This is a genomic window from Endozoicomonas sp. ISHI1 (assembly GCF_024606225.1).
Taxonomy (GTDB): Bacteria; Pseudomonadota; Gammaproteobacteria; order Pseudomonadales; family Endozoicomonadaceae; genus Endozoicomonas_A.
In genome coordinates, this window is sequence record NZ_JAGRPU010000039.1 from 1 (window position 1) to 52,247 (window position 52,247).

Annotated in this window: 24 protein-coding genes; 17 read left to right on the forward strand and 7 right to left on the reverse strand. The window is 48.4% G+C overall.

The annotated features are described in order from the left end of the window. The 14 genes from KBW69_RS19250 to rep all read left to right on the forward strand — a co-directional run. Positions 1-1,216 (forward strand): C2H2-type zinc finger protein (locus tag KBW69_RS19250; protein WP_257281915.1); only part of this gene is annotated, 1,216 nt, incomplete at its 5' end. Positions 1,217-1,556: 340 nt separating this feature from the next. After that, positions 1,557-3,425 carry an F-box/WD40 repeat-containing protein gene (locus tag KBW69_RS19255; protein WP_257274570.1) on the forward strand — a complete coding sequence of 623 codons (1,869 nt, stop codon included), beginning with the start codon at positions 1,557-1,559 and terminating at the stop codon, positions 3,423-3,425. A 481-nt stretch (positions 3,426-3,906) separates the two neighbouring features. Next, the gene (locus KBW69_RS19260) at positions 3,907-5,580 is read left to right on the forward strand and encodes a WD40 repeat domain-containing protein (RefSeq protein ID WP_257281916.1); all 1,674 of its coding nucleotides are present in this window, start codon (positions 3,907-3,909) and stop codon (positions 5,578-5,580) included. A 181-nt stretch (positions 5,581-5,761) separates the two neighbouring features. Next, a complete protein-coding gene (locus KBW69_RS19265) occupies positions 5,762-7,606 on the forward strand; it encodes an F-box/WD40 repeat-containing protein (RefSeq protein WP_257281917.1) in 1,845 nt (614 codons plus the stop codon). Between the two features lie 194 nt (positions 7,607-7,800). Next, on the forward strand, positions 7,801-9,540 hold the full coding sequence (locus KBW69_RS19270) for an F-box/WD repeat-containing protein (protein WP_257281918.1): 1,740 nt from the start codon (positions 7,801-7,803) through the stop codon (positions 9,538-9,540). A 285-nt stretch (positions 9,541-9,825) separates the two neighbouring features. Next, positions 9,826-11,664: an F-box/WD40 repeat-containing protein gene (locus tag KBW69_RS19275; protein ID WP_257281919.1), complete on the forward strand. Its 1,839-nt coding sequence runs from the start codon at positions 9,826-9,828 to the stop codon at positions 11,662-11,664. A gap of 108 nt (positions 11,665-11,772) precedes the next feature. After that, positions 11,773-13,512: an F-box/WD40 repeat-containing protein gene (locus KBW69_RS19280; protein WP_257281920.1), complete on the forward strand. Its 1,740-nt coding sequence runs from the start codon at positions 11,773-11,775 to the stop codon at positions 13,510-13,512. A 189-nt stretch (positions 13,513-13,701) separates the two neighbouring features. Next, the gene (locus KBW69_RS19285; protein ID WP_257281921.1) at positions 13,702-15,504 is read left to right on the forward strand and encodes an F-box protein; all 1,803 of its coding nucleotides are present in this window, start codon (positions 13,702-13,704) and stop codon (positions 15,502-15,504) included. Positions 15,505-15,672: 168 nt separating this feature from the next. Beyond that, the gene (locus KBW69_RS19290; RefSeq protein WP_257275069.1) at positions 15,673-17,337 is read left to right on the forward strand and encodes an F-box/WD repeat-containing protein; all 1,665 of its coding nucleotides are present in this window, start codon (positions 15,673-15,675) and stop codon (positions 17,335-17,337) included. A gap of 226 nt (positions 17,338-17,563) precedes the next feature. Then, on the forward strand, positions 17,564-19,252 hold the full coding sequence (locus KBW69_RS19295; RefSeq protein ID WP_257281922.1) for an F-box-like domain-containing protein: 1,689 nt from the start codon (positions 17,564-17,566) through the stop codon (positions 19,250-19,252). Between the two features lie 41 nt (positions 19,253-19,293). After that, entirely contained in the window at positions 19,294-20,952 is a 1,659-nt protein-coding gene (locus KBW69_RS19300; RefSeq protein ID WP_257281923.1) for an F-box/WD40 repeat-containing protein, read from the forward strand. A gap of 453 nt (positions 20,953-21,405) precedes the next feature. Further along, a complete protein-coding gene (locus KBW69_RS19305; protein WP_257274745.1) occupies positions 21,406-22,275 on the forward strand; it encodes a hypothetical protein in 870 nt (289 codons plus the stop codon). A 326-nt stretch (positions 22,276-22,601) separates the two neighbouring features. Next, complete coding sequence (locus KBW69_RS19310; RefSeq protein WP_257281924.1) at positions 22,602-23,807, forward strand: hypothetical protein; 1,206 nt, start codon at positions 22,602-22,604, stop codon at positions 23,805-23,807. A gap of 140 nt (positions 23,808-23,947) precedes the next feature. Further along, positions 23,948-25,960 (forward strand): DNA helicase Rep, encoded by a 2,013-nt coding sequence (rep, locus tag KBW69_RS19315; RefSeq protein ID WP_257274747.1) that lies wholly within the window; start codon positions 23,948-23,950, stop codon positions 25,958-25,960. A 406-nt stretch (positions 25,961-26,366) separates the two neighbouring features. On the opposite strand, the gene KBW69_RS19320 is transcribed toward rep, so the two are convergent. Both KBW69_RS19320 and KBW69_RS19325 read right to left on the reverse strand, forming a co-directional pair. Further along, complete coding sequence (locus KBW69_RS19320; RefSeq protein ID WP_257274748.1) at positions 26,367-26,606, reverse strand: hypothetical protein; 240 nt, start codon at positions 26,604-26,606, stop codon at positions 26,367-26,369. 102 nt (positions 26,607-26,708) lie between these two features. Then, positions 26,709-27,014, reverse strand: a complete 306-nt coding sequence (locus KBW69_RS19325) for a hypothetical protein (RefSeq protein ID WP_257281925.1) — start codon at positions 27,012-27,014, stop codon at positions 26,709-26,711. 46 nt (positions 27,015-27,060) lie between these two features. Here KBW69_RS19325 and KBW69_RS19330 point away from each other — a divergent pair, with 46 nt between their 5' ends. Further along, complete coding sequence (locus KBW69_RS19330) at positions 27,061-34,482, forward strand: hypothetical protein (protein WP_257281926.1); 7,422 nt, start codon at positions 27,061-27,063, stop codon at positions 34,480-34,482. Between the two features lie 635 nt (positions 34,483-35,117). On the opposite strand, the gene KBW69_RS19335 is transcribed toward KBW69_RS19330, so the two are convergent. From KBW69_RS19335 to KBW69_RS19350, 4 genes are all read right to left on the reverse strand, one after another. Further along, positions 35,118-35,246 carry a hypothetical protein gene (locus tag KBW69_RS19335; protein ID WP_257276343.1) on the reverse strand — a complete coding sequence of 43 codons (129 nt, stop codon included), beginning with the start codon at positions 35,244-35,246 and terminating at the stop codon, positions 35,118-35,120. A gap of 510 nt (positions 35,247-35,756) precedes the next feature. Continuing rightward, positions 35,757-35,960 (reverse strand): hypothetical protein, encoded by a 204-nt coding sequence (locus KBW69_RS19340; protein WP_257281927.1) that lies wholly within the window; start codon positions 35,958-35,960, stop codon positions 35,757-35,759. Further along, the gene (locus KBW69_RS19345; RefSeq protein ID WP_257275691.1) at positions 35,961-36,164 is read right to left on the reverse strand and encodes a hypothetical protein; all 204 of its coding nucleotides are present in this window, start codon (positions 36,162-36,164) and stop codon (positions 35,961-35,963) included. A gap of 204 nt (positions 36,165-36,368) precedes the next feature. Next, the gene (locus tag KBW69_RS19350) at positions 36,369-36,689 is read right to left on the reverse strand and encodes a hypothetical protein (RefSeq protein ID WP_257281928.1); all 321 of its coding nucleotides are present in this window, start codon (positions 36,687-36,689) and stop codon (positions 36,369-36,371) included. On the opposite strand from KBW69_RS19350, the gene KBW69_RS19355 reads away from it, so the two are divergent. Continuing rightward, positions 36,670-39,849 carry a hypothetical protein gene (locus tag KBW69_RS19355; protein ID WP_257281929.1) on the forward strand — a complete coding sequence of 1,060 codons (3,180 nt, stop codon included), beginning with the start codon at positions 36,670-36,672 and terminating at the stop codon, positions 39,847-39,849. The two genes, KBW69_RS19350 and KBW69_RS19355, sit on opposite strands and share 20 nt — an antisense overlap. Here KBW69_RS19355 and KBW69_RS19360 read toward each other — a convergent pair. Next, positions 39,846-40,034, reverse strand: coding sequence for a hypothetical protein (locus KBW69_RS19360; RefSeq protein ID WP_257281930.1), 189 nt, complete (start codon positions 40,032-40,034; stop codon positions 39,846-39,848). The two genes, KBW69_RS19355 and KBW69_RS19360, sit on opposite strands and share 4 nt — an antisense overlap. A gap of 224 nt (positions 40,035-40,258) precedes the next feature. On the opposite strand from KBW69_RS19360, the gene KBW69_RS19365 reads away from it, so the two are divergent. Further along, positions 40,259-52,247, forward strand: an 11,989-nt coding sequence (locus KBW69_RS19365) for a hypothetical protein (protein ID WP_257281931.1), incomplete at its 3' end; no start/stop codon positions are given.

A 52,247-nucleotide genomic window follows, 5' to 3' on the forward strand; every position in this document is an offset into this window, starting at 1 on the left:
CTTGCCAAACGCGAAAGCCCTATCGGATCACAAAAGAAAAGATCACACCCCAGAGCAAGCCTGCCCTGAGTGCCAGAAGACCCTGCCAAACGCTCAAGCCCTGTCGGTTCACAAAAGTGAATATCACGCCCCAGAGCAAACCTGCTCTGAGTGCCAGAAGACCCTGGCTAACGCGAAAGCCCTGTGGGTTCACAAAAATCGATATCACACTCCAGAGCAAACCTGTCCTGAGTGCCAGAAGACCCTGCCCAACGCGAAAGCAATGTCGGATCACAAAAGTCAATATCACACCGGAGGGCAAACCTGCCCAGAGTGCCAGAAGACCCTGCCAAACGCGAGGGCCCTGACGGCTCACAAAAGAAAGGATCACACCCCAGAGCAAACCTGCCCAGAGTGCCAGAAGATCCTGCCAAACGCGAAAGCCCTGACGGATCACAAAAGAAAAGACCACACCTCAGAGCAAACCTGCCCTGTGTGCCAGAAGACGCTGCCAAACGCGAAAGCCCTGACGGATCACAAAAGTCTATATCACACCCGAGAGCGAACCTGCCCCGAGTGCCAGAAGACCCTGCCAAACACGAAAGCCCTGTGGGATCACAAAAGAAAAGACCACACCTCAGAGCAAGCCTGCCCAGAGTGCCAGAAGACCTTGTCAAACGCGAAAGCCCTGTCGATTCACAAAAGTGAATATCACACCGGAGAGCGAACCTGCCCAGAGTGCCAGAAGACCCTGCCAAATGCGAAAGCCCTGTCGGATCACAAAAGAAAAGACCACACCCCAGAGCAAACCTGCCCAGACTGCCAGAAGACCCTGCCAAACGCTCAAGCCCTGTCGGCTCACAAAAGAAAAGATCACACCCCAGAGCAAACCTGCCCAGACTGCCAGAAGACCCTGCCAAACGCGAAAGCCCTGTCGGCTCACAAAAGTCAATACCACACCTCAGAGCAAACCTGCCCTGTGTGCCAGAAGACCCTGCCAAACGCGAGAGCGCTGTCGGCTCACAAAAGTCAATATCACACCGGAGAGCGAACCTGCCCTGAGTGCCGGGTGACCCTGCCGAACGCTACAGCCCTGTGGGCTCACAAAAGAAAAGATCACACCTCAGAGCGAACCTGCCCAGAGTGCCAGAAGACTCAGCCAAACGCGAAAGCCTTTTCGGTTCACAGAAGGCAACACCGAAAACGAAAGCTTGATGATGCAAAGCCAAGAGATTGATTTCTGCTTGTCACAGGCTCAGGAGGGAAAGGCACTGTAAACGTCTGGGCATGATCTGAAGTGCAATGTTCGCGTCCATCTGTCTATCACCTGCCGCGGGTTAACCGATGATAAAAAGACATGGAAGGAAATCTTCTTCAGCAAACAGGTCTTAATGCCCATGTGGCAGTACGAAGTCATCAACCTGCTTCGACTGCGCCATTAAAGACTCGCCCTTGGCAGGCTGTGACCCCAAATTTGTGAACTTTCATTCCCAAACCGGTTCTAACCTTTCAATCAGTTTTAAATGTCCTTTCTAACTGAGGATCAATAACGACTTTAGAGCATTGAAGGAGCAGGCATGCACTCTACAAGCAGCAATTCCAGCATTGACAGTTTATTCTCGCCAAAACCTGAGCAACCCCGACCGGAGGAAACACCAACAGGTGTTATTGCAGGCAGGGACGTCACTGCATCTTACAAAAATAAATCTTTGTTACTCGATTTGCCCGACTTACCAGAATCTATGATTATTCGCTATTTGGGTTTGCGGGAGATTACCCGATTAGCAAAGGTATGCAAATATCTTCGCGCTCTTGTTGAAAGTAACAGAGCTCTGGAAAGGGCATGGTATCGCCGGTTTCCTGCCCCACACCAATATCAACTGAAAACAATCTTTACGGCAAAAGATGATCAACAACTCAGTGATTGGTTGAGGCCATTTGCGAATACGGGCACTGTCAAGTCACTCGTAAAAAAACGAGATAACGCTTACTTCCCCGCACTGATCCTTTTCACCAAAAATAAACTGATGTCTCAATGTGAAGTATTGAACCTGGAGACAAAAACCGAAATTACCCATCATCACGGTATCCCCATAGCCACTTTAAGCGCCGATAGCCGCCACTTGGTGACCGTCGGTTTGAATAATGCAGTGAAAATCTGTGACCAGGAAACCGATGGAACATGGAAAGTAAAACCCACTATTAACCTGAATGGCCGTGTCTGTTCCGCCAGCTTCAGCTCCGATGGCCATCATTTGTTGATCGCCGGTGGAGATGACATGAACACTGCGAAAATCTATGGTCAGGAGGACGATGGATCATGGGCAGTAAAAGACACCATTACCCATGCTGGATTGGTTAAATCAGCCACCTTCAGCGCTGATGACCGCCATGTGTTGACCGCCAGTGATGATAGGGTGAGAATCTATGGCCAGACAGATGGATCATGGGAAGCAAAATACACTACCAGCCATCTTTCTCCGGTGATATCGGCCAGCTTCAGCGCTGATGGCCGTCGTGTTTTGAGCTTCAATAAAGACAGGACTTTCAGAGTCTGCGTTCAGACTGACGATGGATCATGGGAAGAAAAAACCACCATTAAATATAATCATGATCACTTGGTCAAGTATACCAGTTTAAGCTGCGATGGACGTCATTCGCTGATCTTAAACCTCAATAACTCTGCAAAAATCTATGGTGAGAGGGACGATGGATCATGGGAAGATAAAGCTACCATTACCCATGAGAAGATGATCCTCTCAAGCACCTTCAGCGACAACGGCCGTCACCTGGTAACCACTAGTGGAGATTGCAAGGCGAAAATTCTTAACTTGCAAGACGATGGTTCATGGAAAGAAGTAACCATAATTTCTCATCTTCATTCTATCTACTCAGCCGACTTCAGCCCCGATAGCCGCCATGTGGTGACTGCCAGTTTTGATGGAACAGCAAACATCTCTGGCCAGCAGGACAGTGGATTATGGTTAATAAAAGCCACTATTAAACACAAGGACATGATCACCTCGTTCAACTTCAGCGCCGATAGTCGCCATGTGGTGACTGCCAGTTATGATGGAACGGCAAACATCTATGGCCGGAATGGCGAGGGATCATGGGTAAAAAAAGCCACCATTGCCCACAAAGATTGCGTCCAATCAGCCACCTTCAGTGCCGATGGTTGTCTTGTGGTGACCGCCAGTGAAGACAAAACGGCGAAAATTTATGGTCTGGGAGACGATGGAACATGGGTAGAAAAAGCCACCATTCAACACAATGGTGCAATCACCTCAGCCACCTTCAGCGCCGATAGCCGGTACGTGTTGACCGTTAGTTATAACAAAGCAAGAATTACTGAACTTTGTGGGAAGAATGGAAAGATGGATGGTCGGATGAGCGCAAATCCACTAAAGACTGAGAACCATGAGAAGTACTCTTTACAACAATAATCGCACAAAGCATTTTCCCCGACCAGGGCGCTGTTTTTTCTTTGTTCCAATGACCTCAATGTTTTGAACTTTCATTCTAAAACCGGTTCTAAGCTTTCAATCTATTTTAAATGTCCTTACCCAGAGGATAAAAACTGACTTTGAAGGGACAGCCATGCACCCTTCGGACAACCATTCCAGTAATGACAACAGAGTAGTGGTTTTCTGTACAGGCTGTTTCTAAAACAACCTGCAATTAAGCGTGTTTTTGAAGATAGCCGATTTGAAAACAGGGTTTGTTAAGAACCTGATTAAAACTTTTACAGCGAGCTCTCAATGGAAAAGTTTCTTCCTGTCATTTTCCCGGAGCAAGGCTCTGTTTTTGCTTATTTTTACTGACCTCAATGTTATGAACTTTCGTTCTAAAACCGGTTCTAAACTAACAACCCATTTTAAATCCTCTTTCTAACCGGAGATAAATACTGACTTTGAAGGAACAGATATGCACTTTACGAACAGAAATTTTGACGCTCCACTCCCGCCTGCACCAAAGATACCCAGACTGCTTGAAGCACCAACGGTTGTCAGTCTGGGCAGGGAAGTTAGTGTACAGGAAAAAGTTGAACCTACATTCTTCCATTTAGCCGAAGAGACACATGTCAAAATTATTCGCTATTTGGATTTTCGAAGCATTCACTGTTTAACAAAGGTATGCACATACCTTCGCTATCTTGTTAAAAAGAATAGAGCTCTGGAAAGAGCATGGTATCAGCGGTTTCCTTCACCATCCCGATATCAACTAAAGACCACCATCATGACAAAAGACAATCAACAACTCCGTGGTTGGTTAAAGCCTTTTGCGAATGGGAATACCGTCAAATCACTGGTTTTTCAAGAGAACCGAAAATGTATTTATTTTCCTGCTCCGTTCCTGTTCACCAACAGTAAACTGATGTCTCAATGTAAAAAATTCAACCTGGAGATAACAGCCAAAATCACCCATCTTGACGATGTCAATACAGCCATATTTAGTCCTGATAGCCGCCATTTGGTGACCGCCAGTATGGATAATACGGTAAAAATCTGTCGCCACAGGGCCAACGGATTCTGGATTCCAAGAGCCACCATTTCCCATAACAATTCGGTCAGTTCAGCCACTTTTAGTGCCGATAGCCGTCATATAGTGACTGCCAGTCTCGATTTCACAGCGAAAATCTGCGTTCAGGCTGACGATGGGTCATGGCAAGAAAAAAGCACTATTATCCACGGCAGACATGTCAACTCAGCCACCTTCAGTGATGATGGTAAACATGTGGTGACTGCCAGCGATGATTGCACGGCACAAATTCATGGGCAGGGGGACGGTGGGTCATGGGAAAGAGAGGCCATTATATACCCTGGTGGTCCAGTCAAATCAGCTAGCTTCAGTCCCGATGGCCGTCATGTGGTAATCGTCGGTAAAAATAACATGGTGAGCATCTATAGTCGGGAGGACAATGGGTTATGGAAACAAAAAATCGCCATCACCCATGAGGGTAGGATCACCTCAGCGACCTTCAGCGCCAATGGCCACCATTTGGTCACCACCAGTGAAGATCATACGGCGAAAATCTCTGACCTGCAGAAAGATGGATCATGGCAAGAAATAGCCACGATTTCTCACGAGGGTGCGGTCTACTCAGCTGCCTTCAGCGCCGACGGCCACCATCTGGTCACCACCAGTGAAGATCATACGGCAAAAATCTCTGCCCTGCAGGACGATGGATCATGGAAAGAAATAGCCACGATTTATCACGAGGGTGCGGTCTACTCAGCCAACTTCAGTACCGATGGCCGCCATTTGGTCACCGCCAGCGAAGATGGTACGGCAAAAATCTATGGTCTGGAGGCCCCTGAACGTTGGGTAGAAAAAACCACCATTACCCACAAAGGTTGCGTCCGATCGGCCGTCTTCAGTGCCAATGGTTGCCTTGTGGTGACGAATGCCCTGGGTGACAAAATAGTGAAAATTTATGGTCTTGGAGCCGATGGATCATGGGTAAAAAAAGCGATCATTTCCCACAAGAGGGTGGTCAGATCGGCCACCATCAGCGCCGATGTCCGATATGTGTTGACCATCAGTGATGATAACAAGGTGAGAGTCTTTAAACTAATGGAGGGAAGATTGATGGTCTAATGAACATAAAACCCGATAAAAAATTTCTTTCTATCCTTTTCCCGGATCAGGGTGTTGCTCTTTCCAAGTTTCACTGACCTCAATTTTCTGAACTTTCACTCTCAAACCAGGTCTAAGCGTTTTAATGAATTTTAAATGTCCTTTCTAACCGAGGATCAATACCCACTTTCAAGGAACAGTCATGCACTCTACGGATAAACATTCCAGGATTGACGTTTCACTCCCACCGACACCTAAGCAACCTCGATTGGAGAAAACACCAAAAGGTGTCAGTCTGGGCAGGAACGTTACTCTACAGGACAACATTGAACCTACATTCTTCCATTTGCCCACAGAGATGCATTGCGAAATTATTCGCTATCTGGATTTTCGCGGGGTTACCCGTTTAGCCAGGGTATGCAAATATCTTCACAATCTTGTCAAAGACCATAAAGCTCGGGAAAGAGCATGGTATCGGCGGTTTTCTTCACCCTACCCCTATCAACTAAAGACCATCGTTGCGACAAAAGACAGTCAACAACTCCGTGATTGGTTGAAGCCATTTGCGAATAAGAACGCTGTCAAGTCACTCGTAAAACAACGAAATGATGCTCATTTTCCTGCTCTGCTTCTTTTCAACAACAGTAGACTGATGTCTCAATATAAAAGATTTAACTTAAAGACAAGCGCCGAAATTACCCATCCCGACCATATCTTCAGAGCCACCTTCAGCGCCGATAGCAGTCACGTGGTGACCGCCAGTTGGGATGGTACGGTGAAAATCTGTGGCCAGAAGACCGATAGATCATGGCAAGCAGAAGCTACTATTAACCAAATTGCCGTGATCTGGTCGTTAAGCCTGAGCTCCGATGGCCGTCATCTCCTAATCGCCAGTGGAGATAACAGTAACACTGCCGAAATCCATGGTCAGCAGGACGACGGATCATGGGCAGTAAAAGCCACCATTACCCATGAAAGGCCGATCAGGACAGCCTCCTTCAGTGCAGATGACCGCCGTGTGCTGACTACCAGTTACGGTTACGATGGCACAGTGAAAATCTATGATCAGGAGACTGATGGATCATGGGAAGAAAAAACCACCCTTCCCCATCATACTTGGGTCAAGTCGGCCAATTTCAGTGTTGATGGTCGCCGTGTGGTGGCCGCCAGTTCTGGTCGGACGGTGAAAATCTATAGCCAGAATGATGATGGATCATGGGAATTAGAAGCCACCATTAACCAGGGGGTTTCGGTCAAGTCAGCATATTTCAGTCCCGATGGCCGTCATGTGGTGGGCGTCGGTAACAATGACACTCTGAAAATCGTTAGTCGGGAGGACAATGGCTCATGGGAAGCAAAAACCACCATTACCCATACGCATATTATTAAATCAGCCACCTTCAGCGCTGATAGCCGCCATCTGTGTACCAGCAGTACTGATGGTACGGCGAAAATATGCAGCCTGCAGGACGACGGATCATGGCAAGAAATAGCCATGATTTCTCATGATCATTGGATCTACTCAGCCAATTTCAGCAACGATGGTCGCCATTTGGTGACCGCCAGTGAAGATAAAACGGCAAAAATCTATCACCGGGAGGACGATGGATCATGGGTAAAAAAAGCCACCATTCAACACAATGATGCGGTCATCTCAGCCCACTTCAGCGCCGATGGCCGCCATTTGGTGACCGCCAGTTATGATAAAACATCGAAAATCTATGGTCGTGAGGACGATGGATCATGGCTGGAAAAAGCCACCATCACCCATAAAGATCGCGTCCAATCAACCACCTTCAGTGCCGATGGTTGCCTTGTGTTGACCGCCAGTTACGATAAAACGGCAAAAATTTATGCTCTTGGGGCCAATGGTTCATGGCGCAGAAAAGCCACCATTTCCCACGAGAGTGCATACAGCTCAACCCCCACCTTAAGTACCGATGGCCGACATGTGTTGGCCGTCAGTAGAGATAACAGAGCAACTATCACCGAACTAAAGAGGAAAAGAGGGAAAGATCGACGGTCCGATGAGCGTAAAACCCGCTAACGGCAGGGAACCGTTAAAAGCACTATTTACAACAATAATCGCACAAAGCGTTTTCCCGGATCAGGGCGCTGTTTTTTCTTTGTTCCAATGACCTCAATGTTTTGAACTTTCATTCTAAAACCGGCTCTAAGCTTTCAATCCATTTTAAATTTCCTTTCCAACCGAGGATAAATACTGACTTTGAAGGAACAGTCATGCACTCTACTGATAACCATTCCAGGATTGACTCTTCAGCCCCGCCGACACCTAAGCAACCTCGATTGGAGGAAGCACCAAAGGGTGTCAGTCTGGGCAGGGAGGTTACTGTAAAGGACAAAATTGAAGCAACATTATTCCATTTGCCCGAAGAGATACATGCCAAAATTATTCGCTATTTGGATTTTCGAGGGGTGACAGCTTTAACAAGGGTATGCAAACAGCTTCACAAGCTTGTAAAAAACGATAAGGCTCTGGAAAGAGCATGGTATCGTCGGCTTCCATCACTAAACCAATATCAACTAAAGACCATTGTTACGACAAAAGATGAACAACAACTCCGTGATTGGTTGAAGCCGTTTGCGGATATAGGCACTATCGGGTCACTCATAAAACAACAAAAGAATGTTTATTTTCCTGTTCAGTTAGTTTTCACCAACAGTAAACTGATGTCTCAATGTGAAAAATTCAAGTTGGTGGAAAAAACCGAAATTACCCGTACCCGTCCACGCTCTATCACCACGGCCAGTTTCAGCACTGATGGCCGCCATGTGGTGACTGCCGGCTATGACAAAACAGTGAAAATCACTGGCCAGAAGCCCGATGGATCATGGATAGAAACAGCCACCGTTTCCCACGGTGGTTGGGTCGGATCAGCCACCTTCAGTGTCGATAGCCGTAAGATGGTCACCGGGAGTGACGATCGCACGGCGAAAATCTGTGTTCAGGAGGACGATGGATCATGGGATGTAAAAGCCACTATTCTCCATAATCATGGGGTCACCTCGGCCTCATTCAGTGCCGATAGCTGCCATGTAGTGACCGCCAGTTTGAGTAATGAGGTGAAGATTTACAGCCAGGAGACCGATGGCTCATGGGAAGCAAAATACAGCATTAACCACAATGCTCCGGTCTCGTCGGTTAGCTTTAGCGCCGATGGGCGTCATTTGGTGATCCTGAGTGAAGATAACAATGCAACCCTCTACAGTCAGGATGATGGATCATGGAAAGTCAATGCCACCATTCACCACGATGATATAATCTACTACTACACTTTCAGCACCAATGGCCGCCACCTGGTAACCGCCAGCGCCGATCACAGAGCAATCATCTATGGCCTGCATGACAATGGATCCTGGGAAGAAATGACCACCATTATTCATGATTATTGGGTCAAATCAGCCAACTTCAGCGCCGATGGCCGTTATGTGGTAACTACCAGTGATAGCAAGGCAAAAATCCATGGCCTGCAAACCGCTGAGTGGGTATTAAAAGACACCATTCAACACCAAGAGGTGGTTACCTCCGCCAGCTTCAGCGCCGATAGCCGCCATCTGGTAACGACCAGTGAGGATAACACGGCAAGAATCTATGGCCTGCAGGCCGATGGAACATGGAGCGTAAAAACCACCATTCGTCACGAGAAGCGGGTCGTATTAGCCACCTTCAGTCCCGATGGTTGTCTTGTGGTGACCGCCAGTGCTGACAAAACGGCGAAAATTTATGGTCTGGGAGACGATGGATCATGGCTGGAAAAAGCCACCATTCAACACGATGAAGGAATCAACTCAGCCACCTTCAGCGCCGATGCACGACATGTGTTGACCGTCGGTAGAGATGGCAGGGCGAAAATTACTGAACTGATCAAGAAGATTGATGAACGAATGAGCATAAAACCCACTGACGACCGTCGACCATTAGAAGCGCTTCCTGCAGAAATGACTTTGGAAAACGAGTAGTGGTTTTCTGTACAGGCTGTTTCTGAAACGACCTCCAATTAAGCGTGTTTTTGATGATGACCGATTGAAAAACAGGATTATGTTGAGAACCTGACGACCACTTTTACAGCGGGCTTTTAATAGAACAGTTTCCTTATGTCATTTACCCGGATCAGGGCGCTGTTTTTTCTTTGTTCCAATGACCTCAATGTTTTGAACTTTTATTCTAAAACCGGTTCTAAGCTTTCAATCTATTTTAAATGTCCTTTCCAACCGAGGATAAATACTGACTTTGAAGGAACAGTCATGCACTCTACGGATAAACATTCCAGGATTGACGTTTCACTCCCACCGACACCTAAGCAACCTCGATTGGAGAAAACACCAAAAGGTGTCAGTCTGGGCAGGAACGTTACTCTACAGGACAACATTGAACCTACATTCTTCCATTTGCCCACAGAGATGCATTGCGAAATTATTCGCTATCTGGATTTTCGCGGAGTTAGCCGTTTAGCCAGGGTATGCAAATATCTTCACAATCTTGTCAAAGACCATAAAGCTCGGGAAAGAGCATGGTATCGGCGGTTTTCTTCACCCTACCCCTATCAACTAAAGACCATCATTGCGACAGAAGACAGTCAACAACTCCGTAATTGGTTGAAGCCATTTGCGAATAAGAACACTGTCAAGTCACTCGTAAAACAACAAAACGATGCCCATTTTCCTGCTCTGCTTCTTTTCAGCAACAGTAGACTGATGTCTCAATATGAAAGATTTAACTTAAAGACAAGCGCCGAAATTACGCATCCCGCCCATATCCACAGAGCCAGCTTCAGCGCCGATAGCAGTCACGTGGTGACCGCCAGTTGGGATGATACGGTGAAAATCTGTGGCCAGAAGACCGATGGATCATGGCAAGCAGAAGCCACTATTAACCATACTGCCCAGATCTGGTCGTTAAGCCTCAGCTCCGATGGCCGTCATCTGCTAATCGTCGGAGGAGATAACAGTAACACTGTGAAAATCCATGGTCAGCAGGACGACGGATCATGGGCAGTAAAAGCCACCATTACCCATGAAAGGTCGATCAGGACAGCCGCCTTCATTGCAGATGACCGCCGTGTTTTGACCACCAGTTACGGTGGCACTGTGAAAATCTATGATCAGGAGACCGATGGATCATGGGAAGAAAAAACCACCCTTCCCCATCATACTTGGGTCAAGTTGACCAATTTCAGTGTTGATGGCCGCCATGCGGTGACCGCCAGTTACGTTGAGACGGTAGAAATCTTTAGCCAGAATGATGATGGATCATGGGAATTAGAAGCCACCATTAAACAGGAGAGTTTGATCCAGTCAGCCTGCTTCAGTCCCAATGGCCGTCATGTGGTGATCGTCGGTGGAAACTACATTTTGAAAATCGTTAGTCGGGAGGACAATGGCTCATGGGAAGCAAAGTCCACTATTACCCATAAGCATATTATCAAATCAGCCACCTTCAGCGCTGATAGCCGCCATCTGTTAACCAACAGTATTGATAGTACGGCGAAAATATGCAGCCTGCAGGACGATGGATCATGGCAAGAAATAGCCATGATTTCTCATAATCATTTGATCTACTCAGCCAATTTCAGCAACGATGGTCGCCATTTGTTGACTGCCAGTGAAGATAAAACGGCAAAAATCTATCGCCGGGAGGACGATGGATCATGGGTAAAAAAAGCCACCATTCTACACAATGATGCGGTCATCTCAGCCCGCTTCAGCGACGATGGCCGCCATTTGGTGACCGCCAGTCATGATAAAACAGCGAAAATCTATGGTCGTGAGGACGATGGATCATGGCTGGAAAAAGCCACCATCACCCACAAAGATCGCGTCCGATCAGCCACCTTCAGTGCCGATGGTTGCCTTGTGTTAACCTCCAGTTACGATAAAACGGCAAAAATTTATGGTCTTGGGGCCAATGGTTCATGGCGAGGAAAAGCCACCATTTCCCACGAGAATGCATACAACTCAACCCCCACCTTAAGCACCGATGGCCGACATGTGTTGACCGTCAATGGAGATAACAAGGCAAGAATTACTGAACTTCGGAGTAAGGGGAGGAGAGGGCGGAAGGTTCAGGGCGCTGCTTTTTCTTAGTCCAATGACCTCAATGTTTTGAACTTTCATTCTAAAACCGGTTCTAAGCTTTCAATCCATTTTAAATGCCCTTACCAAGAAGATAAAACTGACTTTGAAGGAACAACCATGGACCCTAAGGACAACCATCCCGGTATTGATGTTTCACTCTCGCCAACAGCACCCAAGCGAGCTCGATTGGAGGAAGCACCAAAGGGTGTCAGTTTGGGCAGGGAGGTTACTGTAAAGGACAAAATTGAAGCAACATTCTTCCATTTGCCCGAAGAGATACATGCCAAAATTATTCGCTATTTGGAATTTCGAGGGGTGACCGCTTTAACAAGGGTATGCAAACAGCTTCACAAGCTTGTAAAAAACGATAAAGCTCTGGAAAGAGCATGGTATCGTCGGCTTCCTTCACCACACCAATATCAACTAAGAACCATTGTTACGACAAAAGATAGTCAACAACTCCGTGACTGGTTGAGGTCGTTTGCGGATATCAGCACTATCGAGTCACTCATAAAACAACAAGGGAATGTTTATTTTCCTGTTCAGTTAGTTTTTACCAACAGCAAACTAATGGCTCAATGTGAAAAATTCAAGCTGGTGGAAAAAACCGGAATTACCCATCTACATAATATCCACACAGCCAGTTTCAGCGCTGATAGTCGCCATGTGGTGACCGCCGGCTATGACAATACAGCGCAAATCACTGGCCAGAAGCCCGATGGATCATGGGCAGGAAAAGCCAACATTTCCCATACTGAGTGGGTCAAATCAGCCACCTTCAGTGCTGATGGTCGTAAAATAGTGACCGGCAGTAAAGATCGCATGGCGAAAATCTGTGTTCAGGAGGACGATGGATCGTGGGAAGTAAAAGCCACCATTCTTCATAATGATTGGGTCTCCTCAGCCACCTTCAGTAGCGATAGCTGCTACGTAGTGACCGCCGGTTGGGATGGCAAGGTGAAAATCTACGGCGAGGGGACCCATGGATCATGGGAAGCAAAATACACCATTGACCACAATGCTATAGTCTCTTCGGCCAGCTTTAGCGCCGACAGGCGTCATTTAGTGATCGTGAGTGAAGATAGAAATGCAACTGTCTACAGTCAGGAGGATGATGGATCATGGAAAGTCAATGCCACCATTTCCCATGACGGGGTAATCCACTCGCACACCCTCAGCACCTGTGGCCGCCGCCTGGTAACCACCAGCGAAGATCACAGAGCAATCATCTATGGCCTGCAGGACAATGGATCATGGGGAGAAATGACCACCATTGTTCATGATGATCAGGTTCACTCAGCCGACTTCAGCGCCGATGGCCGTTATGTGGTGACTATCAGTGATAGCAAAGCAAAAATCCATGGCCTGCAAACCGCTGGGTGGGTAGTGAAAGACATCATTGAACACCAAAAAGAGCTTACCTCCGCCAGCTTCAGCGCCGATAGCCGCCATCTGGTAACGACCAGTGAGGATAACACGGCAAGGATCCATGGCCTGCAGGCCGATGGGTCATGGCGTGTTAAAGCCACCATTCGTCACGAAAAGCGGGTGGGATCAGCCACCTTCAGTCCCGATGGTTGCCTTGTGGTGACCGCCAGTGCTGACAAAACGGCGAAAATTTATGGTCTGGGGAACGATGGATCATGGCTGGAAAAAGCCACCATTCAACACAATGAAGGCATCAACTCAGCCACCTTCAGCGCCGATGCACGACATGTGTTGACCGTCGGTAGAGATGGCAGGGCGAAAATTACTGAACTGATCAAGAAGATTGATGATCGAATGAGCATAAAACCCACTGACGACCGTCGACCATTAGAAGCACTTCCTGCAGAAATGACTTTGGAAAACGAGTAGTGGTTTTCTGTACAGGCTGTTTCTGAAACGACCTCCAATTAAGCGTGTTTTTGTTTAGTTTCACTAACCTCCACGTTATGAACTTTCATTTCTAAAACCGACTCTAAGCTTTCAATCCATTTTAAATGCCCTTTCCGAACGAGGATAAATACTGACTTTGGAACCCGGGATGAATCAGGTACGAACACTATGGACAGCATTTCCGACATTATCGGCTCCTTGCCACCAACTAAACGAACTCGATTGGAAGGGGTGCCAACGGGTTTCAGTCTGGGCAGGGAAGTGACTTTACCGGACAAAATTGAACCCACATTCTTTCACTTACCCATAGAGGTTCATGGCGAAATTATTCGCTATTTGGATTTTCGCGGGGTGACCCGTTTAGCCGGGGTATGCAAATATCTCCACGACCTCGTAAAAAAAGATAAAGCTCAGGAAAGAGCGTGGTATCGCCGGTTTTCTTCACCCTACCCCTATCGACTGAAGACCGTCATTGCGACAAAAGACAGTCAACAACTCGGTGATTGGTTGAGTCCGTTTGCGAATAAGAACACTGTCAATTCAGTCGTAAAGCAACAAAATGGTGCTTATTTTCCTGCTCAGCTTCTTTTCACCAACAGTAAACTGATGGCTCAGTATAAAAGATTTAACTTGAAGACAAGGGCCGAAATTACCCATCGTCGAGGTATCTTCACAGCCACCTTCAGCGCCAATAACAGCCACCTGGTGACCGCCAGTTTTGATAATACGGTAAAAATCTTTGGCCAGAAGACCGATGGCTCATGGAAATCAGAAGCCACTATTAACCACGATGGTCGGATCTGTGCGGTTATCCTCAGCGCCGACAGCCGTCATATGCTGATCGTCGGTAAAGACAGTAGGGCTGCGAAAATCTATGGTCAGCTGGACGATGGTTCATGGGCATTAAAAGCCACCATTACCCATGAGGGCAGGATCGGGTCAGCCACCTTCAGTGCTGATGACCGCTATGTGAACGTCATTTTCAATGGCGCGATGAAAATCTATGGTCAGGAGAACGATGGATCATGGCAGGCAAAATACACTATTAACCATAATGCTACGACCCTGTCGTCCAGCTTCAGCGCCGATGGTCGTCATGCAGTGGTGGCCGGTACGGATAAAACTTTGAAAATCTACGGTCTGATGGACGATGGATCATGGGAGGTAAAAGCCGCCAATACCCTTGAGGTGGCGGCCCCGTTGGCCACAATCAGCCCCAGTGGTCGTCATGTGTTACTCCCCGCTGAAAATGAAACTCTGAAAATCTTTAGCTGGGGGGACAATGGCTCATTGGAAGTAAAAGCCGCCATTAACCTTAGCAATCCGATCGGTTCGCTTATTTCGGCCTGCTTCAGTCCCGACAGCCGTCATATAACGGTCAACGGTGAAAATGACACGCTGAACATCTATAGCCAGAAGGACAATGGGTCATGGGAAGTAAAAACCACCATTACCCATAAGAGTCCTGTCATATCAGTCACCTTCAGCGCCGATAGCCGCCATCTGGTCACCATCAGTTTTGATGATACTGCGAAAATATGTAGCCTTCAGGACGATGAATCATGGCAAGCAATAGCCACGATTTCCCATGATGTTTTCATCAACTCAGCCACATTCAGCACCGATGGCCGCCATTTAGTCACTGCCAGTAAAGATAACACGGCGAAAATTTATGGTCGGGAGGACGATGGATCATGGGTAAAAAAAGTCACCATCGTCCACAAAGGCTGGGTCAATTCAGCCACCTTTAGTGCCGATGGTTGCCTTTTGGTGACGGCCAGTTGCGACAAAACCGCGATAATTTATGCTCTGAGAGCCAATGGTTCATGGCGACGAAAAGCCACCATTTCCCACGAGAGAGCGGTCACCTCAGCCACCTTCAGCACCGATGGCCGAAATGTGTTAACCGTCAGTAGAGATAACAAAGCAAGAATCACTGAACTCAGTAGGAAAGGAAGGAAAGATAGATGATCGGATGAGCGTAAAACTTTCCCGGATCAGGGCGCTGTTATTGCCTGATTCCACTGACCTCAATTTTATGAACTTTCATTCTAAAACCAGTTCTAATCTTTCAATCAATTTTAAATGTCGTCTCTAACCCGGGATAAATAATGACTTTGAGCCCTTCAGAAATAAGGTATGACAACTATGGACAGCATTTCCGGCATTGACGGCTCACTCTCGCCACCACCTAAACGAACTCGATTGGAAGTTCTGCCAACGGGTTTCAGTCTGGGCAGGAAAGTGGCTGTACAGGACAAAATACAACCCACATTTTTCCATTTGCCTGAAGAGATTCAGTCCAAAATTATTCGCTATTTGGATGTTCGAGGGGTTGCCCGTTTAGCAAAGGTATGCAAATACCTTCACACTCTTGTTAAAAAAGAGAGAGCTCAGGAAAGAGCCTGGTATCGTCGGTTTTCTTTATCAAACCAATATCAAATGAAGACCTTCTTTTCGGCAAAAGATGACCAACAACTCCGTGATTGGTTGAGCTCGTTTGCGGATACGGGCACTGTCGAGTCTCTCATAAAACAACGAAAGAATATTCATTTTCCTGCTTTGTTACTTTTCACCAACAGTAAACTGATGTCTCAATGTGAAATATTCAAGCCAGTGACAAAAGCCCAAATTACCCATTCACGCTATATCATCACAGCCAGCTTCAGCGCTGATAGCTGCCATGTGGTGACCGCAAGCTTGGATAAAACAGCAAAAATCGCTAGTCAGAAGACCGATGGATCATGGTCAGAAAAAGCCCCCATTCTCCATACTGACTGGATCATATCAGCGACCTTTAGTAATGATGGCCGTCATGTGGTGACAGCCAGTCACGATGGCGAGGCGAAAATCTGTCGTCTGGAGGATGATGGAGCATGGAAGGTAAAAGCCATCATTTCCCATAAGGATCGAATCCGCTCAGCCACCTTCAGTGCTAATGGCAGCCATGTGGTGACTGCCAGTGAGGATAAGACGGTGAAAATCTATGGCCAGGAGACCGATGGATCATGGGAAGCTGAATACACTATTAACCATAATACTCCGGTCATCTCCGCCAGCTTCAGTGTCGATGGCCGTCATTTGGTGATCGTCAGTGAAGATAAAGCTGCGACAATCTATGGTCAGGAGGACGATGGATCATGGGCAGTCACAACCACCATTTCCCATGAGGATACAGTCTATTCAGCCACCTTCAGCGCCGATGGCGACCATGTGGTGACCGCCAGTGGGGATCACACGGCAAAAATCTATAGCCTGCAGGACGATGGGTCATGGGAAGAAAAAGTCACCATTCAACACAAAGAGGCGGTTAACACAGCCAGCTTCAGCCCCGGTGGCAGTCTTGTGGTGACCACCAGTAGCGATCGCACGGCAAAAATCCATGGCCTGCAGACTGATGGATCATGGGAAGAAAAAGCCAACATTACCCACAAGGATTGGATCAACTCAGCCAGCTTCAGTGTCGATGGCAGCCATCTGGTGACCACCAGTGACGATCACACGGCAAAAATCCATGGCCTGCAGGCCGATGGATCATGGGAAGTAAGAGGCACTATTTACCACAAAGACCTCGTCCGAAGAGCCACCTTCAGTCCCGATGGCTGCCATGTGGTGACCGCCAGTGGCGACAATACGGCGAAAATTTATGGTCAGGCGGGCAATGGATCATGGCTGGAAAAAGCCATCATTTCACACAAGGATAAACTCAGCTCAGCCACCTTCAGCGGCGATAGCCGATATGTGTTGACCGTCAGTTATGATTACACCGCGAGAATCACTGAACTATTTGGCAAAGATGGATAATCGGATGAGCGAAAAACCCGTTAACGGCAGGGGACCATTAGAAGCACTTTTTGCAGAAATGACCATGCAAAGCATTTTCCCGGATCAGGGCGCTGTTCCTGGTTAGTTTCACTGACCTTAGTGTTATGAACTTTCATCCTAAAGCCAGTTCTAACCTTTCAATCATTTTTAAATATCCCTTCAAAACGAGGATAAATACTGACTTTGGAGCTTTGGAGAAACAGACATGCACCTTACGAACAGCAATTCCAGCATTATTGGCGTTTCACTCTCGCTAATACCCGAGCAACCTCGATTGGAGAGAGCGCAAACAGCTGTCAGTCTGGGCAGGGATATTAGGGTACAGGACAACATTGAACCTACATTCTTCCATTTGCCTGAAGAGGTACATGCCAAAATTATTTGCTATTTAGAATTTCGAGACATTACCCGTATAGCAAAGGTATGTGTATACCTTCGCGATCTTGTCAAAAACAATAAAGCTCTGGAAATAGCATGGTTTCGGCGGTTTCCTTCACCACGCCAATATCAACTAAAAACCATCGTTATGACAAAAGACAGTCAACAACTTCGTGATTGGTTGAAGCCGTTTGCGAATAGGGACACTGTCGAGTCACTCATAGAACAACAAAACCGTACTTACTTTCCAGCTCTGCTCCTTTTCACCAACAGTAAGCTGATGTCTCAATGCGAAAAATTCAAGTTAGAGAAAAAAACCAAAAAGTCCGAACATGGATTTGTCAACGGAGCCAAATTCAGCCCCGATAGCCGCTACGCAGTGACCTGTGATTTGGGTGCAAAGGTGAAAATCTATGGCCAGAAGACCGGTGGATCATGGAAGACAAAAGCCACCTTTTCCCATAACGAACCGGTCACATCAGCCACCTTCAGTCCCAATGGCCGTCATATAGTCACTGCCTCTTTTGATGGCGAAGCGAAAATCTGTGATCTGGGGGACGATGGATCATGGGAAGTAAAAACAACCATTACCCATGATGGCCACGTCAAGTCGGTCAAATTTAGCGCTGATGGCGGCCATCTGATGATCGCCAGTTCGTGTGGTGCGGTGAAGATTTATGGCCAGAAGATCGGTGGATCATGGGAAGAAAAAGCCACTATTATCCATAATCATCGGGTCAATTCAGCCAGTTTAAGCTCCGATGGCCGTCAAGTGTTGGTCGTCGATGAAAAGAACAATGCGACCATCTATGTTCAGGAGGACGATGAATCGTGGAAAGTAAAAGGCAACTTTAGTCATCACCATAGTCTTTACTCGGCCAGCTTCAGCACCGATGGACGCCATCTGGCAACCGCCAGTGGTGATCGTACGGCAAAAATCTGTGACCTTCAGAGCAATGGCTCATGGAAACAAATAGTCGAGGTTGTTCATTATGATGAGGTCTATTCAGCCAGGTTCAGCGACAATGGCCGCAATCTGGTGACCGCCGGTAAAGATTGCAGGGCAAAAATCTATGGCCGAAAAGCCTCTGGATTATGGGTAAAAGAAGCCACGATTAAACACAAGGATGCGGTCGGCTTAGCCTATTTTAGTGCCGATGGCCGCCATGTGGTGACCGCCAGCCGGGATAAAACGGCGCAAATCTATGGCCAGGAGACCCCAGGATCATGGGTACATAAAGCCACCATTACTCACAAAGGGCGGCTCCTGTCAGCCACCTTCAGTGCCGATGGTTGCTATGTATTGACGATTGCCGATGACGACAAAAGAGCGAAAATTTATGGTATTAGTGCAGATGGGTCATGGGTAAAAAAAGCCACCATTCGACACAAGCGTCAGATCACTTTTGCCACCCTCAGCGCCGATGGCCGACATGTGTTGAGCGTTGATGAATCTGGCAAGGTGACCATTATGAGCTTAAGCGATGGGTCATCCAGCCTGTCGTCTACGAACTGAACCGGCAGACGGATTTTGATGTTACTTTTGAAGGCAAAGGCATGGACCCTGCAAACAGCAATTTCAGCATTGACGCTTCGCTCTCGTCTACACCCAAGCGCCCCCGATTGGAGGGACCGTCAACAGCTGTCAGTCTGGGCAGGGGCGTTAGGGTACAGGACAACATTGAACCTGCATTCTTCCATTTGCCTGAAGAGATACATGTCAAAATTATTCGCTATTTAGAATTTCGAGACATTACCCGTGTAACAGAGGTATGTACATATCTTCGCGATCTTGTTAAAGACAATAAAGCTCTGGAAAGAGCATGGTTTCGCCGGTTTCCTTCACCATGCCAATATCAACTAAAAACCATCGTTATGACAAAAGACAGGCAACAACTTCGTGATTGGTTGAAGCCGTTTGCGAATAGGGACACTGTCGAGTCACTCATGGAACAACAAAACTGTACTTACTTTCCAGCGCTGCTCCTTTTCACCAACTGTAAGCTGATGTCTCAATGCGAAAGATTCAAGTTAGAGAAAAAAGCCAAAAAGCCCCAACGCAGACTTGTCAACGGAGTCACCTTTAGCACAGATAGCCGCTACGCAGTGACCTGCGATTTGGGTGCAAAGGTGAAAATCTATGGCCAGAAGACCGGTGGATCATGGAAGACAAAAGCCACCTTTTCCCATAACAGTCGGCTCACATCAGCCACCTTCAGTCCCAATGGCCGTCATTTAGTCACTACCTCTTTTGATGGCGAAGCGACAATCTGTGATCTCGGGGACGATGGATCATGGGAAGTAAAAACCACCATTACCCATCGTGGCCAGGTCAAGCCGGTCAATTTTAGCGCTGATGGCGGCCATCTGATGATCGCCAGTTCGTGTGGTGCGGTGAAGATTTATGGCCAAAAGATCGGTGAATCATGGGAAGAAAAAGCCACTATTATCCATAATCATCGGGTCAATTCGGCCAGTTTAAGCTCCGATGGCCGTCAAGTGTTGGTCGTCGATGAAAAGAACAATGCGACCATCTATGTTCAGGAGGACGATGAATCGTGGAAAGTAAAAGGCAACTTTAGTCATCACCATAGTCTTTACTCGGCCAGCTTCAGCACCGATGGACGCCATCTGGCAACCGCCAGTGGTGATCGTACGGCAAAAATCTGTGACCTTCAGAGCAATGGCTCATGGAAAGAAATAGTCGAGGTTGTTCATTATGATGAGGTCTACTCAGCCAGATTCAGCGACAATGGCCGCAATCTGGTGACCGCCGGTAAAGATTGCAGGGCAAAAATCTATGGCCGAAAAGCCTCTGGATTATGGGTAAAAGAAGCCACGATTAAACACAAGGATGCGGTCGGCTTAGCCTATTTTAGTGCCGATGGCCGCCATGTGGTGACCGCCAGCCGGGATAAAACGGCGCAAATCTATGGCCAGGAGACCCCAGGATCATGGGTACATAAAGCCACCATTACTCACAAAGGGCGGCTCCTGTCAGCCACCTTCAGTGCCGATGGTTGCTATGTATTGACGATTGCCGATGACGACAAAAGAGCGAAAATTTATGGTATTAGTGCAGATGGGTCATGGGTAAAAAAAGCCACCATTCGACACAAGCGTCAGATCACTTTAGCCACCCTCAGCGCCGATGGCCGACATGTGTTGAGCGTTGATGAGTCTGACAAGGTGATGATTACTGAACTAGGAGGCTGACCGAGAATAGCGCCCGTAGCGAGGACGGCAGAAAATTGAGGATGAAAATTCGGTTTTGTGAGGAGAATAGCGAGCTATTTGACGAACAAAAGCGGATTTTCAGACCAATTTGCTGTCGCCGCAGTAGGGCAGCTATTCTCGGTCAGGCTCCTAGCAGCCTGTCGGACTTAAGCGTCCGTAGCGAGGATTGCAAGAAATTGAGGATAAAAATTTCTGCTTCTGAGGAGAATAGCGAGCTATTTGACGAAGAAGCAGGAATTTTTAGACCAATTTATTGCAACCGCAGTAGGACAGCCTTAAGTCCGACAGGCTGCTAGGGAGTAAAGATGATGGATCGTATAAGCATAAAACCCGCTAAAACGACCTCTGACAGGCTATTTATATCGGGCGGTTGTCGTTCTTTGTATCCTTGTCTATAACTGTACTTGACCTTCTAACAAGAGTGAATGTCTGATGTTATTCAACTCACTGAAAAAAACAGGGTTAATAGCCCTGTTTTTGGTCTCTGTTTTTTCTCTTCAGACACAGGCTGAGAATGATTTTAAACTCGAATACCGAAGGCCACCCAGCATGCTTCCCGAGGATATCAGCAAGTTGAAGCCAACGGTTTTGTTATGTTTCGTCAGAAATGTTGAAAATGATGACAACGCATCCGACGACCCCGGCAGATCTAAAGAGAGTAAAGAGTATATTGGTCATGTCACTACGATAACATCAGAAAAATCCAGCATACATATCTGCAGATATCATGCAAATGGTTCTGTGCAAGAAGAGTTCACAAACTATGATTGGCTGGACGCAGGTTTCTATGAGATTGATGGTTTCATGCATTTCCATACAACAAAAGTCACTCTCCCGGGTTCAAAAAACTATTATTACGTTATGAGAGCGCCTGAAAATGATTCTAAGGATAACGAACCAATATGTGCATTGGTCGACAAACAAGAAGGTAAAATATCCTTTGGTTATGAGCAAAACGACAGTGGTAATATGATATGTGGAAAGCGGGATCTCGTCAAAGCTGTTTATGATCACACTTACGAAAGAATAAACTGCGCAAAAAGACCATGCGCAAAAGGACCACAAGACCACAGCTCAGCATGTATTAAATCAGGTGGTGCGCCGGCTTCATGTCCTTCCGATGCGGTCACCACCCATTGTCACAATTGTAGTGGCAGTGGCTGTGGCGCCTTCGAATGCTCAGCATTTACACACTGGGATCCATGCCCGGACGACACCTTTTGCGGTTATGAAACGTGCGTAGGTGGACTATGTGACGAAAAACCATGGTGCAGGCCTACAACACTAAATGACGAGCTGTAAATAATCCCTGATTCTGTTAGGGCATGATGACTGCCTGACGTTAATGATTAAAAAGCTTCGGGAAGTCATCATCATTTATCTACAGTCTATTCGGACAAATAGACAAAACGTTGCGGGTGCGTTGTTGTGAGCACAGGTATTTTTTTCTGAGCAGCAGGACGCCTCCTCTAATCCTTTCTACCATGTGTTTTCAGATCGTTAAGGGGAGTCTGAGCTGCACTGATGCGCAGCGCCTGAACATAGATGATGTGCTACCATGAGTTGCCGATTGATAATAATGGATGGGACAGAGTGTTTCTGTCCAGTAGTAAATCAGGTAACAAACCATGCTTTCCTTTCGTCTATTCGCAAGAACTTTTTTTACTCTTGCACTTGCATATACAGTAATGAATGCTAAAGCAGATGATGATCTGGTTGATAGCATCACCGAGTATATCGTTACTATTGATGAACTATACGATGAAATTCTCGTCACACATCGGCAAGGAGATAATTGTCATCTTATTATTTCACATACTCTTGGCCCATCAATTAATCAACAGCCACCACAGCCAAGTGCAGCAATTATCTTCCCTGAAACTTTTTATCGTCAAAACCCACTTTACGATGTTGAACTCTGGCCACCTTCTTTCTCTTTAGCTCCGGATCGTTTGTTCTCTCCTTCTTCAGGTGAAGGGGTCATGACTTATGACTCTCTTCAAATGCTTACACACGAGAATTTAATTCAAATGACAACTGAGTCTGACGAACGACCTGGTTTCGCAATCGCTCTCCCGATAGGGCCTATTGAAATTGAAAGCCAGAATCAGTTATACGTGATTGATCCCATTCTTTATAGTCCAATAGTCACTACTTGCGGAAGCACTGCTTCATCCAGCATTGAAAATGAACCAGCATCCGGAAAACAACCAGCATCCGACAGAAGCACCAACAAGCAAACCTCACGATCAAAACTGAAAAGAAAAGCGCCTCATGCAAACACATTAGCTGAGGCCACCCCACGACCGTCACTTGCAGAAGAAGGGCCCTCCACTGCCGCTGCTTCTGAAAGTACCGCTGCGGGTGAGCAGGATCAGTACCAATTTCATATCACAGGACATATTAATCTGGGCATCGAAGCCCCACGTACACCAAGAGCAAAGAATAACAGGAAGAGAAAAAAAACGGTTACTGTTCCAGTAACAATGCTTGTCAGCACCAACACTGCAGAAGGCACAGTCGAGATAGACTCTCTTTCATCCAGAAACTCAAAATATGCAATTAATATATCTCGCAAACCGTCTCAAGCCAGCTCGTCAGTAGCGGATAAAAGCCTCCAGAAAGTCTGGCAGATAATACAGAGGCGGGCAATTCAAAGGATTCTTGGAGAGGTTGCGGGCCCACAAATTTATTGTGTTAGACAGGTAACAGGAACCCCACCACCTCCAGAGGCCAAAACAATAGAGGTGATTCCAAAAATAAAATTACAGGTAAGCGAGGAAATTGATTCCATCAGCTCTGTAGCTAATATGCACATAGAATCCGACCCCTGACTTCCAGTAGGGCTATATGGTCCGCCCCGTTTTGCAAGAGCCTGTCTCTTCTCATTAGCCTCAATAGCAACCCGTGTTAAGAAGTTGGACACCAATTGGTGATATACTGGCTCTCTTAGCTCCAGACATCAAAGCAAACCGTGCACAGACTCAACGACCGACAGGCCGAAGCCGTAAAGTATATTGATACCCCCTTGCTGGTTCTCGCCGGTGCAGGCAGTGGCAAGACCAGTGTTATCACCACCAAGATTGCTTACCTGATTCAGGAATGTGGTATCAATGCCCGCAATATCATTGCCGTGACCTTCACCAATAAGGCAGCACGGGAAATGAAAGAGCGTGTTGGCAGGCTGGTCAAGGGCAGAACCTCCCACGGTTTGACGGTTTCAACTTTTCACAACCTCGGGCTTAACCTGATCCGCAAGGAGTGCAAGACGTTGGGTTACAAGCCGGGCTTTTCCATTTTTGATGCCCAGGATGCCCATGCCCTGATAGGCGAATTGATGCAGCGGGAAATAGGATCAGACGAAGAGAGTGTTGATGCCGTTCAGCACATAATTTCCAACTGGAAGAATGACCTGATCCTGCCACCACAGGCCATGGCCAACGCCCGTCAGCCCAACGAGCAACTCGCCGCCAGAGTTTATGAACACTATAACCGCACATTAAAAGCCTTTAATGCGGTTGATTTTGATGACTTGATTCTGCAACCGGTCATGCTGTTTCGTGAGCATCCGGAGGTTCTGGAGCGCTGGCAAAACAAAACTCACTATGTGCTGGTCGATGAATATCAGGATACCAATGGTGCCCAGTATGAATTGATCAGCCGACTGGTTGGAGACCGTGGCAAACTCACCGTGGTCGGTGACGACGATCAGTCTATTTACGCCTGGCGCGGTGCCCGCCCTGAAAATCTGGCCCTGCTCAAGGACGATTATCCTGCCCTGAGGGTCATCAAGCTCGAGCAGAATTACCGCTCCACCAGCCGTATCCTGAAAGCTGCCAATACCCTGATTGCTAATAACCCCCACGTGTTCGAAAAAACACTCTGGAGTGAGCTGGGTATGGGAGAGATCATTCGGGTCATTCGATGCCGTAATGACGAAATGGAATGTGAACGCATCGCTACCGAGATCCTGACCCAGAAGCTGAAGAACGGTACTAACTGGAAAGATTATGCCGTGCTGTATCGGGGCAACTTCCAGTCTCGCTTGCTGGAAATGAAGCTTCAGCATCATCAAATTCCTTACCACATCAATGGCGGCACCTCATTTTTCGCCCGGGCAGAAGTCAAGGATATGATGGCTTATCTCAGACTGCTGGTGAATCAGGATGATGACAACGCCTTCCTGCGAGTTGTTAACGTCCCCCGTCGTGAGATAGGCCCGGCTACTTTAGAAAAGCTGGGCAATTACGCCGGTACTCACAACCTGAGCCTTTACGCGGCTTCACAGGAAATGGGCCTTCAGGAAGAGCTGTCTCCCAAGTATGTAGAGAAGCTGCGCAGTTTTACCCAGTGGCTGGACTCTGTATCCCGCCGCTGCCAGACTGATGAAGACCCGATTGCCGCTATCCGTGAAATGATTGACGACTGCGGCTATGAAAACTGGCTGATGCAAACCACAGCAACGCCAGTAGGGGCGGAGAAACGCATGGGCAATGTTGGGTTCCTGATCGACTCACTCCAGCAGACTCTGGAACGAGGTGACGAAGACTCTACGGTAGAAGACGCCATCGCCAGACTGATTCTCAGGGACATGATGGAACGTCAGGAAGAGCAAGAAGATAACGACAAGGTACAGTTATTAACGCTCCATGCCTCCAAGGGACTTGAGTACCCATATGTTTTCATGATGGGCATGGAAGAGGATCTTCTGCCCCACCGAACCAGCATTGAAGAAGACAACATTGAAGAAGAACGACGTCTGACTTACGTTGGCATCACCCGTGCCAGAAAGACTTTGACCATGACACTGGCAGGGCAGCGAAAGCAGTACGGTGAAATCATTGATACTACACCCAGTCGTTTTCTGGACGAACTGCCGCAGGAAGACCTGGAGTTTACAGGCTTTGGCGAGAAAGCCAGTAAGGAACAAAATACTCTGACCGGTAATGCGGCGCTGGCCATGTTACGCAGTCGGTTGAGCGACTGAATAGCCATCCTTCTATTGGCAGACGGGCTGTCCTGCGATGAAGCGGCCCATCTCAAAAACCATTCGGATTTTTCCTCTGCCAGTTTCAGGCACCCCTGACCCTCTCATCGAGCTGCAACAGAGCTCCCACCCGCTTTTTTAATGGGTAGACCGGATAACAAGAGCGGCTGCCATGTTTCTGCATGATGGCTCTTTATAGTCTATATATACGAACACGAATACGAGTAATTATCATCATTGTTTTTCGCGGTACGCACTCAATGAACAACAGCCCGATGAAAGATCAGTATCGGAAAAGCCCACCTATCTGCACAAAGTCGCCTTTACTATTATTGTCACTTGTCGTTTTTTTTCCAAATTGGAACAGTTGGGCCAGCACTATTAAGCTGGACAATAATCATTTCAATCAATACCTGAACACCAACCACCCGGTCAAAAATACGGCTACTTTAGCCCTTACTTCACCCAGTCCGGTGTCACCTCCAGAAGTTTCATTTGCTATCCCATCAACATCAGCACAGCCATCAACCAGTGCATTGAAAGCTACTTCTGTAACACGTACTTCAACCACTTCGGTATCACCGTCGGTCATTTCATCCGCTGCCCCATCATCAACAGCACAGCCTTTAAGCAGCGAATTGACCACTCATTCTGTTGTACGTACTTCATCCAGTTCGGTGTTACCTTCGGAAGTTACATCGGCTGCCCTATCGTCATCAGCACAGCCATCGACCAGCGAATTGACCACTCATTCTGTGGAACTTACTTCATCCAGTTCGGTGCCACCTTCTGAAGTTTCATCCGCTGCCTCATCGTCATCAGCACAGCCTTCAACCAGCGAATTGAGCACTAATTCTGTAGCCCGAAATTCAGCCAGTTCGGTATCACCGTCAGTAGTTTCATCTGCTGTCATATCGTCATCAGCACAGCCTTTAACCAGCAAAGAGACCACGGCTTCTTTAGCCCATACTTCATCCAGCCTTGTGTCACTTCCAGACACTTCGTCCGCTGTCCCGGCATCATCAGCACAGCCTTCAGTCAGCAAAGTGACCACGGCTCCTTTAGCCCGCACTTTATCGAGTTCGGTGTCACCTTCGGAAATGTCAACCGCTGTCCTGGCGTCATCAGCACAGCCTTCAAGCAGCAGGGCCAGAACTATTCAGCTGGACAATAATAATTTCAATCATTATCTGAATCCCGACCACCCAGTCGAAGGTCACTATGAGTTAATCGGCAATATTGACCTGCAATTAGCTGACTGGAAACCTGTCGGCAATGCCTCCAAACCATTCTCTGTCACTCTGCTTGGCAACGGCCACATTATTTCCGGCCTCAAAGTTTCAACATTTGCAGATAATGCTCCCTCGGGCTTGTTTGGGTCATTGGAGAACAGCACCATCAGGCAGATCCTGCTTAACCGGCCAAGAGTGACCAGTACCGGAAACAAGAGTCCAACTGGTGCACTTGCAGGAGAGTTGAAAGGCAGCAGGGTTGAAGAGGTTTTCAATTTTGACGGAACCATCCAAACGAGCGGTTTTCACAGTCATGGCGGAGGTATAGCGGGCAGTGTTTCTGATAGCATCGTACACAATAGCCTGAACAACGGCACCGTTTTTATAACCGGTTCCGCCAGCAAAGGCGGTATCGCTGGATTGGCCGATCAGTCGTCGTCTATTTCAAATAACCTGAATACCGGAAAAATAAGCTCCAGGAATTCAGATTACTCACCTGCCGGTGGCATTGTCGGAACACTGAGAAGCAAGAGTGTTGCTAACAGTAACACAAATACCGGCGAGGTGACGGTTAGACATACCGAAAGCTCCGGAGGGATTGCAGGAGAAGCAGAAGCAGTCAGGATCTTGCATAACCTGAACACCGGAAGAATAGCTTCCGAGTATCTGAATGGCACTAGCCGGAGAGCTGGACGCAGTGGTGGAATAGTAGGAAAGGCCTTCAGGCAAACACTGGTCAGCAAAAACCTCAACACAGGCAACATATTTTCAAATTATTATGATACACACGCCGGTGGAATAGCAGGGCAAGTGATCAACGCTGCTGTCGTTCAAAATGTCAATGTCGGAACTGTCACTACTCGCGGTCAAAGAGGACATGCTGGAGGTATTGCCGGACAGGCCGAGGGTGGGAGCACTCATGATAACCTCAATGCCGGAGCCATCATAACGGAAAGTATGAGGGCTGATCTCGGTGGTATTTCCGGGGCGGCCACTCTCTCGGCCTCAGTTTACAACAATGTTAATACGGGTTCAGTTAAAGCTCAGGCTGCCCATAGCTACATGAGCGGAGCAGTGGGAAGAGTCGCAGGGGAAGGTCGTATTGAGAAAAACCTGGATACTTTCACAAAGTATCAACCGACTGATGGGAGTGATGATGGGCGCAATACAGGCATCATAAGACTATCCAATAGCGATCTCAAATCAAATCTGAACGGTTTAAACAGCACGCTCTGGAATGCCGGCGATACATCGCAGCTGCCGATGCTCAGAGGCATTAACACTCCCTATCGTGAACTTGTTCGAATAAATGGCACCAAACAGGTAAATAACCAGCTTCCCACCGTACTGAACGAGTTTGCAGACCCCGGTGGTGCCGCAAACGCCACCTCTTTCAATCGTACTGTCTGGAACGGTCGGAATGGCTACTTACCTTTTCCAAAAGTGTTCTTCGAACCACCCATATTACTGATCGGAATTGATTGCATGCAAGGAGGATTTGACTGCGGCAAAAGAACACCTCCTCAATTGATCCATGAAATTGAAATAGATCCAGACAGGTTGCCAAAGTATACGGTTCCAACACCCGATGGCCCTGATCTGACAAGACATTGTTCGCCGCATAGGATTTATAGTATTTCATGGAATAGGAACGATGCGCACATAGCGTTGGCAATAACTTCCGGTCCATATCCACAAACCAGAGAGTGTCGATTTGCAGGGGCCGTACAAATCTTTGGCATGGATGCTTCGGGGAATTTCGAACTCTTGTACACCATGAAAGATCCGAAAATCGGGGTATGGAGCCTTGACTATAATCACGATGGCAGCCGGTTAGCAGTTGGCAGTTATGACCGTAATGTCTGGGTTTACAACGTGCTGGACGGATACACTCTGGAGCATGTCCTAGACGATAGTACAAAATGGGTACGGATCGTCAAGTACAACCACGATGGCACCCTGCTGGCGGCCGGCTCAAGTGATGGCAAGGTCAGAATTTATAACGGGATGTATCCGGGCATCCCCCTGTACACCCTGACCGCACCAAACGGGATACGGAGCCTTGACTACAACCGCGACGACACCCGGCTGGCCACCGTAGGGAATGATGCCAAGGTCAGGATTTATAATGGGAGAATCCCGACCTCGCCCCTGCAAACTCTGTCCGATCCAGAAGGCCATATATGGGCCGTTGTCTACAACCATAACAGCACCCAGATAGCAGCCGGTGGGAATGATCATAAGGTTTGGATTTATAACGGTACGAATCCGACCTCCCCCCTGCACGTCCTGTACGGTGCAACAAGCTCGATTCTGTGTATCGACTATAGTCGCGACGACACTCAGCTGGCAGCCGGGGGGTTTGATTATAAGGTCAGAATTTATGAAGTCAGGAATTCATCTAACCTCCTGTACATCCTACCCGACTCGAAAAACACTGTCCGGAGCGTTAAATACAGCCACAATGGCAAATGGCTGGCAGCAGGGGGAGATGATCAACGTCTGAGAATTTATAAGATCGATACTTCATCGTCGTCTACACAGCCAGCAACCGACGAATTGACTACCGCTTCCGTTCACCCTACTTTGCTCAGTTCGGAGTCACCATCAGAAGCTTCATCTGCTGTGCCATCGTCATCGGTACAGCCGACAACCAGCGGGGCCAGAACAATTCAGCTAGACAATAATAATTTCAATCAATATCTGAATGCCGAACACCCAGTCGAAGGACGCTATGAGTTAACCGGTGATATTGACCTGCGATCAGTTGACTGGAAACCCGTCGGCAATATTTCCAAACCATTCTCTGTCACTCTGCTTGGCAACGGTCACGTTATTTCCGGCCTCAAAGTTTCAACATCTGCAGATAATACTCCCTCAGGCTTGTTCGGGTCATTGCAGTACAGCACCATCAGACAGGTCCTGTTACAACAGCCAAAAGTGATCAGTACCGGAGACAACAGCCCGACCGGTGCGCTTGTAGGAGAGTTGAAAGGCAGTAAAATTGAAGAGGTAGTCAATTCTGCCGGAAGCATCCAAACAGGCGGTCTTCAGAGTCATGGCGGAGGTATAGCGGGCAGTGTTTCTGACAGTGTCATACGCGATAGTGTGAACACCGGCACTGTTTTTACAACCGGATCCGCCAGCAAAAGCGGTATCGCTGGATTGGCCGTTCAATCATCGTCTATTTCAAATAATCTGAATACCGGAAAAATAAGCTCCAGAGATTCATATAACTCACCTGCCGGTGGCATTGTCGGAACACTGAAAGGCAACAGTATTGCTAACAATAACATGAACACCGGCGAGGTCGCAGCTGAACATTCCGAAAGCTCCGGGGGAATTGCAGGAGAAGCAGAAGCAGCCAGGGTCTTGCATAACCTGAACACCGGGAGAATAGCTTCCGATCATTTGTACGGTGAAGCCTTTGGCGGGAAAACCGGAAGCAGTGGTGGAATAGTGGGGCTGGCCTCCAGGCAAACCCTGGTCAGCAAAAACCTTAATACAGGTAGCATTTCAACAAGGGTTTATAATACATATGCCGGTGGAATAGCAGGGCAAGTGTTCAATGCTCCCGTTGTTCAAAATGTCAATGCCGGAACTGTCACGACTCACGACTATGGAGCATCTGCTGGCGGTATTGCCGGACAAGCTGAGGGTGGGAGCATTGTAGACAACCTTAATGCCGGAGCCATCTTAACGAAAGGTCCTAGCGCTCGTGTCGCTGGTATTTCCGGAAGTGCCACTCTTTCAGCCTCGGTGTACAACAATGTTAATACGGGGTCTCTTAAGGCTCAGGGCCTCTATCCCCGCGTAAGCGGTGCTGTGGCAAGAGTTTGGAGGGCAGGTTTTATTGAGAATAATCTGGATACTTTCACACGGTATCAATGGACCAATGATGATGGTAATGGACGCAATACAGGCATCAGAAGACTATCCAAAAGCGCTCTCAAATCAAATCTGAACGGTCTGAGCAGCGCGCTCTGGAATGCCGGTGATGAAACACAGCTGCCAATGCCCGGAGGCATTAACACTCCCTATCGTGAACTTGTCCGAATAAATGGTACCAAACAGGCAAATAACCAGTTCCCCACCGTCCTGAATGAGTTTGCAGACCCCGGTGGTGCCGCAAACGCCACCTCTTTCAATCGTAATGTCTGGAACGGGCGTTATGGCTACTTACCTTTTCCAAAAGCTTTCTTCGAGCCACCAAGATTACCGGACGGAATTGATTGCACACGAGGGGCATTTGACTGCGGCATAAGAACACCTCTTCAATTGATCCATGACATTGAAATAGATCCAAACAGGTTGCCGACACGTACTGCTCCAACACCTGCGGGCATTAGTCTGACAAGACATTGTCCGCCTCATAGGGTTTATAGTATTTCATGGAACAGGAACGATGAGCACATAGCGGTGGCAATAAGTTCCGGCTCATACGTATACGATAGCAAGTGTCCATATTCAGGGGCTGTACAAATCTTTGGCATAGATGCTTCGGGGGATCTCGAACTCTTATACTCCCTGAACGAACCGAAAGACTTTGTAAGGACCCTTGACTACAATCACGATGGCAGCCGGTTGGCTGTCGGGGGAGATGAAGGAAAGGTCTGGTTTTACAACGTGCTGAATGGTTACGCTCTGGAGCACGTTATGCACGATAGTAAAAGCTGGGTGTGGATCGTTAGGTACAATCACAATGACACCCAGCTGGCGACCGGGGGACGTGATAGAAAAGTCAGAACTTATAACGGGACGAATCCGACCACTCCCCTGTACACCCTGGCCCTGCCATACGAGGTACGGAGCCTCGACTACAACCATGACGGCACCAGGCTGGCCACCGTGGGGAATGATGCGAAGGTCAGGATTTATAACGGGAAAATCCCGACTTCGCCCCTGCAAACTCTGTCCGATCCAAAAGGTCATATATGGGTCGTTGTCTACAACCACAACAGCACCCAGATAGCGGTCGGTGGGAATGATGATAAGGTTTGGATTTATAACGGGACGAATCCGACCTCCCCTCTGCACGTCCTGCAGGATGCAAAAAGCTCAATTCTGTGTATCGACTACAACCACGACGACACTCAGCTGGCAGCCGGGGGGTTTGATGATAAGGTCAGAATTTATGAAGTCAGGAATTCATTTAAGCCCCAGTACATCCTGGCCGATTCGAAAGCCAATATCCGAAGCGTTAAGTACAGCCACAGCGGCAAATGGCTGGCAACAGGGGGGGATGACCAACGTCTGAGAATTTATAAGATCGACATTCCATCGTCGCCTACACAGCCATCAGCCGACGAATTGATGACCACTTCTGTTCCCACTGCTTTGCTCAGTTCGCAGTCACCATCAGCAACATCATCTGCTCTATCATCGACCTCTCTACGGTCATCAACCAGCGAGTTGAGCGCGGCTTCTGTAGCTCTTACTTCAGGTTCGGAATCACTAACAGAAGCTTCATCAGCTATACCATCGTCATCGGCAAAGCCACCATCCAGTGAATTGACCACTGTTTCTGTAGTTCGTACTTCACCCACTTCGGAATCGCCAACAGAAGCTTCACCAGCTATTCCAACGTCATCAGCGCAGCCTTCGACCAGTGAATTGACCACCGCTTCTGTGACCGACATTTCAACCCGTTCAGAGCCACCGTCAGAAACTTCATCCGCTGTCCCAGCGTCATCAGCACAGCCATCAACCAGCGCATTGACCACCGTTTCTGTGACCGACATTTCAACCCGTTCAGAGCCACCGCCAGAAACTTCATCCGCTGTCCCAGCGTCATCAGCACAGCCTTCAACCAGCGAATTGACCACGGCTGCTGCCATCAGAGCCTTAGAAAATTTGGAGTCACCATCAAACACTTCATCAGCCTTTGAAATATCATCTCCAACAAACACACCACGAACTAAATATTCATCGTCGTATACATCCCCGTCTGACAGTACATTCCCCACAACCGATTCACTTGATCTGTCAAACTGCCCACCACCAAAAGGCAAGCCTCTCTTTCAAACCTATGACGCGGAAAACCAGCAGATATACGTCGTCATTCAGCCTGAGTCGCCTTCCAAGGATGTTATTCTGGCACGCTATAAAGGTTCTGAACTGGATAAACAATTTGGTCGTTGCGGCATTGTGACTTACACCACCTCTGCTGACCACTCCAGCATACTGGATTCTTACCAGTCTCTGACAGGACAGGTGATTCACGAAACCACAGGCTCTCAACTTAACCTTGTTGCAACGACACCTTCAGGAAAAACAACCCTGTTTGAGTTCCCTTTAAGTGCCGCCCAGAAATATCCGGCACAATTGATCGCACGTAATAAGGTATTCCCTGAAAATGCGCAAATTAATGATACCGCTTATCATCAAGGCGTCATGTATTTAACAGGTACTCTAGATAACAGCCTATTTGTTGGCCGTTACCACCAGCGACGGCTCTTTTTTCCTGAAAACAGTGACCTGTATGATAAAGAACAAGGACTTAATCTAAAGCTCTCCCCAGATGGCGTAAGCCTATATGTAACCGGCAAAAGGTATGAAGATACGCCCTATCCTCTGTTTATCCGACAATACGACAGTCAACAGCTAAAACCCGTCGCCTCTTTTGGCAACAATGGCAAAGCGATAATAACTATCAACCACATTGTCACAGTTAACAACCAGCAGGACATCCTGATACAAAAAGACCAGATCTACGTTGCCGTATTCAGCCCTGAGGAAGAGACACTTTCTATTCGCCGTTTCGCCACTGACAATGGACAGATCGATAGTGCTTTTATAATTGACGACAGGATTGATTTTTCTTCCCGAACACCCGATTCGTTTGCAACCATCAGGCTGATGACCACGGAAGATTATTTGCACGCCATTATTTACCACAGTGATGGACAACTGTCGGTGTTTTCTTATCAAGACCAGGTCAATGTCCATCGTTTTGACACCACCATTAAGCCTGCGACAGCAGAGTCCATGCGTCCTGTTTTTGTCGGTGATAACGTCTATCTGGCCGTTGAAAATGCTGATATTGAGGGAGGTAGTCGGCAGGTACAGATGCAAGCAATTTCACTAGGTATTGAAAACTATAACTATCAAAAACCCGCTGCCGCTTCATCGTCCGCAGGATCGTCTTCGGTACTTCCAGATTGGGGAATTGGGCTAATTGCAGCGGGCACTGTGCTGGCTGTATCGGTTGCTGTTATCGTAGTCGTCAAGAGGTTTAAAAAGCAACCCCTTGGAACAGAAGCGGAAACCCACGAATTGCTCTCCTTTTGACATCCTCCCCCCACTTGAAGAGGGTATCACAAAAATGCTGTCAACATGCTAGCATACAAACCATAAAAAGCTGCTGAAAAAATACCGTACCATCGATAAAGCCAGTGACGTACATTCGTAGTGCTTGAATCCAAAAAACCTCCAAAGCATTACAATTTAATTGGTTAGCGCGATTTTGTGACGTAAAAGTAATTTTTGAGAACGGTTACCAGCTGCTCCTGCATTGCTCTGGCTCCTGCATCCACGCAGTCGTGCGGTTGCTATAAATTGGAGTTTTTCCCGCTCACCCGCATGTTTCTGCATGATGACTCCTCATAGTCTATATATACGAACACAAATACGATTAGTCTCATCATTATTTTTCATGGTACTCTCTCAATGAGCAACAGCCCGATGAAAGATCAGTATCGGCAAAGCCCAACTATCTACACAAAGTCGTCTTTATTATTATTGTCACTTGTCGTTTGTTTTCCAAGCTGGAACAGCTGGGCCAGCACTATTAAGCTGGACAATGATCATTTCAATCAATACCTGAGTACCGACCACCCGGTCATAAATACGCCTACTTTAGCCCGTACTTTATCCAGTCCGGTGTCACCTCCAGAAGTTTCATCTGCTGTCCCATCAATATCAGCTCAACCATCAGCCAGCACATTGAACGCTACTTCTGTAACACGTACTTCAACCACTTCGGTATCACCGTCAGTAATTTTATCCGCTGTTCCATCGTCATCAGCACAGCCTTCAACCAGCGCATCGACCACTCATTCTGCGGCACGTACTTCATCCAGTTTGGTGTTACCTTCGGAAGTTTCATCTGCTGTCCTATCGTCATCAGCACAGACTTCAACCAGCGAATTGAGCACTCATTCGATAAGACGAACTTCATCCAGTTCGGTGCCACTTTCTGAAGTTTCATCTGCTGTCTTATCGTCATCGGCACCGCCTTCAACCAGTGAATTGAGTACGGCTTATGTAGCGGGAACTTTATCCAGTTCGGTGTCACCGTCAGTAGTTTCATCTGCTGTCGTATCGTCATCAGCACAACCACCGACCAGCGTGTCGATCACTCATTCTGTGGGACGTACTTCATCCAGTTCGGTGTCACCTTCAGAAGTTTCATCCGCTGTCCTATCGTCGTCAGCACAGCCTTCAACCAGTGAATTGAGCACTCATTCTGCAGTCCATGCTTCACTCAGTTCGGTGTCACCTTCAGAAGTTTCATCCGCTGCCCCATCGTCATCAGCGCAGCCTTCAACCAGTGAATTGAGCACTCATTCTATAGCACGAACTTCATCCAGTTCGGTGCCACTTTCTGTGGTTTCATCTGCTGCCTCATCGTCATCGGCACAGCCTTCAGCCAGTGAATTGAACACGACTTCTGTAGCACGTACTTCATCCGGTTCGATGTCGCCTTCTGAAGTTTCATCTGCTGTCCCATCGTCATCAGCACGGCCTTCAATCCGTGAATTGAGCACTCATTCTATAGCCAGAACTTCATCCAGTTCGGTGCCACTTTCTGAGGTTTTACCTGCTGCTCCATCGTCAACAGCGCAGCCTTCAACCAGTGAATTGAGCACGACTTCTATAGCCCGAACTTTGTCCGGTTCGGTGCCACCTTCTGAAGTTTCATCTGTTGTCTCAGCGTCATCAGCACAGCCTTCAAGCAGCGAATTGGGCACGACTTCTGTAGCACGTACTTCATCCGGTTCAGTGTCACCTTCTCAAGCTTCATCTGCTGCCCCATCGTCATCAGCACAGCCTTCAACCCGTGAATTGAGTACTCGTTCTGTAGCCCATGCTTCACTCAGTTCGGTGTCACCTTCGGAAACTTCATCCGCTGCCCCATCGTCATCAGTACAGCCTTCAACCAGTGAGTTGAGTACTCATTCTATAGCCAGAACTTCATCCGGTTCGATGTCAACTTCTGAAGTTACATCCGCTGTCCTATCGTCATCAGCACAGCCTTCAACCAGTGAATTGAGCACGACTTCTGTAGCACGTACTTCATCCGGTTCGGTGTCACCTTCTGAGGTTTCATCCGCTGTCCCAGCATCATCGGCACAGCCTTTAACCAGCGAATTGATCACCACGTCTGTAGCTCGCACTTCAGCCAGTTCGGTATCACCTTCAGAAGCTTCATCCACCGCCCCATCTTCATCAGCACAGCCAACAATCAGCAAGGCCGTGACTATTGAGCTGGACAATAATAATTTCTATCAATACCTGAATGCTGACCACCCGGTCGAAGGTCGCTACGAGTTAATCAGTGATATCAACCTGAGCGAATTCACTCCCTGGGAACCCGTCGGCAATACCTCCAAACCGTTTTCTGTCACCCTCAATGGCAATGGCCACGTTATTTCCGGCCTCGAAGTTGCAACATCAGCAGATAACACAACCTCAGGCTTGTTCGGGTCGCTACGGGACAGCACCATCAGACAGATCCTGCTTAAACAACCAGAAGTGATCAGTTCCGGAAATACGAGCCCGACCGGTGCACTTGTGGGAGCGTTGAAAGACAGCAGGATTGAAGAGGTGGTCAATTATGCCGGAGCGATCAGAACGGGTGGCTATCACAGTCATGCCGGAGGTTTAGCGGGCAGTGTTTCCGGTAGTGTCATTCGCAATAGTGTCAACACCGCCGCCGTGTTCACAACCGGAAGCACCAGCACAGGCGGTATCGCTGGGGTGGCGGATCAGAGTTCTTCTGTATCAAACAACCTGAATATTGGAACAATAACTTCCAGAAGCCTGGATAACTCACCTGCCGGTGGCATTGTTGGAAGGCTGAAAGGCAATGGCGTTGCCAACAACAATGTGAACACCGGGGAGGTTAATGCTGGCCATACCGAAGATTCCGGAGGGATTGTAGGAAAAGCAGGATCAGCCAGACTGTTACATAACCTGAACACCGGAAAAATTGCCTCCGATTATTTGAGCGTTACTTCCTGGAAAAGAGCTGGGAGCATTGGCGGAATAGTAGGGTATACGGAAAGACAAACTCTGGTCAGCAAAAACCTCAACACAGGTAGCACGTCTGGAAAGCATAGCACCCAAGTGGGTGGAATAAGTGGGCAATCGGTCAACTCTAGCGTTGTTCAAAACGTAAATGCCGGAGCTGTCAGTTCTGACGGCAATCTTGCAGATATCGGAGGTATTGCCGGAGTAGCAAGGGGTGGAAGTATTCATGACAACCTGAATGCTGGACCAGTCATTGGGAAAGGGGATGATAGTCGGGCTGGCGGTATGTCCTCGCTGGCTCGTCGGGCCTCGGTTTATAACAATGTTAATACTGGCTTCATTAATTCAACTAGCCATCTAAGCCCGGCAGTTGCAAACGTTTACGAGGCAGACCTCATTGAGAATAATCTGGATACTTTCACAAAGTATTACCGGGTTTCTACTGTCGATTTCAATGGATATAATACAGGTGTCGTAAGAGTATCGGAAAGTGCTCTCAAATCAGGCTTAAACGGCTTAAGCAGCAGGCTCTGGAATGCCGGTGATACAACAGAGCTGCCGATGCTCAGAGGTATTAACACCCCCTACCGTGAACTGGTCCGAATCAATGGCACCCAACCGACAAATAACCCGTTTCCCACCGTCCTGAATGAGTTCGCTGACCCAGGTGGCGCCGAAGACGCGACCTCTTTCAATCGTACTGTCTGGAACGGTCGACATGGTTATTTACCGTTTCCTAAAGTTTTCTCTGAACTGCAAACATTACTGGCCGTAATGGATTGCACACTTGGGGGATTTGACTGCAGCGGGGTAAAGGACATCACAGCAACTCTGTTGGCTACAGCATTGTCATCCGCAAAATTATCATCCGCAAAGCCGCTCACCACTGAATTGACCACGGCTGCTGCAATCAGAGCCTTACCTGATTTGGAGTCACCATCAGACACAATATCGGCAACATCATCCTCATTGGCACAGCCGCTAACCCGTCTATTGAGCACGGCTGCTGCATCCAGTGCCCTGCCAGACAGTCCATCCCCCACAACCCATTCACTTGACCTGTCAAACTGCCAGCCACCAGAAGGCACACCGCTCTTTCAAACCTATGACCCGGAAAACCAACGGGTATACGTCGTCATTCAGCCTGAGTCGCCTTCCAAAGGGATTGTTCTGGCGCGCTATAAAGGTTCTGCACTGGACCAACAATTTGGCCAGTGCGGCATTGTGACTTACACAACCTCTGCCGACTACTCCAGACTACTGGATTCCTACCCGTCTCTGACAGGGCAGGTTATTCACGAAAAGACGGGCTCTCATCTGGTTCTTGTTGCAACAACACAGTCAGGAAAAGCAATTCTGTTCGAGTTCCCGTTAAGTGCTACCCGGAGCTACCGGGGAGAATTCACTGTACGTAACGACCTGTTCCCTGAAAGTGTGCAAATTAATGATACCGCTTATCATCAGGGCGCTATTTATTTTACAGGAACCCTCGATAACAGCCTGTTGGTGGGTCGTTACCAGCAGCGACGGATCTTTCTTTCTGAAAACAGTGGCTCGTATGATAAAGAACAAGGGATTCATTTAAAGCTATCCCAAGACGGCAAACGCCTTTATGTAACCGGTCAAAGTGAAGAAGATGCACCCGATCCTCTGTTTATCAGACAATACGACAGTCAACAGCTAAAACCCACTGCCTCTTTTGGCAACAATGGCAGAGGGATAATAGCCACCAATTACGATGACATGATCAACAGCCAGCAGGACATCCTGATACAAAAAGATCAGGTCTTCGTTGCCCTATACAGCCCTGAGGGAAAAAAACTTTCTATTCGCCGGTTCGCCAGTGACAATGGACAGATGGACAGTGCTTATATGATTGACGACAGTATTGATTTTCCTTCCCCCGCACCGGGTTCGTTCGCGACCGTCAGGCTGATAGCAACAGAAGATTATCTGCACGCCGTTATCTACAACAGCGATGGACGACTGACCGTATTGACCTACAAAGATCAGGTCAATAACCATCGTCTTGGCACCACGTTTAAACCCGCGACAGCCAATACTATGCGCCCGGTTTTTGTCGGTAACAAGGTCTATCTGGCTGTTGAAATTGATGATACCGGGGAAGGCAACGAGCGAGTTCGGATGCAAGAAATTGCTCTGGATCTGGAGGGTCTGGAGGGTCTGGGAAACGATAACCTTCAGAAACCTTATGATGATTTATCGCCTTCGCAATCCTCTTCAGACACTTCTGATTGGAAAACCGGGCTCATTATTGTCGGCGCTCTCGTAGTCGTTGCAACGATTACGGTGATCGTAGCCATTAAGAAGTTTAAAAAGCAACCCCTTGGATCAGGAGCGGAAACCCACGAATTGATGCCCATAAAGGCTAATTCGGCTTAGCGCAAACCCGCATAAATGGCTCCCGGCAGGGCTGTCTGGTTATCCTTGCAAAAGACAGGATGACCTGCCCGACTCAGCCAGAAAAGGTTACCCCTGATCCCCCCCCCTCTGCTCAAACTGGAACTTTTCCCGGTTGCCAACATGTTTCTGCATGATGGCTCCCCATAGTCTATATATACGAACACGAATACGACTAGTTCTCATCATTATTTTTTGTGGTACTTACTCAATGAATAACCGTTCGATGAAAGATCAGTATCGGCAAAGCCTAACTATCTGCACAAAGTCGTCTTTACTGTTATTGTCACTTGTCGTTTGTTTTCCAAATTGGCACAGTTGGGCCAGCACATCCGTAGCTCGCACTTCATCCAGTTCGGTGTCACCGTCAGAAGTTTCATCGGCTGTCCCGGTGTCAACTTCTGAAGTGCCAACCACTGCCCCAGCGTCATCAGCACCGCCACCCACCAGCAGCGCCCGCACGGTTCAGCTGGACAATAATAATTTCAACCACTACCTGAATGCCGACCACCCGGTCGAAGGACGCTATGAGTTAATCGGTAATATTGACCTGAGCGGATCTCAATGGAAGCCTGTCGGCAATGCCTCCAAACCGTTCACTGTCACTCTGCTGGGCAATGGTTACGTTATTTCCGGTCTCGAAGTTTCAACATCAGCAGGTAACACAGCCTCTGGCTTGTTCGGGACATTGCAGGACAGCACCATACGACACGTCCTGCTTAATCAGCCAAAAGTCACCAGCTTCGGAAATGCGAGTCCAACCGGTGCACTTGCAGGTGAGTTGAGTCGCAGCAGGGTTGAAGAAGTGGTCAATTCTGCCGGAGCCATCAGAACGAGTGGTTATCACAGTCATGGCGGAGGTATAGCGGGCGTTGTTTCCGAGAGTGTCATACGCAACAGTGTCAACACCGGCAACGTTTTCATAGCCGGAAAAGCCACTTCTGGCGGTATCGCTGGTTGGGTTGATCGGACATCTTCTATTTCAAATAACCTGAATACCGGAACAATAACCTCCAGAGTAAAAGATAACCTACCTACCGGTGGCATTGTCGGAACACTGAAAAGCAACAGCGTTGCTAACAATAATATGAATACCGGCGAAGTCACTGCTACTGTCACCGACAGTACCGGGGGGATTGCAGGAGAAGCGCAAGCAGCCAGGCTATTACATAACCTGAACACCGGAAAAGTTGCCTCAGATCATATGATAGGTTATACCGGAGGAAGAGGCAGTAGTGGCGGAATAGTGGGGAAGAGCAGTCAAGCCCTGGTCAGCCAAAACCTCAACACAGGCAGTATTTCTTCAAAGGATCATTCAAGTGCAGGCGGGATATCAGGGGAAGTCAGCGACGCTCCTGTTATTCAAAATGTAAATGTTGGAACGGTCACTAATGACGGCATTGGTGGATATGCTGGAGGTATTGCCGGAGAAGCTGAAGGGGGAAGCATTCATGACAACCTTAATGCCGGAGCAATCACAACGAAAGCTCATAGCAGTGTCAGCGCTGGTATTTCCGGATCTGCAGGCCGCTGGGCCACGGTCTACAACAATGTCAATACGGGGTCGGTTACAGATCTGGGAGCAAATTACTCCCTTTTAAGCGGTGCAGTGGCAAGGTTACCGCGATGGCAGTCAGCTCGTGTTGAGAAAAATCTGGATACCTTCACAAAGTATCGCGACATTCATTCAAGGGGGTATAACAAAGTCGTAAGACTATCAAAAACTGCTCTAAAATCAGGCTTGAACGGTTTGAGCAGCGAACTCTGGAATGCCGGTGATACAACACAGCTGCCGATGCCCAGAGGCGTTAACATGCCCTACCGTGACCTTGCTCGAATTAACGGCACCCAACAGGCAAATAACCAGTTTCCCATCGTCCTGAATGAGTTTGCCGACCCTGGTGGTGACACAGAGGCGACCTCTTTCAATCATACTGTCTGGAATGGCCAGAATGGCTATTTACCCTTTCTAAAAGTTTTCTCTGAACTGCAAACCTTACTGGCCGAAATTAATTGCGCACAAGGAGGATTTGATTGCAGTGAGCAGGAAGACATCACGCCAACTCCATCGGTTGAATCATCGTCATCGGAAGAGCTTTCAACCAGCGAACTGATCACCACTTCTGTAGCTCAGACTTTGCCCGATTCATTGCCATCTTCTGAAATTTCATCCGTTGTCCTGTCGTCATCGGCGCAGCCATCAACCAGTGAATTAACAATCACTTCTGTTGCTCACACTTCATCCAGTTCGGTGCCACCTTCTGAAGTTTCATCTGCTGCCCTGTCGTCATCGGCACAGCCATCAACCAGCGCATTGCCCCCAACTTCTATAGCCCGAACTTCATCCAGTTCGGTATCACCTTCTGAAGTTTCATCCACTGTCCCGGTGTCAACTTCTGAAGTGCCAACCACTGCCCCAGCGTCATCAGCACCGCCACCCACCAGCAGCGCCCGCACGGTTCAGCTGGACAATAGTAATTTCAATCACTATCTGAATGCCGACCACCCGGTCGAAGGACGCTATGAGTTAATCGGTAATATTGACCTGAGCGGATCTCAATGGAAGCCTGTCGGCAATGCCTCCAAACCGTTCACTGTCACTCTGCTGGGCAATGGTTACGTTATTTCCGGTCTCGAAGTTTCAACATCAGCAGGTAACACGGCCTCTGGTTTGTTCGGGACATTGCAGGACAGCACCATACGACAAATCCTGCTTAAGCAGCCAAAAGTCACCAGCTTCGGAAATGCGAGTCCAACCGGTGCACTTGCAGGTGAGTTGAGTCGCAGCAGGGTTGAAGAAGTGGTCAATTCTGCCGGAGCCATCAGAACGAGTGGTTATCACAGTCATGGCGGAGGTATAGCGGGCGTTGTTTCCGAGAGTGTCATACGCAACAGTGTCAACACCGGCACCGTTTTCATAGCCGGAGAAGCCACTTCTGGCGGTATCGCTGGTTGGGTCGATCGGACATCTTCTATTTCAAATGACCTGAATACCGGAACAATAACCTCCAGGGTAAAACGTAACCTACCTACCGGTGGCATTGTCGGAACACTGAAAGGCAACAGCGTTGCTAACAATAATATGAATACCGGCGAAGTCTCTGCTACGTTTACCGACAGTTCCGGGGGGATTGCAGGAGAAGCGCAAGCAGCCAGGGTATTACATAACCTGAACACCGGAAAAGTTGCCTCAGATCATGTGATAGGTTCCAGACATACCCAAGCTGGCCGTAGTGGCGGAATAGTGGGGAAGAGCAGTCAAACCCAGATCAGCCAAAACCTCAACACAGGCAGTATTTATTCAAAGCATTGGTCAAGTGCGGGCGGGATAGCAGGGGAAGTCAGCAATACTCCGGTTATTCAAAATGTAAATGTCGGAACGGTGACGAGTGACGGCAATTACGCAGTTGCCGGAGGTATTACCGGAAAGCTTTCGGGTGGAAGCATTCATGACAACCTGAATGCTGGAGCAGTAGCAGAAAAAAACAGGGAGAGAGCTTACGTCGGAGGTATTTCCGGGACCGCCGGCAATTCGGCCTCGGTTTATAACAATGTCAATACGGGGTCAATTGAAGCTCACCCAAGGTATAGCTATATAAGCCCAGCAGTCGCCGCAGCTTCCAGGTCAGCTCGTATTGCGAATAATCTGAATACTTTCCGGATTTATAATAATAAAGGTGTCGTAGGGCTATCAAAAAGTGATCTCAAATCAGGCTTAAACGGTTTGAACAGCACACTCTGGAACGCCGGTGATGCAACACAGCTGCCGATGCTCAGGGCCGTTAACACGCCCTACCGTGACCTTGCCCGAATTAACGGCACCCAACAGGCAAACAACCAGTTTCCCATCGTCCTGATTGAGTTTGCCGACCCTGGCGGGACCACAGAGGCGACCTCTTTCAATCATACCGTCTGGAATGGCCAGAATGGCTATTTACCCTTTCTAAAAGTTTTCTCTGAACTGCAAACCTTACTGGCCGAAATTAATTGCGCACAAGGGGGATTTGATTGCAGCGAGCAGGAAGACATCACGCCAACTCCATCGGTTGAATCATCGTCATCGGAAGAGCTTTCAACCAGCGAACTGATCAGCACTTCTGAAGCTCAGACTTTGCCCGATTCATTGCCATCTTCTGAAATTTCATCCGTTGTCCCATTGTCATTAGCACAACCGTCAACCAGCGAATTAATCTCGGCTTCTGTAGCCCTTACTTCACTCAGTTCGGTGTCAACGCCTGAAGTTTCATCCGTTGTCCCATCGTCGTCAGCGCAGCCTTCAACCAGCGCATTGCCCACAACTGTAGCTCGTACTTCAAGCATTTCTGTGTCGCCGTCAGAAGTTTCATCTGTTTTGCCATCGTCGTCAGTACCGCCTTCAACCAGTGAATTGCCACCCACTTCTGTAGCCCAGACTTCACTCAGTTTTGTGTCACCTTCAGAAGTTTCATCGGCTGTCCCGGTGTCAACTTCTGTAGTGCCAACCACTGCCCCAGCGTCATCAGCACCGCCACCCACTAGCAGCGCCCGCACGGTTCAGCTGGACAATAATAATTTCAACCACTACCTGAATGCCGACCACCCGGTCGAAGGACGCTATGAGTTAATCGGTAATATTGACCTGAGCGGATCTGAATGGAAGCCTGTCGGCAATGCCTCCAAACCGTTCACTGTCACTCTGCTGGGCAATGGTTACGTTATTTCCGGTCTCGAAGTTTCAACATCAGCAGGTAACACAGCCTCTGGCTTGTTCGGGACATTGCAGGACAGCACCATACGACAAATCCTGCTTAAGCAGCCAAAAGTCACCAGCTTCAGAGATAGGAGTCCTACCGGTGCGCTTGCGGGGCTGTTGATTCGCAGCAGGGTTGAAGAAGTGGTCAATGATGCCGGAGCCATCAGAACGAGTGGTTATCACAGTCATGGCGGAGGTATAGCGGGCGTTGTTTCCGAGAGTGTCATACGCGACAGTGTCAACACCGGCACCGTTTTCATAGCCGGAAAAGCCACTGCTGGCGGTATCGCTGGATGGGTCGATCGGACATCTTCTATTTCAAATGACCTGAATACCGGAACAATAACCTCCAGGGTAAAACGTAACCTACCTACCGGTGGCATTGTCGGAACACTGAAAGGCAACAGCGTTGCTAACAATAATATGAATACCGGCGAAGTCACTGCTACGTTTACCGACAGTTCCGGGGGGATTGCAGGAGAAGCGCAAGCAGCCAGGGTATTACATAACCTGAACACCGGAAAAGTTGCCTCAGATCATGTGATAGGTTCCAGACATACCAATGGAGGCCATAGTGGCGGAATAGTGGGGAAGAGCAGTCAAACCCTGGTCAGCCAAAACCTCAACACAGGCAGTATTTCTTCGAGGTATAGTTCAAGTGCGGGTGGGATAGCAGGGGAAGTAAACAACGCTCCGGTTATTCAAAATGTAAATGTCGGAACGGTCACAAGTGACGGTAATTACGCAGCTGCCGGTGGTATTGCCGGAAATCTCTCAGGTGCAGGTGGAAGCATTCATGACAACCTGAATGCTGGAGCAGTAGCAGAAAAAAGCAGGAAGATAGCTTTCGTTGGTGGTATTTCCGGGACGGCCAAATACTCGGCCTCGGTTTATAACAATGTCAACACGGGGTCAGTTGAGAGTCACCCAACCTTTAGCCATATAAGCCCAGTGGTCGGAAGACTCTTTAATGAGGGCCATATTGCGAATAATCTGGATACTTTCACAAGGCCTAAATGGACTCCTCATTCACGGCGGGGATACAATAAAGGTGTCGTAAGATTATCGAAAAGTGCTCTCAAATCTGGCTTAAACGGTTTGAACAGCACACTCTGGAATGCCGGTGATGCAACACAGCTGCCAATGCTCAGAGCCGTTAACACGCCCTACCGTGACCTTACCCGAATTAATGGCACTCAACAGGCAAACAACCAATTCCCCATCGTCCTGATTGAGTTTGCCGACCCTGGCGGTGCCACAGAGGCGACCTCTTTTAATCGTACCGTCTGGAATGGTCAGAATGGCTATTTACCCTTTCTAAAAGTTTTCTCTGAACTGCAAACCTTACTGGCCGGAATTAATTGCGCACAAGGGGGATTTGACTGCAGCGAGCAGGAAGACATCACGCCAACTCCATCGGTTGAATCATCGTCATCGGAAGAGCTTTCAACCAGCGAACTGATCAGCACTTCTGAAGCTCAGACTTTGCCCGATTCATTGCCATCTTCTGAAATTTCATCCGTTGTCCCATTGTCATTAGCACAACCGTCAACCAGCGAATTAATCTCGGCTTCTGTAGCCCTTACTTCACTCAGTTCGGTGTCAACGCCTGAAGTTTCATCCGTTGTTCCATCGTCGTCAGCGCAGCCTTCAACCAGCGCATTGTCCACCACTTCTGTAGCTCGCACTTCAAGCATTTCTGTGTCGCCGTCAGAAGTTTCATCTGTTGTGCCATCGTCGTCAGTACCGCCTTCAACCAGTGAATTGAGTACGGCTTCTGTAGCCCACACTGCACCCGGTTCGGTGTCAACTTCTGAAGTGCCAACCACTGCCCCAGCGTCATCAGCACCGCCACCCACCAGCAGCGCCCGCACGGTTCAGCTGGACAATAATAATTTCAACCACTACCTGAATGCCGACCACCCGGTCGAAGGACGCTATGAGTTAATCGGTAATATTGACCTGAGCGGATCTCAATGGAAGCCTGTCGGCAATGCCTCTAAACCGTTCACTGTCACTCTGCTTGGCAATGGTTATATTATTTCCGGCCTCGAAGTTTCATCGTCAGCAGATGATATTCCCTCTGGCTTGTTCGGGACATTGCACAACAGCACCATCCAACAAATCCTGTTTAAACAACCAAAAGTGACCAGTACCGGAAATACGAGTCCCGCAGGTGCGCTTGTGGGAGTGTTGAAAGGCAGCAGGGTTGAAGAGGTGGTCAATTCTGCCGGAGCTATTCACACAGGTGGTTCTCACAGTCATGGTGGAGGTATAGCGGGCAGTGTTTCTGATAGCGTCATACACGACAGTGTGAACACCGGCACCGTTTTTACAACCGGGCACGCCAGTGCAGGCGGCATCGCTGGTTTAGCCGATCAGTCATCTTCTACTTCAAATAACTTGAATACCGGAAAAATAGCCTCCAGAAATGTTGTTTCCTCTCCTGCCGGTGGCATTGTCGGTGCGCTGAAAAGCAATAGCGTTGCAAACAACAATGTGAATACTGGTGAGGTCAATGCTGCCCAAACAGAAAGCTCCGGGGGGATTGTAGGAGACGGAACAACAGCCAGGATATTACACAACCTGAACACCGGAAAAATTTCCTCGGATCATCACGCAGGCACCCCCTGGATTCACGGATTCGGAACAAGTGGCGGAATAGTAGGGTCGGCTCGCAGTCAAACCCTGGTTAGCAAGAACCTCAATACAGGTAGCATTTCTGCAAAAAGCCATACCCATGTAGGTGGAATAGCAGGGCATATAACCAACGCTTTAGTTGTTCAAAATGCAAATGCTGGATCTGTCACTACTGACGGCATGGACGCAGAAGCCGGAGGTATTGTCGGAGAAACCCTAAGTGGAAGCATCCATGACAACCTTAATGCCGGAGCAGTCATAGGGAAAGATTCAGAATTTGACGGACAAAGTCCAACCGGCGGCATTACCGGAGATCTGCGGAATTGGGGCTCGGTTTATAACAATGTTAATACGGGATTGGTTCATGCACGACCATATAATAAAATGAGTCCGGCAGTCGCAAAATTACATCAAGCAGGCAGTATTAAAAATAATCTGGATACTTTTACAAGGTATAGACAACCTTATGACAGAAGTGATGGATACAACAGAGGTGTCGTAAGAGTACCGAAAAGTGCTCTCAAATCAAACCTGAATGGTTTAAACAGCGATCTCTGGAATGCCGGTGATGCAACACAGCTGCCGATGCTCAAAGGCGTTAACACCCCCTACCGTGATCTTGCCCGAATTAATGGCACCCAACAGGCAAATAACCAGTTTCCCATCGTCCTGAATGAGTTTGCCGACCCTGGTGGTGACACAGAGGCGACCTCTTTTAATCGTACCGTCTGGAATGGCCAGTATGGCTATTTACCCTTTCTAAAAGTTTTCTCTGAACTGCAAACCTTACTGGCCGGAATTAATTGCGCACAAGGGGGATTTGATTGCAGTGAGCAGGAAGACATCACGCCAACTCCATCGGTTGAATCATCGTCATCGGAAGAGCTTTCAACCAGCGAACTGATCAGCACTTCTGAAGCTCAGACTTTGCCCGATTCATTGCCATCTTCTGAAATTTCATCCGTTGTCCCGTTGTCATTAGCGCAACCGTCAACCAGCGAATTAATCTCGGCTTCTGTAGCCCACACTGCACCCGGTTCGATGTCAACTCCTGAAGTGCCAACCACTGCCCCAGCGTCGTCAGCACCGCCACCCACCAGCAGCGCCCGCACGGTTCAGCTGGACAATAATAATTTCAATCACTACCTGAATGCCGACCACCCGGTCGAAGGACGCTATGAGTTAATCGGTAATATTGACCTGAGCGGATCTGAATGGAAACCTGTCGGCAATGCCTCCAAACCGTACACTGTCACTCTGCTTGGCAATGGTTACGTTATTTCTGGCCTCGAAGTTTCAACGTCAACAGGTAATACGGCTTCTGGCTTGTTCGGGACATTGCAGGACAGCACCATACGACAAATCCTGCTTAAGCAGCCAAAAGTGACCAGTACCGGAGCTTCGAGCCCAACCGGTGCACTTGCAGGAGAGCTGAAACACAGCAGGATTGAAGAAGTGGTCAATTATGCCGGAGCCGTCAAAACAACCGGTTTTCGCAGTCATGCCGGAGGTATAGCGGGCAGTGTTTCTGATAGCGTCATTCGCGATAGTGTGAACACCGGCACCGTTTCCACAACCGGGAGTGCCAGTACCGGCGGTATCGCAGGGGTAGCCGATCAGTCCTCTTCTGTATCAAGCAACCTGAACATCGGAAAAATAACGCCCAGAAACAAACAGGACTCACCTACCGGTGGCATTGTCGGAAGGCTGAAAGGCGATAGCGTTGCCAACAACAATGTCAATACCGGTGAGATTAATGCCAGCAATAGCGGAGATTCCGGAGGAATTGCAGGAGTAGCAACAGCAGCCAGAGTTTTACATAACCTGAACACCGGAAAACTTGCTTCCTATTATGTGCAAGGCGCTGAATTCAGGGGAGGTGGAAGCGTTGGCGGAATTGCGGGGGAAGCGAACAGCCAAACCCTGGTCAGCAAAAATCTCAATACCGGTAGTATTTACGGAAAGTTCAACGCCTACGTGGGTGGAATAAGTGGGCAATCGGTCAACGCTCCTGTTGTTGAAAATGTGAACGCCGGACCTGTCACTTCTGACGGCTATCTTGCAGATATCGGAGGTATTGCCGGAATGGTGAGAGGTGGAAGCATTCATGACAACCTGAACGCCGGAGCAGTCATTAACAAAGGGGATACGAGTCAAGCCGGTGGCATTTCTGCGAAGGCTCGCTGGTCCTCGGTTTACAACAATGTTAATACGGGCTCCGTTAGTGCGGACGAGCTAAAAAGCGCTGCAGTTGCAGACATTTACGAGGCAGGCCACATTGAGAATAACCTGGATACTTTCACAAAATATCGCTGGGTTTCTATTTCTAGCTGGAGTGGATATAATGAAGGTGTCGTACGACTATCAAAAACTGCTCTCAAATCTGGCTTACACGGTTTGAACAGCACACTCTGGAATGCCGGTGATGCAACACAGCTGCCGATGCTCAGGGCCGTTAACACGCCCTACCGTGATCTTGTCCGAATTAATGGCACCCAACAGGCAAATAACCAGTTTCCCATCGTCCTGATTGAGTTTGCTGACCCTGGTGGTGACACAGAGGCGACCTCTTTCAATCGTACCGTCTGGAATGGCCAGTATGGCTATTTACCCTTTCTAAAAGTTTTCTCTGAACTGCAAACCTTACTGGCCGAAATTAATTGCGCACAAGGGGGATTTGATTGCAGCGAGCAGGAAGACATCACGCCAACTCCATCGGTTGAATCATCGTCATCTGAAGAGCTTTCAACCAGCGAACTGATCAGCACTTCTGAAGCTCAGACTTTGCCCGATTCATTGCCATCTTCTGAAATTTCATCCGTTGTCCCATTGTCATTAGTACAACCGTCAACCAGCGAATTAATCTCGGCTTCTGTAGCCCACACTGCACCCGGTTCGATGTCATCTTCTGAAGTGCCAACCACTGCCCCAGCGTCATCAGCACCGCCACCCACCAGCAGCGCCCGCACTGTTCAGCTGGACAATAGTAATTTCAATCACTATCTGAATGCCGACCACCCGGTCGAAGGACGCTATGAGTTAATCGGTAATATTGACCTGAGCGGATCTGAATGGAAACCTGTCGGCAATGCCTCCAAACCGTTCACTGTCACTCTGCTTGGCAATGGTTACGTTATTTCTGGCCTCGAAGTTTCAACGTCAACAGGTAATACGGCTTCTGGCTTGTTCGGGACATTGCAGGACAGCACCATACGACAAATCCTGCTTAAGCAGCCAAAAGTCACCAGTACCGGAGCTTCGAGCCCAACCGGTGCACTTGCAGGAGAGCTGAAACACAGCAGGATTGAAGAAGTGGTCAATTTTGCCGGAGCCGTCAAAACAACCGGTTTTCGCAGTCATGCCGGAGGCATAGCGGGCAGTGTTTCTGATAGCGTCATTCGCGATAGTGTGAACACCGGCACCGTTTCCACAACCGGGAGTGCCAGTACCGGCGGTATCGCTGGGGTAGCCGATCAGTCATCGTCTGTATCAAACAACCTGAACATCGGAAAAATAACGCCCAGAAACAAACAGGACTCACCTACCGGTGGCATTGTCGGAAGGCTGAAAGGCGATAGCGTTGCCAACAACAATGTCAATACCGGTGAGATTAATGCCAGCAATAGCGGAGATTCCGGAGGAATTGCAGGAGTAGCAACAGCAGCCAGAGTTTTACATAACCTGAACACCGGAAAACTTGCTTCCTATTATGTGCAAGGCGCTGAATTCAGGGGAGGTGGAAGCGTTGGCGGAATCGCGGGGGAAGCGAACAGCCAAACCCTGGTCAGCAAAAATCTCAATACCGGTAGTATTTACGGAAAGTTCAACACCCGTGCGGGTGGAATAAGTGGGCAATCGGTCAACGCTCCTGTTGTTCAAAATGTGAACGCCGGACCTGTCACTTCTGACGGCTATCATGCAGATATCGGAGGTATTGTCGGAATTGCGAGAGGTGGAAGCATCCATGACAACCTGAATGCCGGAGCAGTCATTAACAAAGGGGATACTGGTGAAGCCGGTGGTGTGTCTTCGAAGGCTCGTTGGACCTCGGTTTACAACAATGTTAATACGGGCTTCGTTAGCGCGACTGAGCGAGAAAGCGGCGCAGTTGCAAACCTTTACAAGGCAGGCCGCATTGAAAATAATCTGGATACTTTCACAAAGTATCGCTGGATTCCTCCTTCCAGATGGATTGGATATAATACAGGTGTCGTAAGGCTATCAAAAACTGATCTCAAATCAGGCTTAAACGGTTTGAACAGCACGCTCTGGAATGCCGGTGATGCAACACAGCTGCCGATGGTCAGAGCCGTTAACACGCCCTACCGTGATCTTGTCCGAATCAATGGTACCCAACAGGCAAACAACCAGTTTCCCATCGTCCTGAATGAGTTTGCCGACCCTGGTGGTGCCGAAAACGCGACCTCTTTCGTTCGTACTGTCTGGAACGGTCGGGATGGCTATTTACCGTTTCCTAAAGTGTTCTCTGAACTGCAAACATTACTGGCCGGAATGGATTGCACACCAGGGGGATTTGACTGCAGCGGGGTAAAAGACATTACGACAACTCTGTTGGCTATAACATTGTCATCTGAAAAGTTGTCATCTGAAAAATTGTCATCTGGAAAGTCGCTCACCACTGAATTGACCACGGCTGCTGCCATCAGAGCCTTAACTGATTCGGAGCCAGCATCAGACACAACATCGGCAACATCATCCCCATCGGCACAGCCGCTCACCACTGAATTGACCACGGCAACTGCATCCAGTGCCTTGTCTGTCAGTACATCCCCCACAACCGATACACTCAGCCTGTCAGACAACTGCCAGCCACCAGAAGGCACACCGCTCTTTCAAACCTATGACCCGGAAAACCAGCGGATATACGTCGTCATTCAGCCTGAGTCGTCTTCCAAAGGGATCGTTCTGGCGCGCTATAAAGGTTCCGAACTGGATAAACCATTTGGTCGTTGCGGCATTGTGACTTACACCACCTCTGCCGACCACT

Bases quoted from the DNA above. Each gene is read 5' to 3' on its own strand.
- KBW69_RS19295 (WP_257281922.1), top strand. From the start codon at position 17,564: ATGCACCTTACGAACAGCAATTCCAGCATTATTGGCGTTTCACTCTCG.
- KBW69_RS19290 (WP_257275069.1), top strand. From the start codon at position 15,673: ATGACAACTATGGACAGCATTTCCGGCATTGACGGCTCACTCTCGCCA.
- KBW69_RS19310 (WP_257281924.1), top strand. From the start codon at position 22,602: ATGCTTTCCTTTCGTCTATTCGCAAGAACTTTTTTTACTCTTGCACTT.
- KBW69_RS19255 (WP_257274570.1), top strand. From the start codon at position 1,557: ATGCACTCTACAAGCAGCAATTCCAGCATTGACAGTTTATTCTCGCCA.
- KBW69_RS19330 (WP_257281926.1), top strand. From the start codon at position 27,061: ATGTCAACCGCTGTCCTGGCGTCATCAGCACAGCCTTCAAGCAGCAGG.
- KBW69_RS19300 (WP_257281923.1), top strand. From the start codon at position 19,294: ATGGACCCTGCAAACAGCAATTTCAGCATTGACGCTTCGCTCTCGTCT.
- KBW69_RS19280 (WP_257281920.1), top strand. From the start codon at position 11,773: ATGGACCCTAAGGACAACCATCCCGGTATTGATGTTTCACTCTCGCCA.
- KBW69_RS19260 (WP_257281916.1), top strand. From the start codon at position 3,907: ATGCACTTTACGAACAGAAATTTTGACGCTCCACTCCCGCCTGCACCA.
- KBW69_RS19305 (WP_257274745.1), top strand. From the start codon at position 21,406: ATGTTATTCAACTCACTGAAAAAAACAGGGTTAATAGCCCTGTTTTTG.
- KBW69_RS19275 (WP_257281919.1), top strand. From the start codon at position 9,826: ATGCACTCTACGGATAAACATTCCAGGATTGACGTTTCACTCCCACCG.
- KBW69_RS19270 (WP_257281918.1), top strand. From the start codon at position 7,801: ATGCACTCTACTGATAACCATTCCAGGATTGACTCTTCAGCCCCGCCG.
- KBW69_RS19285 (WP_257281921.1), top strand. From the start codon at position 13,702: ATGGACAGCATTTCCGACATTATCGGCTCCTTGCCACCAACTAAACGA.
- KBW69_RS19265 (WP_257281917.1), top strand. From the start codon at position 5,762: ATGCACTCTACGGATAAACATTCCAGGATTGACGTTTCACTCCCACCG.